Origin of the sequence: Methylobacterium trifolii, from assembly GCF_022179685.1 — a bacterium.
Taxonomy (GTDB): Bacteria; Pseudomonadota; Alphaproteobacteria; order Rhizobiales; family Beijerinckiaceae; genus Methylobacterium; species Methylobacterium trifolii.
Map to the genome: position 1 here is coordinate 1 of NZ_BPRB01000119.1, position 40,438 is coordinate 40,438.

Below are 40,438 nucleotides of genomic sequence, written 5' to 3' on the forward strand. Positions count from 1 at the left end.
CGACCTCGCCCTCCAGCGCCTGGGCGTGGCCGCCTCGGAGGCGATCGCCTTCGAGGATTCGGCCGCCGGCATCCGCTCGGCGCTCGATGCGGGCCTGCCGGTCATCGCCACCCGGAGCCGCTACACCGAGGGCCACCGGCTCGACGGCGCCTTCTCCGCGGTCTCGGACCTCGGCGAGCCGGGCGCACCGCACCGGCACATCGCGGGCGCCACTTGGCCGGGGGGAATCGTGACGCTGGCGGCCCTTGCGGCGTGGCGCGCGGGCTCCACGCCCGAGTGACAGGCCTTACCGCGGTCGGTCGAGCCGCCGGTCGGCCCGCCCCTGCGCCTCGGCCGCGAACAGCGTCGCCCCGGCCACGGTTCCCAACAGGGCGGCGAGGCCGAGCTTGAGCCAGCGCGGGTCGATGGCCGCGACCCGGCCGGCGGCCTGCGCGCCGAAGCGGCCATGGGCGCCGGGATCGGTGTCGACGGGCTCGTAGAGGTTGTCGGGCCGGCTTCTCTCGGCTGCCACGGTCGTCGGCTCCCCCTGGTATCCGGTGCGGGCGAGGTAGCCGTCGATCCAGCCCGGCACCAGCATGTTTCCGAGGATCGCCTTCCAGGTCGGGGCTCCGACCCAGAGTTCGCGGGGCGCGGTGCGCGCCGCCTGGAAGACGTGCCGGGCGATGGCCTCGGGCTGGTAGACCGGGGCCACCGGCTCGGGCCTGCGCGGCAGCACCGAGCGGGCCCAGTCGAATTGCGGGGTGTTGACGGCCGGCAGGTGCACCATGGTCAGGCGGACCCGGCTGCGATCGTGCAGCAACTCGCTGCGCAGGGAATCGGTGAAGCCGCGCGTCGCCGCCTTGGCGGCGCAATAGGCCGCCTGGATGGGGATCGAGCGGTAGGCCAGCGCCGAGCCGATCTGGACGATGGTGCCCCGGTCCCGCGGCACCATGTGCCTGAGGGCCGCCAACGTCCCGTGCACGGAGCCGAGATAGGTCACATCGGTGACGCGGGCGAACTCCGCCGCCGCGGTCTCCTGCACGGGGGCGTAGACCGTGACCATGGCGTTGTTGACCCAGACGTCGATGCCCCCGAACGCCTCGGCGACCGCGTCGGCGGCCTGCGCCATCTGCTCGGCGTCGGCCACGTCCGCAGAGAAGGCCAGCGCCCGTCCGCCCGCCGCCTCGACCGCGGCCGCAACGCCGCGCAGGCCCGCCTCCCCCCGCGCGATCAGGCCGACGTTCCAGCCGTGGCGGGCGAACGCGCAGGCCACCGCCCGGCCGACGCCCGCGCTCGCCCCCGTCACCACGACCGTCTGCCGTCTCGCCTGCTGCGTCGCCATGAAGTCCTCGTCGGCCGCGCGGGGTGTCGGTGCGCCTGCGTGAACGCCCGGCATCCGCGATCTTTCCGTGCGCGTCGCGGCGTCGGCGACGCAGGGCAAGGCCGTCCGTGTATCGAATGCGGAGGGGGCCCGCGTTGCCTCGCCCCAAGGCACGGGCCTATAACCCCGGCACTCCCGCGCAGCGGCGTCGAGGGCCATGGCCCTCCGCCGCGACCGACAAGAAACGCGACAACAATGGCCGGCCATTCCCAGTTCAAGAACATCATGCACCGCAAGGGCCGGGTGGACGCGGTCCGCTCGAAGCTCTTCGGCAAGCTCGCCCGCGAGATCACGGTCGCGGCCCGGCTCGGGGTGCCCGACCCGGCGATGAACGCGCGCCTGCGCGCGGCGATCCTGGCCGCGCGCGCCGAGAACGTGCCCAAGGACAACATCGAGCGCGCCATCAAGAAGGCCTCGGGCGCCGACAGCGAGACCTACGAGGAGATCCGCTACGAGGGCTACGGTCCGGGAGGCGCCGCGCTGATCGTCGAGGCGCAGACCGACAACCGCAACCGCACGGCCTCGGACGTGCGCTCGGCCTTCACCAAGTCCGGCGGGAGCCTGGCCGAGACCGGCGCGGTGGCCTTCCTGTTCGACCGGGTGGGGGTGGTCGCCTTCCCCGCCCCGGTGGCGGATGCCGACACCATGCTGGAGGCGGCCATCGAGGCCGGCGCCGACGACGTGCGCTCGGGCGCGGACGGCCACGAGGTGACGTGTGCCCAGGATTCCTTCAGTGAGGTCGCCAAGGCCCTGGAGACCCGGTTCGGCGAGCCCACCCGCACCGGCCTCGTCTGGAAGGCGCAGGCCACGATCGACGTGGACGACGAGACCGGCGAGAAGCTGCTGCGCCTCGTCGAGGTGATCGAGGACCAGGACGACGTGCAGAACGTCTACGTCAACTTCGCCCTCTCCGAGGCGCTGATGGCCAAGCTGGAAGCGTGAGGTCTTCGCTCCGCGCGCAGTCCGCGCCGGAGGCCTGCCCCGCGGCGTGAATCCGAGGCGGAGGCGCGGGACGCCGCTTCGGAGCGCGGCTTCCCGGCATCCCACGGCGGCGCCCTCGGGAACGTTCGCGGTTCTCCGTCGCCGCCGTCGTCACGGCCCATCGTCCTCCCGCGCTCCCGGCCCTGCGACATCGTGCGCCGGTCCTCGGACCCGGTGCCACGCCAACCGGCGCCGCGAAGGCGTGATTGGCGGGTGCGCCCGGCGTTCGTGCAGGCGGGCGCCTCGCAGGCCTCCCGATCACTGGGAATCTTCCCTTGCCGAGAAAGGACGGCAGGCATTTCCGTACGGACTTCAAGTTTATTGTCGGTACTTGAGAGATGTTTACCTCGACGGGTTGTTCGAACGCGCTGATAAAAAACCCGACTGCCGCCCCAGCACCATTAAATCGAAAATAAATTCCTTGCCGTCCATAAGGGCATAGGCACCGAATCTGGATTTCGTCGGCTCAGCATGTTCACCGTCATAGACTGTCTGACCGAACGACATGACCTCAACCTCGTAGCGCTTTCGGCGGCGATCTGCCTGCTGGGCTGCTTTTCGAGTGTGACCCTGATGGCTCGGGCGTCGCAGGCACGCCATCTCGGCTTCTCCCTCTGGCTCCTCGCCGCCGCTGCGGTCTTCGGCTGCAGTGTCTGGTCCCTGCACTTCGTCGCGATGCTCGCCTTCCTGCCCAGTGCCCAGGCCGCCTACGGACTGTTCGCGACGGCGACGTCGATCGCCGTGGCCGTCCTGGGCACGCTCGGAGCCCTGATGATCTGGCGCCGTTCCGGTTCCAGCCCGGCCGGCCTCACCGCGGCCGGCCTCGCGCTGGGCGCGGCCATCGCCGGCATGCACTACCTGGGGGTGAGCGCCATGCAGGCTTCGAGCCTGCTGTTCTTCGACCCGACCTATATCGTCGGCTCGGTCGCCATGAGCGTCGTGTTCGCCGTGATCGCCCTGGCGAGGACCGCGGACCTCGGGAGCTTCCGACGCTGCGTCGAGGTGACGGCGTGGCTCACCCTGGCGATCTGCGGGCTGCATTTCACCGGCATGGCCGCCTTGACCGTCGCGCCGATCCTGCCGGGCGACCAGGACGGCTACGTCATCGGCTCGGCCTCCCTGGGGCTTGCCGTCGGGCTCGTCAGCCTCGGCGTCCTGATCGCCGGCCTCTTGGCGCTGTTGATGCAGCAGCACCTCACGCGCCGCCGCCTGGACGAACTCAGCCGCATGCGCCTCCTCGGCGACCTGGCCTACGAGGTCCTGTTCATCCACCGCGACGGCAGGGTCCTCGAGATCAACAGCGCCGGCACGCGGCTGTTCGGGGCCGCCGCCGAGACGATCATCGGCATGCCGGTGCTCGACCTGTTCGCGGAAACCGACGCACCCGCCTTGAGCCGGCGCGCACGCGGCCGTGCCGAGGACTTCCACCCGGAAGAGGTCAATGCCCGCACGGCGACCGGGGGCTGCGTACCGGTCGAGCTGTCCTGCCGAACCATCCGGTTCGACGGCAGGCCCGCGACCGCCGTCGCCCTGCGCGACCTCTCGGACCGCAAGCGCGACGAGGCCCGCATCCGCCACCTCGCCCTGCACGACGCCCTGACCGATCTGCCGAACCGCTACCTGCTGGAGAAGCGCCTCGCCCATGCCCTGGACGCCGCCGCGCAGGGAAGCACGAGCGTCGCCGTCGTCTACCTCGATCTCGACCGCTTCAAGACGGTCAACGACCTCTACGGCCACGCCATGGGCGACGCGTTGCTGATCCAGTCCGCCAAGCGGATGCTGGCCGAGATGGCCCCGAGCGACACCCTGGCCCGCGTCGGGGGCGACGAGTTCGTGGCCGTGCTGGCCGACATCCGCTCGCCGGAGCAGGTCTCGGAGATCGCCGCACGGCTCATCGCAAGCCTCGAACGTCCGTTCCGGATCGAGGACAAGCGCCTCGAAGTGAGCGCGTCGGCCGGCATCGCCCTGTTCCCGACCGACGGCAGCACCGCCGAGACCCTGCTGCGTGCCGCCGACATCGCCCTCTATCGGGTGAAGGACGAGGGCCGGGGGGGCCTGCGCTTCTTCGAGGCGCGGATGGATGCCCAGTTGCAGGCGCGCCGCCAACTGGAACAGGAATTGACCCAGGCGATCGACCGTGACGAACTCCGGCTGTTCTACCAGCCGATCGTCAACGCCGGCACCGGCGAGATCGAGACCTTCGAGGCCCTGATACGCTGGCTGCACCCCGAGCGCGGCTTCGTCTCGCCGGCCGAGTTCATCCCCCTGGCCGAGCAGACCGGGCTGATCGCGCGCATCGGTCAATGGGTGATCGAGACGGCCTGCGAGACGGCGGCGGCATGGCCGCAGCCGTGGCGCGTCTCGGTCAACGTCTCGCCCAGCCAGTTCCGCCAGGCCGACACCACGGCGGTCGTGGCCTCCGCACTGGCGAGAAACGGCCTCGCCAGCGACAGGCTGGTGGTCGAGATCACCGAGAGCGTGTTCATCCAGGACGCCGACAGGGCGGTCCAGGTGCTCAACGCCCTTCGCGCCCTCGGCATCCGCCTGGCGCTGGACGATTTCGGCACCGGCTATTCGAGCCTGAGCTACCTGCAACGATTCCGCTTCGACAAGATCAAGATCGACCAGTCCTTCGTGCGCGACCTGGAAAGCCATTCCGACACGCTGACGATCGTGCGCGCGATCGTGAACCTCGGGCACAACCTCGGGCTTCACGTGACCGTGGAAGGCGTCGAGACGGCCGGACAGCTGTCGCGGCTGCGCGACCTCGGCTGCGACCAGATGCAGGGCTACCTGTTCGGACGGCCCGCCCCCGCCGCGAAGACCTCCGAGTTCGATCAGGCTCGGCTGCGGTCGTTGTTCGCGGAGCCGGCCCTGCGGGCGCGGGCGTGACTCCGGTCTGACGATCGCGACGGCACCTGCGCACGTCGCGCCGCGAAAGAACCGTGTCGGGAATACGCGACCGGGGCGAGCCGTGGCGCTTCTCCGAGCGGGCCGCTCCGGATTGCAATGTCCATGGCCTGGGATGTTTCGATGCACTCGGCTTTACTGCAATAATATTGCTTTATATTGGCCGGCCATATTGGATGCGGAACAGACTATTTCGTCGATTAGCCGTTCTAAACTACAGATCTAGCATGGTATTCGATAGAAACTGCAGGTTGTATTTCTTTGAAAAACCCGATCTAGTGGGTCGAAATCTTTTGCGCGCGCAACATGCTTAACGATATTTTAACGTCCGCCGCCTAAGACCTTTTTCCGCACGGAGGACATATTATGTTTGGCTTGGCACGAAAACTCAGCAGCGCGGAACCGAAATCTGCTCAGGACGGCGGGGTCGACTTCCGGCCGGTCCTCGACTCGTTGCCGGTCAACATCCTCGTCCTCGACCCGGTCACGGCCAAGGTGACCTACGCGAACCGCCAGAGCATCGAGACCTTGCGCACGCTGCAGGCCTACCTTCCGCCGAGCGTCCGGCCCGACGCCATGGTCGGCACCTCGATGGACGTGTTCCATAAGAACCCGAGCCATCAGCGGGCCATCGTCTCCGATCCGAACCGCCTGCCGTGGCGGACCAAGATCCGGCTCGGCCCCAAGACCCTCGACCTGCACGTCTCCGCCGTGCGGTCGTCGAGCGGGGACTACCTGGCGGCCGTCCTGTCCTGGGCCGACGTCACGGCGCTCGCCGACGCGATCGCCGGGTTCGACACGACGATGCAGGCCAGCTTCTCCCAGTCGGCGCAGGCCACGGACGAGATGCGGGAGGCCGCACGGAGCGTGCGCGCGGCGACGGAGGAAACCTCGGCTGCTGCGGTCGACGCCTCCTCGGCGGCACGGTCCACCAGCGACAACGTCCAGTCCGTCGCCGCCGCCGTCGAGGAGATGACGGCGGCCAACGACGAGATCTCGCGCCAGATGGACGAGACCAGCCAGGCCACGCAACAGGCCGTGAGCGAGACCGAACGCGCCCGCGCCAGCGTGCAGACCCTGTCCGAGATCTCGCAGAAGATCGGAGAGGTCGTCGGCATGATCTCGGCGATCGCCAACCAGACGAACCTCCTGGCGCTGAACGCCACGATCGAGGCGGCCCGTGCCGGAGCGGCCGGGCGGGGCTTCGCGGTCGTCGCCGCCGAGGTCAAGGAACTCTCCAGCCAGACCAGCCGGGCCACGGCCGAGATCTCGCAGCACATCGCCGGAGTCCAGAGCGCGACCGCCGGCACGGTACAGGCGATCGACCGCATCGCCGGCGTGATCGGCATGGTCAACAAGAGCGCGGTCATGGTCGCCGCCGCCGCCGAGCAGCAGACCTCGACCGTGGCGGAGATCGGGCGCAGCGCCCGCTCCGCGTCCGATCAGACCACGACGGCCGGCAGGAGCATCGAGGCTGTCGCCGGCAGCGCACGCCGCTCCTCCGGCTCCGCCGAGGATGCGCTCGCGGCGACGGTTCGCCTCGAAGAGCAGATGGCGGCGGTCACCTCGGCCGTGAGCGTGTTCATGGTCGAGGTGAAGAAGATCTAGCGGGGTCCCGGATACGGACGCACCCATCAAACGGCGCTCCTTGTCGACGGGCCGGCGCTTCCCGCGCTGGCCCTTCGCCGCGCCGGGTCGTAAACACGGCGCTCGCGACGCAACCCGGTGCCGTCAGAACAACCCGATGCGCTTTTCCAAGAGAGCCGCGCCGCCGCTGGACGACCTCGCGGCGCTGCGCGCCGAGATCGACCGGATCGACGCCGAGATGCATGCCCTGCTGATCCAGCGCGGCGGGATCATCGACCGGCTGATCGCGGTGAAGGGCACCTCGGCCAGCGGCTCCGCCTTCCGCCCCGGCCGCGAGGCCTCGATGATGCGCCGGGTGGCCGAGCGTCACCGGGGGCTCCTGCCCCTCGACACGGTGGAGGGGATCTGGCGCGTCATCATCGCCACCTTCACCTTCGTCCAGGCCCCGTTCTCGGTCCATGCCGACATCTCCGGCGGCGATCCGGCGATGCGCGATTCCGCCCGCTTCCACTTCGGCTTCACGGTGCCCTACCGGCCCCACCCCACCTGCGCCGCCGTGATCGAGGCGGTGGCGGCCTCCCGCGGGGACCTCGGCATCTTCCGCTTCGAACCCCGTAGCCAGAACGGGGACGTGCGGCCGCCCAAGGGCGAGGCGTGGTGGGAGGGGCTGATCGGCGAAGGCCGGCCCAAGGTGATCGCGCGGCTGCCCTTCATCGAGCGCCCGACGCACCCGGCCGGCACGCCGGTCTTCGTCGTGGCCAAGCCCCTGGAGGACCCGGCCGCGGCGCAGCGCGACTGGGTGCTCTACGCCGCCCGCACCACCGCCTGGACCGTGGAGGCCGAGCGCGCCCTGCAGGACCTCTACGGGGAGGTGGTGGCCCGCGCCAAACCGAAGGGCGAGACCGAGCGCCTGCTCATGGCCGTGCCCGGCGGCGCCGGCCCGCGCCAGCTGCGCGAGGCCCTGGACCGGGCCGGCGCCGCGGTGACGAGGCTGGACGAGACCGGGAGCCACGCGGCGCGATTCCGGGTGTGAGTTGCGAGCGTCTCCGACGCAGCCCGTCCCCCCTTTGCGGGAGGGTGGGCCTCGGCTCACGCGAGGATCGGGAGACGGGAGCGACGATGCCGGATACGGCGCTTCGCTCTCCCGACCCGCTTCGCGGGCCACCCTCCCCCGCAAGGGGGGGAGGGCAACGACCGTATGGCGCCCCGCGAAATCCCCCGCCCCGGCTTCATCGCCGGCCGAAATGCTGTAGACGGGCGCCTCACGCCCACCCTCAGGCTGCAGCACCCGATGTCCGCCTCCTCCCTCGCCCGCCCGACGCCGCGCCCCGGCGTGATGGCGATCGACGCCTACGTGCCCGGCAAGAGCGGGGGGCCGAGCGCGCACAAGGTCCACAAGCTCTCCTCGAACGAGACGCCGCTGGGGGCGAGCCCGGCGGCCATCGCCGCCATGCGCGAGGCAGCCGGCCGGCTCGAACTCTACCCGGACGGCACCTCCGCCCTCCTGCGCACGGCGATCGCGAAGCGCTACGGCCTCGATCCGGCCCGGATCGTCTGCGGCGCCGGCTCGGACGAGCTGCTGTCCTTCCTCGCCTACGCCTATGTCGGCCCCGGCGACGAGGGCCTCTACTGCGAGCACGGCTTCCTGGTCTACCGCATCGCCATCCTGGCGGCGGGCGGCACGCCGGTGGTGGCGCCCGAGCGCGACCTGACCGCGGACGTGGACGCGCTGCTCGCAGCCGTGAGCGAGCGGACCAGAATCGTCTACATCGCCAACCCCAACAACCCGACCGGCACCTACCTGCCCTTCGACGAGGTGCGGCGCCTGCATGCGGGCCTGCCGCCCCACGTCCTGCTGGTGCTCGACGGCGCCTATGCCGAGTACGTGCGGGCCAACGACTATTCGGCCGGCCTCGACCTCGTGCTCGATGCAGAGAACGTGGTGATGACCCGCACCTTCTCGAAGATCCACGGGCTCGCCGCCCTGCGGGTCGGCTGGATGGTCGCGCCGGCGCACGTGGCGGATGCCGTCAACCGCATCCGCGGCCCCTTCAACCTGTCGGCGGCGGGGATCGCTGCGGGCGCAGCCGCCATCGCCGACGAGGCGCACGTGGCCGCGGCCGTCGCCCACAACGAGGCCTGGCTGCCGCGGCTCACCGAGGGCGCGCGGGCGCTGGGGCTCACCGTCACGCCGAGCGTGGGCAACTTCGTGCTGATCCACTTCCCCGAGGCGCCCGGCCGCTCGGCCGCCGAGGCCGATTCCTTCCTCACGGTGCGCGGTGTGATCGTGCGGCGGGTCTCCGCCTACGGCCTGCCGAACGCCCTGCGCGTCACGGTCGGCAGCGCGGAGGCGAACGAGGCGTTTCTCTCCGCGCTGTCCGACTTCGTGCGGGGCGCCGATGCCTGAGGCCGGAACCCCGCCCATCGGCCGGCTCGCGATCGTCGGCCTCGGGCTGATCGGCTCCTCGATCGCGCGCGGCGCCCGCCGTTACGGGCTGGCCCGCGAGATCGTCGCGATCGATCGCGACGCGGGCGTGCAGGCGCGGGTGCGCGAGCTGGGGCTGGCCGACCGCGTCACGGGGGACGCCGCCGCGGGCGTGGCGGGCGCCGACTGCGTCGTCCTCTGCGTGCCGGTCGGCGCCATCGGCGCGGTGGCCGCCGAGATCGGAGCCCACCTCAGCCCCGGCGCCGTCGTCTCCGACGTGGGCTCGGTCAAGGCGGCGGTGGTCGCGGCGGTGGCCCCGCACCTGCCCGCGGGCGTCGCCTTCGTGCCGGGCCATCCGGTGGCGGGCACCGAGTATTCCGGGCCGGATGCCGGCTTCTCGACCCTTTTCTCCGGCCGCTGGTGCATCCTGACGCCGCCCGAGGGCACGGACGCGGCCGCAATCGAGCGGGTGCGCGGGCTCTGGCAGGGGCTCGGCGCCATCGTCGAGACCATGACGCCCGAGCACCACGACCTCGTGCTCGCCATCACCAGCCACGTGCCGCACCTGATCGCCTACAACATCGTCGGCACCGCCGCCGACCTGGAGACGGTGACGGAATCCGAGGTGATCAAGTTCTCGGCCGGGGGATTTCGCGATTTCACCCGGATCGCGGCCTCCGACCCGACCATGTGGCGCGACATCTTCCTCGCCAACAAGGAGGCGGTGCTGGAGATGCTCGGCCGCTTCAACGAGGACCTGTCGGTGCTGGCCCGCGCGATCCGCTGGGGCGACGGCGAGGCCCTGCACGACCTGTTCACCCGCACCCGCGCCATCCGCCGCGGTATCGTGGCCATGGGCCAGGAGACTGCGGAGGCCGATTTCGGCCGGGCGCGGCCGGACGGCGAGACGGCCGCGAAGGGCTGAGGCGCCTCAGTAAAGAACCGGCAGGCGGACGTTCGGGATCGGGAAACCGCCGAACAGGAGCTTGCCGTCCGCGAGCCGCAGGGGCGGCAGGGCCTTCAGGGGCGGATCGCCCGGCTTTCCCGGTTCGGCCTGGGCCGGGTCAGCGTCCCGCTGGCGGCGCATGCCGAGGAGGCCGCCGATCAGGTTGCCGACCAGGGCGCCACGATCCGCGCCGAAGCGCTGGCCGACGATGGCGCCCACCAGCGCCTCGACGCCCGAGGCCCGCAGGTCGATCTGTCCCGCCGGGCGGTGCGCGCCGTCGATGTCGAGGATGCCCTTGGCCTGGACCCGGCGGTCGCCCTTGGCCAGCGACAAGGCGCCGATCTCGAGGCTGCCCTCGGCCTGGCGCCAGCGCTCCAGTTCGCGGGCCACCGTGCCGGTGCGCAGGACCGTTGCCCGGTTCACCGTCGCGTCGAGGGCGAGGTCGGCCGGATCGGCATTGCCGACGAAGGCGTCGGCCATCGGCGCCATCGCCTGCATCAGGCGCAGGCTCACGTCCACGGCCCCGTCCGACTCGAAACGTCCGGGCGTCGGTCGGGCGTGGAGTTCCAGGTGCTTGGCCGAGACGGCGACCGGCTCCGGGGCGGCGCCCGCCACGCCGATCCGGGGCGCGTCGACCACGAGGGAGGCGCGGGTGAAGCCGTCGCCGGTGCCGTGGAAGCTGCCCTCCAGGGCGCTCCAGGCCACGTCGCCCGTGAGGTCGCCCTGCTCCACGTGGAAGGGCCCCTTCGTCTCGAACAGGACGTGGCGCGGCTGGTAGACCTGCACCAGGGCCGTCAGGGGCCCGAGGCGGAAGCCGCCATCGGCGCGGGCCAGGGTGAGCGCGCTGCACCGCAGTTCGATCCGGAAGGGATAGCCGGTCAGCGAACGGTCGGCGCAGGTCCAGGTCCGGCCGGCATTGGCCTCGCGGGCGATCCAGGCATCCATCTCGCTTCCGGCGCGGGCGCGGACATAGACCCAGGCCGCCGACCACAGAACGGCGACGGCCAGCAGCAGGACGTAGGGCAGGAACAACCCGATCCGGGACCGGCGCCGCGCCGGCAGCATACCCGCGGCCTCGGTCAAATCCTCCCGCACCGGTTGCTGCGCCATGGGCTTTCGTCCCTCCGAGATCGTCGGGGGCCGTGTCTGACGGCGTTCCGGGGCGGGCGCAAGGCGGGAGACCAACGCGGGTGGCCGGTGCGCAGACCGCACCGGCCGGCCCCGATCAGGCGCGGAGCGGGTCCGCGTGCTCGGTCCGCAGGTCGTCGACGATCGCGCTGCGCTCGGCCTCGCCTTCGGCCAGCCGGTGCACGTGCATCTCGGTGGCGCCCCGGCGGCGGGCGCCGGCGAGCCAGGTGCGGTGCAGGTGCTCGCGCGGGCTCTGCCCGGAGGTGGCGACCGAGACGAGCTCGGCGATGCCGGACGCGTCCCGCCGCACCGCGATCACCACGGCCTCGCCCATCTCGTCGAGGTCGGGCTCGCTCAAGGTGTGGACGCCGACCACGTAGCGCTTGCCGGAGCGGCCACGCCACGCGCTCAGGGCCAGGGCCGGGGCGCCGCGCAGGCCCGCCGTCGTTCTCAGGCGTTCTTCACGCACGTCCTGCCTCCGTGTGCGATCGTCCTTCAGGTCGCGAAGCGCGGCCGACCAGGACAGGGCTCTTGTGTTCGCCATTTGTTCTAATCTAGTCCGAGATATCCACAGGCGTCAAGGGCGTTGCCAGGGCATCGTCCCTTGCGTGAGATGTGGTGTCGGACCGGGTTATCCACAAGCCGGACGCCCTGCCGCACGGGCCGCGCCGGGCGCCTTTCGCGGGCACGGTTCAGGCCGGCCGGGAGCTGCCGGCGCGGCCTTCGTCCGCCTCCGGGGCGGGGTGGCCGCTGGCGGCCAGGTCCGCCCGGCCGGAGGCCAGCAGGGCGTTCGAGGCGGCCTCGATGCGCGCCTCGGCCAGCTCCAGGAATTCGCCGCGGGCCAGCCCCGGCGGGATCGGGGCTAAGAACTCGATCACCGCCGTTCCGGGCCGGCGGACGAAGCGGCGGCGCGGCCAGTACAGGCCGGTGTTCAGGGCCACCGGCAGGCAGGGCACCCGGAGCGCGACGTAGAGGTGCGACAGGCCCTGCTTGTAGCTCGGCTCCGCCCCCGGCGCCCGGCGGGTGCCCTCGGGGAAGATGATGAGCTGGCGGCCCTCCCCGATCGCCGCCGTGGCGGCGGCGTTCATCAGGGGCATGGCCCGGCTGCCCTTGGCCCGGTCGATCGCCACCATGCCGCTGCGCGACAGGAACCAGCCGATCAGCGGTATCCAGAGCAGTTCCCGCTTCAGGATGTAGGCGAATTCCGGAAACACCGTGCACAGGGCCAGGGTCTCCAGGGCCGACTGGTGCTTGGCCCCGACGAGGAGCGGACCCGGCGGGATGTTGTGCAGGCCGCGGAACTCGACCCGCGTGCCGCCGACGACGCGCAGGAGCCACAGGGTCGTCCTGGCCCAGAACCGGGCCAGCGCCATCACCCATCGCTGCGAGGCCAGCGTCGGCAGGCCGCCCACGGCGATGAGCGTGGTGGCCAAGTAGAAGCAGAGGTTGAAGGCGAAGGAGCGGAGGGCGAGCATCGGGACCTGCTGTAGCGGTCCCCTTTAGCGTGGAGGCCCGCCCGCGGCCAAGCGGGGCGCGCTCCGGAGCGCTCGCCGGCCCGCATTCCCGCCCCCCGGGACCGAGGCAGGGTGTCGTGGACTTGTCACGCCGGCCCGGGGCGGCCCGCGCTTCGGCCGGCGATCAGCCAGTAGACCAGCCCCGCGGCGGCACCCGCCACGAACAGGGCAGCCGTGACCCGCGCCTCGGCCGCGACCGCGCCGCCGGGGCGCACGGCCCCGCGGGCGAGCCAGGGCAGCACCGCCGTGACGAGGCCGCAGGCGCCGCCGTACCAGAGGATTCCGCGCAGGCGCAGGGTCTCGCCGACGCCCGCGACGAGGGCGGGCGGGGCGGCGAGCAGCATGAAGGCGGCCTTGGCCAGCCCGGCCACCAGCAGGCCGAAGCCTTCCGGCGGCAGGCCGGCGGCCAGATCCGACAGGGCCATCTCCAGTCCCGCCAGCGCCCCGCGCGTCAGCCACTCGCCCGCGGCCGGATCGGCCAGCAGCGCCAGGAGCAGCACGCCCCCGCCGGCCGGAATCGCGAAGAGCAGGGCGAAGCACCCGAGGAGGAGACGGCCGAGGACGCGCATGGCGGCCCTATACACCGCCCTTGCTCCGAAGAAGCCGCCTCAATCCCCGTCCGGCCGGAAGACGTAGCCGAGGCCCCGCACGGTGCGGATGAAGCGGGGGTTGGCCGGATCCGGCTCGATCTTCTTGCGGATGCGGTTGATCCGCACGTCGATCGCCCGGTCGAAGGCGTCGGGGTCGCGGGCGTCGGCGAGGTCGAGCAGGCGCTCGCGGGTCAGGGCGCGCTTCGGGTGGTCGGCGAAGGCCTTGAGCAGGTCGTATTCCGAGCGGGTCAGAGGCTGCTCCTGGCCCGAATCGTCGCTCAGGCGCAGGGAATCGGGCTCCAGCCACTTCGTCCCGAAGCGGATCTTCTTCGACGGCTCCGGCACCGGGGCCGACGCCTCCGGCCGCGGGACCCCCTGCACCCGGCGCAGCACCGAGCGGACCCGCGCCACGAGTTCGCGCAGCTCGCAGGGCTTGGGCAGGTAGTCGTCGGCCCCGAGTTCGAGGCCCACCACCCGGTCGATCGGGCTCGCCGTCGCCGTCAGCATGATGATCGGGATGGTGCCCCGCGCCTTGAGATCGCGCACGATCGAGAGGCCGTCCTCCTCGGGCATGTTGAGGTCGAGGACGATGAGGTCGGGGGTGCGCGTCTCCAGGTGGGCGCGCAGGCTCCGGCCCCCGTCGCACAGGGCCACGTCGAACCCGTGCAGGCGCAGGTAGTCGCCCGCCATGGCGCGGGCCTCGGCCTCGTCGTCCACCACGACCACGTGCGGCAGCGCGGCGCTCATGGCCGAGCTCCGTCCGAACCGGCGGGAGGCACGCGCATCATCACGAAACTCGAAGGCCCTTCGACGGCGGAGGGACCGGCCGGCGCGCATGCGGCACGGCCGACCGGTGGACTTGTACAATGCACGATCCGTTCTCCCTTGGCGACGCAAGCCTGTCGACTGTCAACGACCAATCACGGCCACTCCCGGAGGTCCGCGACCGGAGGCGGGGCCTGTCTCTGAAATGGACGGTTGCAGTTCCGCTCTGGGGCGGCGAGGTTGCGCCAATATTGCGTCGCCGGGGCGGAGCCCCGATACGACTTCGGCCGCGTGCCGTGGCGCACGGTGTCTCGGAATCGCCCGGTTCAAGCCGGAAAGACCAAGACGCCGCGCCGTATGGCAGGGAACAGGACTGCGATGGACGACGACATCCTCGAACTCATCCCCGACGAGGTGACCGAACCGGCCGAGCGGGCCGGCACCTGGACGGTGGCCGTCATCGACGACGACCCGGCGGTGCACGAGGGCACGCGCTACGCGCTGGCCGGCTACACCCTGGACGGGCGCAGCCTCGACATCCTGTCGGCCTATTCCGCGGCCGAGGCGCGCGCCCTGCTGAGCCAGCGCCGGGACGTGGCGGTGCTGCTCCTCGACGTGGTGATGGAGAGCGACGACGCCGGGCTGCAGCTCATCGACTTCGTCCGCCGCGAGCTTCGGGACGAGACCGTGCGCATCATCCTGCGCACCGGCCAGCCGGGGCAGGCGCCGGAGCGGCGCGTCATCGTCGACTACGACATCAACGACTACAAGGCCAAGACCGAGCTCACCGCCGACAAGCTCTTCACCAGCCTCACCGCGGCCCTGCGCGCCTACCACCAGCTCAAGCGCCTCGACGAGACCCGGCGGGGCCTGGAGATCATCATCGACGCGGCCCCGATGCTCCTCGACCACAAGTCGATGCAGCGCTTGGCCGAGGGGATGCTGACCCAGGTGGCCTCGCTGCTGAACGTGGACTGCGCCGGCATCCTGGTGCTGCGCGAGAACGACGAGACGGACGAGCGCTTCTGCGTGCTGACGGGCTCGGGCGTCTACCACCACTACGTCGCGCGCCACCCCGCCTGGCCGCTCGACCCGGACGTGCACCCGATCGTGGAGCGGACCTTCACGGAGCGCCGCCACAGCTTCGGCGAGCGCGCCTCGACGCTCTACATGCGCACCTCCAGCGGCAGCGAGATCGTGGCGCTGATCGACGCCGACCGCTCGCTCTCCGACACCGACCGGGCGCTCATCGACCTGTTCACCAGCCGGCTCTCGATCGCCTTCGACAACGTCATCCTCTACGAGCAGCTGCAGCGGGCCAATATCGGCCTGGAGCAGCGGGTGGTGGAGCGCACCGCCGAGCTGATCCGGGCCAACCGGCGGCTGGCCATGCAGCGCTCGGACCTGCGCCGCGCCAACGGCCTCAAGACCGAGATCCTGGGCACCGTCGCCCACGACCTCAAGAACCCGCTCTCGGTCATCCTCGGCCGCACCGAGATGCTGGCCGACATGACGGGGATGAGCCCGGTCCCCGTCGAGCAGATGCGGGTGCAGACCGACCACGTCCGCACCTCGGCCAAGCGCCTGACGGCGATGATCGACAGCCTCATGGCGGATGCCATGAACGACGCCCTCGACATCTCCCTGCGCCGCGAGCCCGTGGACCTCGCCGGCCTGGCCCGCGAGGTCTGCGAGGCCAACCGGCCGCTGGCCGACACCAAGGGCCAGAGCCTGTCGGCCGACCTGCCGGAGGAGGTCTGGCTCTGCGGCGACGCCGAGCGCCTGCGCGAGGCGATCGACAACCTGATCTCGAACGCGATCAAGTACAGCTTCACCGGCGGTGCGATCCGCGTCGAGGTCCGGCGCGAGGCGCAGGAGACGCTCTGCGCGGTGAGCGACCAGGGACCGGGCCTGTCGCCCGAGGATGCGGGCCGCGTGTTCGGCCGCTTCCAGCGCCTCTCGGCCAAGCCCACCGGCGGCGAGGGCTCCACCGGGCTCGGGCTCTCCATCGTCAAGCGCATCGCGGAGTTGCACGGCGGCCGCGCCACCGCCGAGAGCGCCGGACCGGGCGAGGGCGCCACCTTCGCGATCCGCTTCCCCAACATCGCGGTGGAGTTGGTGTAGGCTGGCGCGGATGACGCCAAAGACCATCTTCGTGCTGACGGGCGCCGGCATCTCGGCCGAGAGCGGGCTCGGCACGTTCCGCGACCGCGGCGGGCTCTGGGCCCGCTTCGATCCGATGCGGCTCGCCACGCCCGAAGCCTATGCCGCCGACCCGGACACGGTGCTCGACTTCTACAACCACCGCCGCCGCGGGGTGATCGCGGCCGAGCCCAACGCCGCCCACCGCGCCCTGGCACGCGCCGAGGCGCGGCTGTCGGCGCTGGGGGGCCGGCTGTTCCTGTGCACGCAGAACGTCGACGACCTGCACGAGCGGGCGGGCTCCGCGGCCGTGGTCCACATGCACGGCGAACTGCTCAAGGCCCGCTGCACCGCCTGCGCCCGGACCTCCGAGCGGCGGACGGACATCGTGCGCACCGATTCCTGCCCCCGGTGCGAGGCCGTCGGCACCCTGCGGCCCGACGTGGTCTGGTTCGGCGAGATGCCCCTGCACCTGGAGGCGATCGAGGCGGCGCTGGCCGAATCCGACCTGTTCCTCGCGGTCGGCACCTCGGGAGCGGTCTACCCGGCCGCCGGATACGTGCGCCTCGCCCGCGCCCATGCCATCCCGACCTGCGAGATCAACCTCAACCCGTCCGACAACGCCGACGCCTTCGACGACGCCCGCTACGGGCCGGCGAGCGTGACGCTGCCGGCCTATCTGTCAGACCGCGGGCTGCAATAGCACCGACCGGCAGCGGACGGGCGGGAGCGGCAAGAATTAGCTCAGATCAAAAGTAGAGCTTATATCCTTGATCGATGGACAGTATTTCCTGCGCGCACGGGCATCCGTCTTGCGCGCAATTCGATTTGTCGCGCGAATCACTTGCCCATGGGCTGTCAAGACATGGACGCTGCTGCGGGCTGCCGGCTACAACGGTCAAGCTCGGTCGAGTCGCCGCGGCCGCGTCCGAGCGTTCGTTGAAGCAACAAGGGGAGCACAGGCCCATGCAGAACTTCACCGTATCCGCCCGCGAGCGCGACACCGTCCTGGCGGCCCTGCGCTACTACCAGTTCTACCGGATGCAGGGGCACCCCTTCGACCCCCGGCAGGACCACCTGATCGACGCCATCGCCGGCACCACCGGCGAGGCCCTGGACCTCACCGAGATCGACGACCTCTGCGCCGGCCTCAACGGCAACGAGCACGCCCTGGCGGCGTACGCCTGAAGACCTCCGCGCGCCGCCCGCATGACGCCGGCGCTTCACGATCGAGGGACGAGGCCGGCGGGCGAGCCTGCGCATGAACCGAACCGGTTCCGGCACCGTCCTCGGCGGGGCGGACGACGATCCGCCCCTGCCCCTCGGTGTCTCTCACGAAACTCCCGCTGCGCCGTCGCGGCCGGCGGGAGGGAGGGCTCCCGATGAACGGGAGTCTTGTGAGGCGCACGAAATCCAGAGTCTCAAAACGCTTCCGCCACGCGAACCACGTCGCCGGACCGGGCCCAGGCCAGGGCGAGGCGGAGGTCGCCGGCGCCCTGCTCGGACACGCGCGCGTCCATCGGCCGGGCCGGCACGGCGCCGCGGGTCTCGACCAGTGCCGGCGCGAGGAGCGCGTAGGCGGTGAGCAGCGTGCCGGCAGCGAGAATCTTGACCACGTCGCGCATGAGAGCATCCCTTGTCTTCGGAGCCTCGCCTCGGATCGCTCCGGACCGCTCTCGTTGGAGACAGGTTTAAGCGTGGCCGTTTTCGCGAAGATTGCGTCGTCGGCGCGAAACATTGCGTCGTCTGCAAGGAGACGAGTTCGGGCGCCTTGGTGCCGCCCGCGTGCGCACCGTGCCGCGGCAGGCCGGCGACTTCACCTGCCTCGGGCAGATGTTCCGCACCGTGTCCGCGAGCGTCCTGCCGGCGCTGCCCCTGCCGGCCGACCGGGTCGTGATCGAGATCAGCATGTGGGAGGCGGAGCCCGCCCGCCCGCCACGCCGAGCCCAGGGGTGGCGGGCGCTGAAACCACTTCGGCCGCCGGACGGATTGCGGGGGCGAAGCGGTCCGTCTCTCAAACCGTCCCGACGGCTTTTTGCGGGGCGGCCGGGGCGGCATCGCGGGTGGGCCGAACCGGCACGAGGGAGACCTCGATGTCCTGCCCCAGTTCGCGGAAGGCCGCATCGAACTGGGATAGGCGGGTGCTGTGATCGAGCCGGAAGAGCCGGTCGACCGATTCCCTGTTCCAGTCGAGCCGGCGGGCGAGTTCGGCCCGTGTCAGGCCCTCGCTGCGGATGAGCCCGTAAAGCATGACCTTGAGGGTCGTCTGGTGCGGCAGCTTCACCCAGGCGCGCGCGCTGCCGCCGTCTCCGGCGACGAAGCAGGTCTTGATCTCGGACGGGCTCGCCGATTTCGGGATGTCCTCGCCTCGGGCGATCCGGGCCGCGATGGCCTCTTCGATCGCCCCGAGGCCGATCAGGAACAGGTCACCGACATCGTCGACGAACGTGGTGATCTCCGGAAACGCCGGGCAGGTCGCAAGGAACGTCCCGTTGTCGTCCCGCTCCAGGTCGAAGAGATACGTGGCGCTCATGGCTTGACCCCGAGTTGCTTGAGGATGCGGTTGACCAGACCCGTGCCGAGTTCCTTTCGGCTCCCGTGCATCGGAATCTGGGAAACGCGATCGCCGCGGCGCACGGTGAGGTGGCCGGAGCCGCCCTTGTGGTTCTCGAAGGTGCAGCCTTTGGAGGCCAGGAGCTTGCGAAGCTCGTTCGCGTTCATGCCCGCAAATTGTTACACACAAATGTAGAAATCAACAGATATGTGGATAATTCCGTGTCGCAACCGCATGGCCGGCGCCGTCGCGCTGTCCGCCCGAGTGACGGCCGCTCGAGAGCCCCGGCCGCCGCCCATCTCCCGCAGGCAGGAATTTGGGCGGCCCTGAACGCCGCCCGGTTCAGGGCGCGGCCTTGAGCTGCTGCTCGGCCCGCTCCACCGCCGCCGTGCAGGCCGTCGCATCGCCCTTGCCGTCCGCGGTGCGGGCCTCGTCGAGGGCGACCTTGGCCTGCTGGGCGGTGTCGCCGCCCTTGCCGGCCTCGGCCGACTTCTCCGGCGGGGCCTGTGGCGCGCCGGACTGGCCCTGCGTGCCGGTGACGCCCTCCCCGCCGCGGCGGCCCGCGGTCGACTGGCCGCCGGTGGAGGCCGAGATCGCCTCGGTCGATTCGGCCTTCACCCGCTTGGACAAGGCATCGATCCTGTCGGAACAGGGGGAGGCCAGGGCCGGGCCGGAGACCAGGACCAGCGCGAGCCATGCGAGACGCGTCATTGCGGACCTATCCGTGTCGATGCCTGAAAGGGCTGCGGACCGGGGCCCGCGCAGCCGTCCAACGTCCCGCCGTGCCGGATGGCTCCGTGCGGGCGCCGGTCTCGAGGACGCCTCCGCCCACCCACCGGGGGCGGAGGCGCGGCGGCTCAGGCGCTGAGCTGGTCGCGGATCGGCAATTGCCGTACGCGCCGGCCGGTTGCCGAGAAGACCGCGTTGGCGATGGCCGGTGCCACCGGCGGCACGCCGGGTTCGCCGACGCCGCCGAGCGGCCCGTTCCAGTCGCCCGACGGCACCAGATGGACGCGGACCACCTTCGGGGCGGCATCGATCCGCACGACCTCGTAGCCGTCGAAGTTGTTCTGCTGGGCCCGGCCGTCCTTGAAGCTGATCTCGGAGGTGAGCGCGAGGCCCATCCCCATGACCACCGCGCCCTCCATCTGCGAGCGGATGCGCTCCGGGTTCACCTGCGGCCCGCAATCGATGGCGATGTCGACGGCGTGGACCGTCACCTGCCCCTTGGCATCGACCTCCACCTCGGCCGCGACCGCGGTGTGGGTGACGAAGCTGTAGTGGCCGGCGATGCCCAAACCCCGCCCCTTGTCGAGCTTGCGCCCCCAGCCGGCGCCGTTGGCCGCCGCCTCGATCACCCGGCGCAGGCGCCCGGTATCGATGGGATAGAGCTTCGGGTCCTCGCCGTGGTTCCAGACGTCGCCGATCTCGGTCGGGTCGATCTTTCGAGCCGGCCCGATCAGGTCGAGCAGGTAATCCTTCGGGTCGCGGCCCACGGCATGGGCCAGCTCGGCCACGAAGGACTGGATCGCGAAGGCGTGCGGGATGTTCGAGACCGAGCGGAACCAGCCGATCCGCACGTGGGCCGCGGCCTCCGGGTTCTCCAGCCGGACGTTGGGCAGGGCGAAGGGCGTGTTGACCAGACCCATGCCGAGCTCGAACGGCAGTTCGTGCTTCGGGTCGGGGGCGAAGATCGAGCCGATGGTGGGCGCGGCCGAGCGGTGGAGCCAGGCCACCGGCATGCCCTTGTCGTCGAGGCCGGCCTCCAGGCGCTCCACCGAGATGGTGTGGTAGTAGCCGTGGTGGATGTCGTCCTCGCGGGTCCAGACCAGCTTGACCGGCGCGCCGTCCACGGCCTGCGAGCAGAGCGCGGCCTCGACCACGTAGTCGGGCTTCGACTTGCGGCCGAAGCCGCCGCCGAGCAGCGTCACGTTCACCCGCACCTTGTCGGCGGGCAGGTTCAGCCGCTTCATCAGCCGGTCGTGGGCGGCCTGCGGCCCCTGCGTGCAGGCCCAGGCCTCGCAGATCCCGTCCTTGACGCGGGCGACCGCCGCCGGGGGCTCCATCGGCGCCTGGGCGAGGTGGGGCACGAAGTACTCGGCCTCGACCCGCGTCTTGGCCTTGGCCATCGCCGCGTCCACGTCGCCCTGGTTGCGCACGACCTTGCCGGGCTTGCGGGCGGCCGCCTCCAGTTCCTTGCGGAAGGCGGTGGTGTCGTAGCCGGCGTTCGGGCCGTCGTCCCAGGTGATCTTCAGGGCCTCGCGGCCCTTCATCGCCGCCCAGGTGTTCTTCGCGATCACGGCGATGCCGCCGAGCGGCATGAACTCGGAGGGGATCTCGCCGCCCTCGATCTGGATCACCTTGACGACGCCGGGGACCTTCCTGGTCTCGGAATCGTCGAAGCCGACCACCTTGCCGCCGTAGACGGCGGGCCGCGCCACGAGGGCGTAGAGCATCCCGTCGAGCTTGGTGTCGAGGCCGTACACCGCCTTGCCGGTGGTGATGTCGCGGTTGTCGATCAGCCCGATCCGGCCCGTGCCGATGTAGCGGAAGTTTTTCGGATCTTTCAGGGACACCGATTCGCGGGCCGGCACCGGCAGTTCGCCGGCGGCCGAGGCCACGTCGCCGTAGCCCAGCGTGCGCTTGGACTTGGCGTGGGTCAGCACGTGGTTCGCGGCCGTGACCTCGGAGGCCGGCACGCCCCATTGCTTGGCCGCCGCCTGGATCAGCATCAGCTTGGCCGCCGCACCCGCATGGCGGAAGTGCCGGAAGAAGTGGCGCAGCGAGCGCGAGCCGTCCGTGTCCTGGTTGCCGAAGCGCGCCTCCTCGCCCCAGGCCTGGACCACCGTCACCTTCGACCAGTCGGCCTCCAGCTCGTCGGCCACCACGAGGGCGATCGAGGTGCGGACCCCCTGGCCCATCTCGGAGCGGTGGTTGGTCACCGTCACGGTGCCGTCGGCGGCGATGCCGATGAAGACCTTGGGGTCGTCGCGCCAGCCGTTCGGCATCCCGTCGGCGCCGAATTTCGGCGGCTCCTCGGCCTTGGTCTCCGCCCTGGCGGAATCGCGCAGGGACAGGGCCAGCGCGAAGGCCCCGAGGCCGCCGAGGATCGCCCGGCGGCTGACGTTCTCCAGCACGGCCGGGACGGGACCCGGCGCGGACGGGGCGGCCGCGAGTTCGGCCATCAGCTTTGCGTCGTGGATCACAGGCGCTCTCCCGTGTTGGTGGCAGGAGCCTGGCCGGCGGCCTGATGGATCGCTGCGCGGATGCGCGGATAGGTGCCGCAGCGGCAGATGTTGCCGCTCATGCCCTCGTCGATCTGGGCGTCGGTGGGCTTGGGCGTGTCCTTCAGCAGCGAGGCCGCCTGCATGATCTGGCCGCACTGGCAGTAGCCGCACTGGGCCACGTTCAGGTCGCGCCAGGCTGCCTGGACCGGGTGGTTGCCGTCGGGCGAGAGCCCCTCGATCGTGACGATCTCCTGGCCCTCGGCCGCCGAGAGCGGGGTGACGCAGGCCCGCGTCGCGGTGCCGCCGAGGTGGATCGTGCAGGCGCCGCACAGGGCCTGCCCGCAGCCGAACTTGGTGCCGGTGAGCCCGAGCTCGTCCCGCAGATACCATAGCAGCGGCATGTCGGGATCGCCGTCGAAGCTGCGCTTGGCCCCGTTCACGGTGAGTTGGATCATCGCTTCGTCCTGTCTGGCCGGCACCCGCTTCCGGGCTGCATGGACCCGTGCGCGGCAGGCGGCGTTCGATTCGGGCTGGCAGGCCGGTCGCCCGGTCTCCGGGCATGCCCGGACACCGGCCGGCCGCAGCCCGGCTGTCGCCGCGCCACGGCACCGCCCCCGGCCCGCGCTTCGTTCTCAGAATGAATTCATTCTAAGGCAACCTGCTGCCGCTCCGCAACGCAGACGAAGCGTCATGCGCTCGGCAAGCCCGGCGTCCGGGACATGCCGTGTGCCGTTGCGCACCCGGGCCGGGGCACGGCGTCCTCGATCCGCGCGGACGCAACGGCGCCGACACGCGGGACGCAAAAGGATTGCTTCGCGTGCGCGTCGGCACAGCAACCCGGCGTCGAATCAATCCATTAACTCTGTACCGAGACGCTCCGATCGACGGAGACATCAGTCCTCGCAAGCAGAAGGTCTACGGCCATGAAGCAACGCTCCGTCATCGCGATCCTGTCGCTTCTGACCCTCACGGCTCCGGCCTATGCGGAAGCCACGAGCGCGCAGCGCGCCGCCTGCACCCCGGACGTGTGGCGCCTCTGCGCCTCCGAGATCCCCGACGTCGGCGCGATCAAGCTCTGCCTCCGCCGCGAGAAGCCCCGGCTGAGCGCCGGCTGCCGCACGGTGATGGACGCCGCCGAGAAGCCGGTCCAGACGGCCGCGCGCAACTGACCCCCGTCCGCGACGGGGCCTTCTCTCTCGTATGGCGGTGCTCACGCCTGTCTGAGAGACGCTGACCCGACGCAATCAAGTCGGGACCGGCTCCGACGCCAGGACGCGCAACGCCTATCCGGCGATCCGCGCCAGCACCGCCGGGCGGCCCAAAGGCGCCGTGCCCATCCGGTAGGCCGCCCGCAGCGCCGCCTCGGCCCGGTCGGCGGCCGATTCGTCGGCCGCGTGGACCACGCCGAGCAGGCCGTCCGAATTGCCGGGGCGGGCGAGATGCGAAAAACCGACGCGGCCGTCGATGCCGTCCTGGGGGCGGGTCCGGCCGCCGCTGAGGCCGATCACCGCGAGGCCGATGGCGCGGGTGGCGACCGACTCGACCGTACCGGGTTCCCGAACTTCGCGGACGATCGGCGCGGAAACCAGATGTTTTGCCGGCTGATCGATGAGGTCGGAGGGGCCGCCCAGCGCTGAGACCATGCGGGCGAAGGTCTCCGCCCCGTCTCCGTTCGCCAAGGCGGCATCGAGGCGCTGCGACGCCTCGGCACAAGCCTTCTCCAAGCCTTGGCCGGCCGGGACCAGCCCGCCGGCCACCAGCATCTCGGCCCCGAGCGCCAGGGTGACGGCGTGGAAACGCGGCTCCCGGCGGCGTCCGGTAAGGTAGTCGATCGCGTAGGCGACCTCGATCCCGTTGCCGGCAACGGACGCCAGGGGCGCGTCCATGTCGGTGACGAGGGCCACCGTGCGCAGGCCCGCGCCGCCGGCCACCGCCACGATGGATTCGGCGAGCGCCCGCGCCTCCGCCATCCCGGCCATGAAGGCGCCCGAGCCCTGCTTCACGTCCATCACCAGCCCGTCGAGCCCCGCCGCGAGTTTCTTGGCCAGGATCGAGGCGGTGATCAGGTCGAGGGATTCCACCGTGCCGGTCACGTCGCGGATCGCGTAGAGGCGCCTGTCGGCCGGCGCGAGGTCGTCCGTCTGGCCGATGATGGCGCAGCCGACCCGTTGCACCACCTCGCGAAACCGGCCGAGGCCGGGGGTCGCGTCGTAGCCGGGGATGCTGGCGAGCTTGTCGAGCGTGCCCCCGGTATGGCCCAGCCCGCGGCCCGAGATCATCGGCACGTAGCCGCCGCAGGCCGCCACCATCGGCGCGAGGACGAGGCTCACGGCGTCGCCGATCCCGCCGGTGGAGTGCTTGTCGAGGACGGGGCCGGGCAGGTCCCAGTCGAGCACCGTGCCGGAGCCCGTCATCGCCCGCGTCAGGGCCACGCGCTCCGGCACCGAGAGCCCGCGCAGGAACACGGCCATGGCGAAGGCCGCCGCCTGTCCCTCGCCGACGCGGCCGTCCGTAAGCCCTTCCACGAACGCGGCAATCTCGTCCGCGTCGAGCACGCCGCCGTCGCGCTTGCGCCGGATGGTCTCCTGCGGGAGCCTCACGCGCGGGCCGCCATCAGCACCGGGAACAGGCTGCTCGCCCCGAGGCGGAAGGTGGCCGGTCCGACCCAGCCGGGCCCCATGATCCGGTCGGCCAGCGCCAGGTAGGCGGCCGCATCCGCGAGCGTGCGCAGGCCGCCCGAGACCTTGAGGCCCCCGCGCCCGGCCGCCGAGATCGTCTCCAGCATCACCGCTGCGGCCTCCGGCGTGGCCGAGACCGGGCTCTTGCCCGTGGACGTCTTGACGAAGTCGGCCCCCGCCTCCAGCGCCAGCCGGCCGGCCGTGCGGATCGTCTCGGGATCGGCGAGTTCGCCGGTCTCCAGGATCACCTTGAGGCAGGTCTTAGGGCAGAGATCGCGCACGGCTTCGACCATGCCTCTGGCGGTCGCCGCATCGCCCCGCAGGAGGGCGCGGTAGGGCAGGACGAGGTCGATCTCGTGGGCGCCGTCGCGGATCGCCTCGCGGGTGTCGTCCAGCACCCGCTCCACGTCCTCGCCCCCCTGGGGGAAGTTGACCACCGTGGCGATGCGCACGGGCGTGCCCGCGAGCGCCCGCCCGCAATGCCCGACGAACTGGGGCCAGACGCAGACCGCCGCGACTTCGCCCGCGCGGGCGTCCCGGCAGAGGGCATCGATCCGCGAGGCGGTGCAGGCATCGCCCAGTTCCGTCAGGTCGAGGAGGGGCAGCGCTCGGGCCGCGAGGGCGGCAGGGTCGGGGATCGCGTCCGTCACGGGTGTCCTCCTGCGGGCAGGGCGGCGGCGAAGGCGTGGACCAGCCGGGCGAGGTCGCCGGCGGCTTGTCCCGCCACCGCCTTGGTCTCGGCGTGGTGGGGCGCCCCGTCCCCGATCCCGGCGGCGCGGTTCGTCACCACGGAGAGCGCGGCCACGCGCAGGCCGAGGAAGCGGGCGAGGATGACTTCCGGCACCGTCGACATCCCGACGAGGTCGGCCCCGAGGCGGCCGGCCATCCGCACCTCCGCAGGCGTCTCGAAGCTCGGGCCGGAGAACCAGGCGTAGACGCCCTCGTGCAGCGTGATCCCGCAGGTGCCGGCCGCGACCCTGAGCCGGCTTCGCAATTCGGGATCGTAGGCCCCGGTCATCGGCACGAAGCGGGCGTCCGACGCCTCGCCGACCAGCGGGTTCATGCCGGAGAGGTTGATGTGGTCTGACAGCATCACGAGGCCGCCGGGGCCTGCATGCGGCATCAGCGAGCCGGAGGCGTTGGTGAGCAGCAGCGTCTGCGCACCCAGGGCCTGCGCGGTCGCGAGGGGGACGCGCATGGCGCCCGCGTCCCCCCGCTCGTAGGCGTGGGCACGGCCCTCGAAGACCAGCACGGAGCGGCCCGCGATCCACCCGCGATGCAGGCTCCCGCCATGCCCGCTGACGCCGGGCTCGGGGAAGCCGGGGATGTCCGCGTAGGCCAGGGTGACCGGTGCTTCCAGGCCGGCCTTGATGCCGCCGAGGCCGGTTCCCGTGACGATGGCGCAGGCGTGCGGCCCACCGAACCCCGCCTGCCGCAAAGTGGCGGCGGCCCGTTCCGCGGCCGGCTCAGCCACGCAGCGTCTCCGGGCCGAAGGAGGCCGGCAGCAGGTCCTCCAGGGTGAAGCTGCGGCCCACGCCCGCCGGGCCCGCCGCGTGGACCGGCGTGTCGGAGGCGGCGAATTCCCGGATGCGCTGGCGGCAGGCCCCGCAGGGGGTGACGAGGCCCGCGCCGTCGCCGAGCACCAGCATCGCCCGGATGTGCCGGCCGCCGGCCGCGATCATCGCCGCGATCGCCCCGGCCTCGGCGCAGGTGCCCACCGGATAGGCCGCGTTCTCGACGTTGCAGCCGGCGTGGATCGCACCCGTCTCGTCGCGGAGCGCGGCACCGACGGCAAAGCGCGAGTAGGGGGCATAGGCCCGGGCCCGTGCCGTCCGGGCCGCCTCGAACAGGGCCGCGACGTCAGGGTTTTCGGTGTCCGTGTCGCGCGCCTGCATCGCCGATCTTTGGCACCGCCCCCGCCGGCCTGTCGAGGGGTTGGAGTCCGATCAGCGTGTGGCGGTGCTGCCGCCGGCAAGCATCGCGACCGCACGGCGCAGGGTGGCCTCGTCGCCCGAGCCGCTGAGGGCGTAGGACGAGCCGCCGGCCGTCCAGTAGATGGTGGTGTCCTCGCCCGAGCCGGCGATCTCGTTGGGCTGTCCGATCGAACGGCGATGGGTGGCAAAGAGCGAGACCTCGCCGAACGGCCCTGCGGCCACGGCCACCTCGATCCCGGTGCCGTGCCGGGCGGGGAACACCTGTACGTCCCGCACGCTCCAGCCCTCGGGCATGGCCGGCAGGCCGATGCCGGTGGCCGCCTCGATCTCGGCACGGTCGTAGGCGCCGCCCCGCTGCGAGGCGATCCGGGCGCGCAGCCGCACGACCTGGCGGGCCTGCTGGGCATCCTCCACCAGGGTCGGGTCCACGGTGGCGGCGAAGGTGCCGGGCACGCCGAACTGGCCGATCTCGTCGTGCGCTAGCCAGCCGGCGCCGACCAGGACGGCGATCGCCGCCGCCCGCTTCAGGCGCGCGGAGACGCGGCGCCAGCGCAGGGAGCGGTCGAGGCGCCGGGCCGCGTTCAGGTTCCGCTCCGGGCCGGGGGTCGGGGCGCGGGCGAAGGATTCGCGCAGCGCGTCGCGATCGTGCATCTCGGCCATCACCTGGGCCGCCACCGTGGGATGGCGCGCGAGGTGGGCTTCCACGTCGAGGCGCCGCATCACGTCGAGCTGTCCGTCGACGAAGGCGATGAGATCGCTGTCTGTGATCGGGTCGATCATCGCGCCAAATCCTGCCGTCCAAAAAATCCTGTGGTCTCTGCGTCGTCCTCGTGCGGCCGGCCCGACGCCGGGGCCCTATGGATCGTCAGGGGCCGCCGCCGGCCCGCCTGGGAAAGGGTATGGAATCCGGTCCCTCCGCGTGCCCGTCGCGGGACACCAGCCGGAGGTGCCCGCGCTCGGGGGCGCGGGCGGGCGGTTCCGCATCGGACTTGCCGGGGGTGCCGTCCTCGAACGCCCGCAGGGCTGCGCGCCCGCGCCCGAGGCGCGACATCAGCGTGCCGATCGGGATGCCGAGCACTGCCGCCGCATCCGCGTAGGCCATCCCTTCGAGGGTCACGAGATGGAGGGCGGCCCGCTGCTCCTCGGGGAGCCTGAGGAAGGCCTGTCGGATCTGGGCGAGGCGCACCTGTCCTTCCTGCGCCGGCAGGGCCACCTCCTCGTTGAGCTGCACCAGCACGTCGGCGTGGCGCGCCTCCACCTGCTTGCGGCGCTGGTCGTCGATGAAGACGTTGTGCAGGACCGTCATCATCCAGGTCCGCAGGTTCGTGTTCGGCCGCAGGCCGTTCTTGGCCTCCAGGGCGCGCACCAGGGTGTCGTGCACGAGGTCGTCCGCCCGCAGAGCGTCGCGGGTGAGGGAACGGGCGTAGCGCCGCAGCGGCACCAGCAGGTCGACGATGTCGGGGTTCTTCGTCTTGTCGGCGCTCATCTCCTGTCAACGCGTGGACAGCCGGGAATAATCCGCGCGCCGCACACTTAAAGCGTCCGGCCCGCCGGATCGTGGGCCGGGATGCTACCAGCGGTAGGTCAAAGTCCCGAACACGGAGCGCCGGAAGCCCTCGAAGACGTAGCCCGTGTAGAAGCCCGACGTGAAGTAGCGCTGGTCGAACAGGTTGGTGGCGTTCACCGACAGCACGGCGCCCTTCCAGGCCGGGTCGAGCCGGGCGAGGTCGTAGCTCACCGAGGCGTCCACGAGGGCGTAGCCGGGGATGTGGTCGACGTTGGTCGCGTCCGTGCGCGCGCCGACGTAGCGCACGCCCGCCCCCGCGCGCAGGCCGCCTAAAGGCGAGGCGAACGGGAACGCGTAGTCGGCAAACAGGGAGACGGTGTTGGTGGGCGCGTTGGCGAGCCGATTGCCGATGAGGGTCGGGTCGGACTGGTTCTTCGTTACCTTGGTGTCGAGATGCGCGAAACCGAAGACGAGGTTGAAGCCCTCGAACAGGTTGGCCTTGCCCTCGAGTTCGAAGCCCTTGGCCACCGCCTCGCCGGTCTGGATGAAGAAGCCGGGATTGAGCGGGTCGGCCAGCGGGATATTGGTCTGCGTGATCTCGAAATACGAGGCGGTGTAGAGGGCGTTGCTGCCGGGGGGCTGCCACTTCACGCCGCCCTCGACCTGCGACGCCTCGCGGGGGCTGAGCGCCGTGCCGTCGGCCCGCTGTCCGGCGATCTGCGGGTTGAACGAGGTCGAGTACGAGGCGTAGGGCACGATGCCGTAGGCGAACTCGTAGCCCAGCGCCGCGCGGTAGCTGAGCGCCGAGAAGCTCTGCTGGTCCACCGTCGTCCGGTTCAGGGTCGCGACGGGAAGGTTCGGAAAATTGAAGACGCTGGTGATCCGCTGGTCGACCCAGTCGTTGCGCACGCTCCCGGTGAGGATGAAGCCGTTCCACTTCATCTGGTCCTGGAAATAGGCGCCCGTCTGCTGCTGCGTCGCGCGGGCGGAAAAATTCGTCCGCTGCGGGAAGGCGATGGCCAGGTTGTAGGTCGGGTCGTAGAGGTCGATCGACCGGTTGGCGACGGCCAGCGGATAGCCGTTCGGGTAGGTCCGCGCGTCGCGGCGGTAGTAGTTCTGGAAGTCGACGCCGAAGACGACGTTGTGCTGGACGCCCAGGGTGTCGAACTGACCCTCGACATGGTTGTCGGCGAGCAGGCCCTGGCTCGACTGGTCGCGCAGATACGGGGTGACGGAGACCGCGAGGAAGCTCGCGGGCGTCGCGGCAGGCGACGCGCCGACGGCCTGATACTTCGACGTGGTCTCGTAGGCGCGGAAGGCCGAGTGGAACAGCCATCCGGGCGCGAAGGTGTGGTCGAGGATGTAGCCGATCTCCTTGTTCTCCAGGAGACCGGTGTTGAAGTTCGGCTGTCCGACGAAGACGTCGCGCTGGTAGAAGCCCCGGGTGCTCGGGATGATCGAGCCGACGATGGGCAGGCTCTGCTCGGAGCCGCCGCCGCGGTACTCGGCGTATTTCGCGAGCACCGTGAGGGAGGTGTCGGAATCCGGGCGCCAGGTGACTGCCGGGGCGATGAAGGTCCGGTCGTCCGGGGTGTACTTCACCTGGCTGTCGGCGCTGCGCACGAGGCCGGTGATGCGGTAGGCGAACTGGGGCGCTCCCTCGACCGGACCGGACAGGTCGAAGCCGGCCTGGATGCGGTTGCGGTTGCCGCCCTGGAGGAAGACCTCGTTGAACGGCGTGAAGGTCGGGCGCTTGGAGGCGAGGTTGACGATGCCGCCGGGCTGGCCCGCGCCGTAGAGCACCGAGATCGGCCCCTTGATCACGTCGATGCGCTCGTAGCCGTAGGGCTCGACGTTCTGGTCGAACGAGTTGAAGCCGTACCGCAGGCCGTCCTCGTAGACGTTGTCGAAGTTGTTGGCGTTGAAGCCGCGCAGCGTGAAGGTCGGGCCGCCCTGGCCGCCCGGATAATCCACCGCCTGGACGTTGGGGGTGTAGGCCACCGCCGTGTTGAGGTCCTGCACGCCGCGGACGTCGAGTTCCTCGCGGGTGATGACGCTGACGGTCGCCGGGGTCTCCAGGATGGAATCGTTGCCCTTCATGCCCGCGGTCGAGCGGGTCGCGACGAATCCGGTGGTGCCGAAGGTCGGCGCCTGCGCCTCCACCGAGAGTTCGTCGAGGGTGACGGAGCCTGCCGCCGCGGCCCCCACCGGGGTCGGGGTGTTCGAAGCATTCGGCGGCTTGGACGCCTGCGCCCAGGCGGACCCGAGCCCGGCGAGGAGCGCCGCCCCGGCGATCCCGGCCGTCAGGCCGGCACGCAGGCTGCGGGCGCCGTGATGCGCGCTGATCGATCGTGCCATGCCGGATGAGCCCCCCGCGTAAGGTCTGCGCCATCCATCGTCCGGACGGCGTGCCCCTCAGTTCTTCGCAGGTCTAGGCAAGTCGGTTCGCCGTGCAATCGGCATAGTTTGGACCGGTTCCAGACATTATCTAGAGCTGTTCCAAACCGTGCCTCTGGAGTTTTCTCAAGGACTTGAGCGGCAAGCCTTTCTGGTTCGCGGGAGCTTCAGAACCCGGAGAGGCTCCGCGGCGGCAGGCTGGAATCTTGGCTGCGGAAAGTGCTGATTCTGCAACATCTCCGGCCTGCCGCCGCGTCGCCTTCACTGATAGGCTTGCTGAAGGTCGAGGGTGCAGTCCCGCCCGATTTTTTCGTAGTTTTCGGCGAGCCAGGTTTGGGCGGCACTGCGGCCCTTGTCGCGCAGACGCAGGAAGACCTTCCAGCGGGCATCGAGCTTGGAGGCCGCGTTGTATTCCTCCAGGGCGTCCGTACCGTCGATGCGGTGGACCAGTACCCGCTGGTAGGCCCCCTGGCCGAGGACGCCCTCCTCGATCAGCCCGTCCACGTAGTCGATGGCGCGCAGTTCCCGCATCAGGTTGGCGTTGAAGGTGATCTCGTTGAGGCGGTCGCGGATCTCGGCCTCCGTCCGCGGGGTCTCCCGCCGCTCGACCGGGTTGATCTGCACCAGAAGGATGTCGTCGGTCTGTGCGCCCCGGTGCAGGGGGTAGAGGGGCGGGTTGCCGAGGTAGCCGCCGTCCCAATAGGGCACGCCGTCGATCTCCACCGCCTGGAACACGGTGGGCAGGCAGGCCGAGGCCATCAGGTGGTCCACCGTCAGGCGCTCGCGCTCGAACACCGCGAGCTTGCCGGTCCAGACGTTGGTGGCCGAGACGAAGACGCCGGCCGTGTCGGCCTCGCGCAGGCCCTCGAAGTCGATCTGGGCGGCGAGCGCCTTGCGCAGGGGGTTGATGTTGAGGGGATTGGAAACGTAGGGGCTCGGCGTCAGCGCCTTCATCCAGAATTCGGCGACCGGGTTGCCCTTCCAGAACCCGAGCAGGCTGCCGACGAGGCTGCGCTGGGCCGGGCCCATGTCCCCGTCGAGGCTGACCTCGCGCCAGAACCGCTCCAGCCCCTCGCGGGCGCCGTCAGGGCCGCCCTTCAGCCATCCGTCGATCATCACGACGCCGTTCATGGCGCCCGCGCTCGCGCCGGTCACCGCCTCGAAGCCGAGGCGCCCGTCCTCGATCAGGGCGTCGAGGACGCCCCAGGTGAAGGCGCCGTGCGCGCCCCCGCCCTGGAGCGCGAGCGCCACGGTCTTCTCGGCTCCGGGGCCGGCCATGATGTTGAGGGGCGGACGGGCGGAGGGCCGGTCCTCGATGCCGTCGTTGACGGGCACGCCTTCCGGGACGGCGGTCAAGGGGTTCTCGGGTTCGGGACCGTGGCTGGCGTCTGTCATCATGGCTTCCAGATGGGATGGTGCAGTGCAGCAGCAACGCGCGTGCCGCCCTTGCGCCCCATGCCCGGTGCGAAAAAGCACGCCGGCCCTTCGCGCCATCCGGGCGGCCCGCCGCGCGCGGGCGCCGGTCCGGCTGCCTTCCGTGCAGTGCGGGAGAGGGTAAAACTCGACATTGCAGCGCGGATGCGACATGACACGCGCGGCGCCGGCATGCGCCGGAATCGGCTTGACGCTCGCGCGTCTCGTTCGCACCTCATCGCGATCCCGGGTCACGGCAATCGCTGATCAAGGGTTGCGCGCGTATCGTCCACGCGAGCCGAATCATGCGAGTCGGCCGTCGAGGCCGGGCCGTGTAAGGCGCCCGCTCGGCGGCGGGCGACAAGCGGCCGTACGCGAAGGTCTACGATGGAAGCCATGGAAGCCGTCCGTTCCGACAACCCGATCGCCGGCACCGGCCCCGAGATCGCAGGTCCGGCCCCCCGTCACCGCACGGTCGGCGTGCGCGTCGGCGAGGGCGAGGGCGCGGTGATCGTCGGCGGGGGCGCCCCCATCGTCGTCCAGTCGATGACCAACACCGACACGGCCGACATCGACGCCACGGTGGCCCAGGTGGCCCAGCTCGCCCGCGCGGGTTCGGAGCTGGTGCGCATCACCGTCGACCGGGAGGAGGCCGCCGCCGCCGTGCCGAAGGTGCGCGAGCGCCTCGACCGCATCGGCTGCCACGTGCCGCTGGTCGGCGACTTCCACTACATCGGCCACAAGCTCCTGTCCGACCATCCGGCCTGCGCCGAGGCCCTGGCCAAGTACCGGATCAACCCCGGCAACGTCGGCTTCAAGGAGAAGAAGGACGTCCAGTTCTCGACCATCATCGAGCAGGCGATCCGCTACGGGAAGACCGTGCGCATCGGCGCGAACTGGGGTTCGCTGGACGAGGCGCTGCTCACGCACCTGATGGACGAGAACGCCAAGCTCCCCCGGCCGATCGACGCCCGCGCGGTCATGCGCGAGGCGATGGTGCGCTCGGCGCTCAGCTCCGCCGACCGCGCCGTGGAACTCGGACTGCCGAAGGACCGCATCGTCCTGTCGGCCAAGGTCTCGGCGGTGCAGGACCTGATCGCGGTCTTCCGCGAGGTCGCCCGCCGCTCGGATTACGCGATCCACCTCGGGCTGACCGAGGCCGGCATGGGCTCGAAGGGGCTGGTCGCGGCGTCGGCCGCCATCGGCGTGCTGCTGCAGGAGGGGATCGGCGACACGATCCGCTACTCGCTGACGCCCGAGCCCGGCGGCGACCGGACCGTCGAGGTGAAGGCCAGCCAGGAACTGCTCCAGACCATGGGGTTCCGCACCTTCGTGCCGATGGTCGCCGCCTGCCCCGGCTGCGGGCGCACCACCTCGACCACGTTCCAGGAACTCGCCCGCGACATCCAGAACTGGATCGTCACCTCCATGCCGGAGTGGAAGAAGACCTATCCGGGCGTCGAGGGCCTGAACGTCGCGGTGATGGGCTGCATCGTCAACGGCCCCGGCGAGTCGAAGCACGCCGACATCGGCATCTCGCTGCCCGGTACCGGCGAGACCCCGACCGCCCCGGTCTTCATCGACGGCAAGAAGGCGATGACCCTGCGCGGCGCGACGCTGGCCAAGGATTTCGAGACCGTCGTGATCGACTACATCGAGCGCCGCTTCGGCCAGGGCGCGCGGAACGCGGCCGAGTAAGCTCGCGGATCACACCGTCCGCGGCGAAGGCCGGCTCAGGCGTCGCCCTCCCCCCTCTGCGGAGGAAGGGACGCGTGCCGTAGACGTTTCACCGTCCGAGCCCGCTCCCCGACCGCCAGCCACCTCTGAGCCTGCGGCATGGCCGCCGCGCGTCCGGGCAGGGGCACGTCCGCAACGGGCGGCTGTTTCCGCCTGCGCGGCGGCGTGATAGCAGGGCATCGAAACCCGTGAGCGGCCGGCCCTTCCGCCGGGCACGCAGCCCGGCAGACTTTTCGCGTCCCATATCGCGCCTCCGGTGGGGCATCGACGCGCCACACCGCGAACCGCCGGGCAGGCCTGAGCCTCGATCACACCCGATGACCCAACCCGCGACACCGAGCGTCTCCGCCGCTCAGCCCGATCCCACGGGCGGACCCGCCGCGTCGGGGCCCGACGCCTCCGCGCCGCCGGCCGTCGCACCGGCCGGGGCCGTCGATCCCGTGGAGGGGCAGGCGCACGGGCATCCGGGCTTCTGGACGCTGGCGGTGGGCTCGGTCGGCGTGGTCTACGGCGACATCGGCACGAGCCCGCTCTACGCCTTCCGCGAGGCCCTGGTGCCGGCCCGCTACGACAACATCCTGCTGCCGGAGGAGGTGCTGGGCACCGCCTCGCTGATCCTCTGGGCGCTGTTCCTGATCGTCACGGTCAAGTACGTCGTCATCCTGCTGCGCCTGGACAACAACGGCGAGGGCGGCATCCTCTCGCTGATGGCGCTGGCGCGCAAGGCGCTCGGCGGCTCGCGCATCGTCTTCACCCTGGGCCTGCTCGGCGCCGCCCTGTTCTACGGCGACGCGGTGATCACGCCCGCCATCTCCGTGCTCTCGGCGGTGGAGGGCCTGAAACTCGTCACCCCCGCCTTCGAGAACTCGGTGCTGCCGATCACGGTGGCGATCATCGTCGCCCTGTTCCTGGTCCAGAGCCGGGGCACCAGCAAGGTCGCCGCCTTCTTCGGGCCGGTGATGGTGGTGTGGTTCCTGGCGCTGGCCGCCGCGGCCGTGCCCCACATCGTCCGCCGCCCGGAGGTCTTCCTGGCGATCAACCCGTGGTACGCGGTGCATTACCTGCTGGGCCATGGCAGCGGTGCCCTGGTGGCGCTCGGCGCCGTCTTCCTGGCCGTGACCGGGGCGGAGGCGCTGTTTGCCGACCTCGGGCATTTCGGGCGCCGGCCGATCCAGATCGCGTGGCTCGGCCTCGTCTTCCCGGCGCTGGCCATGAACTACCTCGGGCAGACCGCCCTGGTGCTGGAGAAGCCCGACACCAGCGACCCGTTCTTCCAGCTCGTGCCCGAATGGGGCCTGCTGCCGATGGTGGTGCTGGCCACGCTCGCCACCGTCACCGCGAGCCAGGCGGTGATCACCGGCGCCTTCTCCCTGTCGCGGCAGGCGATCCAGCTCGGCCTGCTGCCGCGCCTGGAGATCCGCCACACCTCCGAATCGCATTCGGGCCAGATCTTCCTGCCGCAGATCAACCTGCTGCTGCTGGTCGGCGTGGTGGTGCTGGCGGTGGTGTTCCGCACCTCCTCGTCGCTCGCCTCCGCCTACGGCATCGCCGTGACAGGCACGATGCTGCTCACCGCGAGCATGACCTTCCTGGTGGTCTGGCGTTCATGGAACTGGTCGCCGCTGGCGGCGGCGGCCGTGATCCTGCCCTTCATCGTGATCGAGTTCCTGTTCCTGCTCTCGAACCTGCTCAAGGTCTTCGAGGGCGGCTACGTGCCGCTGCTGCTCGCGGCCGTCCTGATCGTGCTGATGTGGACCTGGGTCCGGGGCGTCACGATCCTGTTCAACAAGACCCGCAAGACCGACGTGCCGATCCTCGAACTCGTCGGCATGCTGGAGAAGAGCCCGCCCCACCACGTGCGCGGCACCGCCGTGTTCCTGACGAGCGATCCCGAGATCGCGCCCGCCGCCCTCCTGCACAACCTCAAGCACAACAAGGTGCTGCACGAGAAGAACGTGATCCTCACTGTCGAGACGGTGGACACGCCCCGCTCCGTTGATGCCGACAAGATCCGCATCGAGCCGATCGGCCCGCACTTCTTCAAGGTGGTGATGAAGTTCGGCTACATGGAGACGCCCAACATCCCCAAGACCCTGACGCTGCTGCGCCGCCAGGGCTTCAAGTTCGACATCATGGCGACCTCGTTCTTCCTGTCGCGCCGCTCTATCCGCCCGGCGGCCCATTCGGGCATGCCGCTGTGGCAGGACCGGATCTTCATCACGCTCGCCAAGAACGCCAACGACGCCACCGACTTCTTCCAGATTCCCACGGGGCGGGTGGTGGAGGTGGGCACCCAGGTCACGGTGTGAGCGTCCGTTCGGCGTCGGAGGGGTCGCCGGCATCCCGAGTAACGGCCCGTTCACCATGAAACCGCCAGGGTGGCGGATCGTCAGCGCGGGCCAAGCGGCATGAACTCCTGTTTCCGGCGGGGCCTCGGCGCGGCCCTCGCCCTGCTCGCCTGCGGTGGGGCGGCCCCGGCGGCCGACCTGCTCCTGCGCGACCGGCCGGCCTTCGGCGATCCGCTGCCCGGCGGGTCCCTGCGCTACTTCCCCCGCAGCGACGGCAGCGAGCGCCTGGTCCGCCGCGGGCCGCCGCCGCCCCTGCCCGTGGGCTGCACCCCGCGGCAGGTGCCTGTGCCCACCGACGCCCCGGACGACCCGAGCTACGTCGGCTCGACCTACGGCCTGTCGAAGCCGAGCTATTACGGCCTGACCCCGCCGCCGGGGGTGGACGACCCCTACGGCCGCTCCCTGCTGCCGTATTGCCGCTGAGGGCGGGCGCGCCTCAGATCTCGTCGGCGGCCGGGCGCCAGAGGGCGGGCTCGGCCTCGCGCAGGGTCGCGCGGACCGGGACCGGGTTGATGCGGCTCTGGGCCAACTCGGCGAGTTCGGGAGCCTGGGCCGTGTCGTCGGCGGTGAGGAACAGGCCGCGGGCGCGGGCCAGGCGCCCGAGGTCGGCCCGACTGGTCCAGACGCTCTGGGCCGGGCTCGTCAGCAGGGCGAGCGCCAGGGGCGCCATCCACAGGGCCAGGACCGGGTCGCCGACATAGGCCAGCGCACCGGCGAGCAGCGCGCCGACCACCACCGCGTCGGCCTGGAGCCGGAACGCCTCCGACCAGGGCACGTGCCGGTCGTCGCGCACCTGGGTATCCCAGCGCACCACCCGGCCGACGAAGGTCGAGGACACGGCGCCCGCGGTGAACAGGGTCATCACCGGCCAGAGGAAGACCCAGACCAGCTGTTCCAGCGCCGCGCTCGCCAGCAGCGAGGCGGTGCCGCCGAAGGCCGCCCGGCGCTCGGCCGAGGCCAGCACGTGCCCGAGGCTGAGGACTTTGGGGAGCGCCAGCACCGTGACGGTGAGGATCGCCAGGGCATGGGCGGCGGGCGTGGTGCCGGTGAGCCCGTAGCCCAGCAGGCCGAGGTCGCCGGTCCGCGCCGCGAGCCAGGTGCCGAGGCCGAGATAGGCGATCCACAGGGGCAGCACGCAGTACGACAGGATGCCGACCAGGAGGTGCCAGCGGCTGGCCGCCCGCAGGCCCGGCCAGGGCAGCACCCGCATGTGCTGGAGGTTGCCCTGGCACCAGCGGCGCTCGCGCCCGAGGAGGTCGACGAGGTTCGTCGGCATCTCCTCCCAGGTGCCGCCCATCTCCGGCAGCAGGCGCACTTCCCAGCCGGCCCGGCGCAGCAGCCCGCCCTCGACGATGTCGTGGCAGAGGATCTCGCCGCCCAGCGGCGCCTTGCCGGTGAGCACGGGAAGCTGGGCGTAGTTCGCGAAGGCGGCGATGCGCAGGATCGCGTTGTGGCCCCAGTAGCTGCCGTCCGGCCCCTGCCAGGTCTCCAGGCAGCGCAGCGCCAGGGGCGCGTAGAGGCGCACGGCGAATTGCTGGATGCGGGCGAACAGGGTGTCGCGCCCGGCGGCGTACGAGACGGTCTGGATCAGGCCGACGCGGGGGCTCTCCTCCATCAGCCGGACGAGGCGGCGCATGGCGGCCCCGGTCATCAGGCTGTCGGCGTCGAGCACGATCATGAAGTCGTACTCGGACCCGTGGCTGCGGCAGAACTCGGCGATGTTGCCGGCCTTGCGCCCGGTATTCTCGGTGCGGCGGCGGTAGCGGATGCGCGGCGCCCCCGGCAGGGTGGCCCGCCACGCCTGGGCGCGCGCGAATTCGTGTTCCTCGACGGCCGCGATGGCGCCGTCGCGGGTATCCGACAGGACGAAGAGGTCGAGGTCCTCGCTGCCCTCGCGCGCCAGCGAGCGGGCCATGACGCGCAAGGCCGCAAACACCGCCACCGCGTCCTCGGCGTGGATCGCCACCACCGCGGCGGTGCGGCTGTGGCCGGTGGGGGCCGCGGGCACCGTCTCCGAGCGCCGCTCCAGGGCGGATTTCGCCCGCGCGCCGAGGCCTTCCGCGATCAGGCCGTAGAGGTACTGCCAGGCCACGAAGGACTGCCAGGCCATGACCAGGCAGAACAGGGCGAGCACCGTGCCGCCGAGCCAGCTTCCCGCCGCCGGATAGGCGAGGTTCGCCAGCCATGCGATCGCGGCGCCGGTGGCCAGCGACGGCACGGCCAGCGCCAGGCGGCGCCCGAACAGCGAGGCGCCCTTGCCCTCGGGCGCCCAAGCCTCGACATAGCGAGGCTCGATATGGTGGGCCCCGGCATCGACCGTCCGGGTGTCGTGCGACAGCGGTGTGAGGGACATGGGGCGCGTGAGACTCGATCGTGAAGGGGCACCGCCCCGCCGTCACGGGCGGATCGGTCGCCGATGAGCGGGGACACCGATGAGCGGGGCGACAGGCAGGGGCCGGCCCGGCAGGATGACCTGCCCGAGCCCGGCGGTGACGCGTCCCCCTCCCGTCGCCGCGTCCTTCGGACGGCCTTGACCGCGGCTGCCGGCACTGTCCTGTCTAATGCGATCGACCTGAATACCGCCAGAACGAAGGCGCAGGAGGGGAACAGCCCCTCTGCTGGCCCCGCGATGACCTTCGAGGGCGTCGTGGCGCAGGCCGAGCGCCTCGCCGCCGCCCCCTATGCCGGGCCGCCCGAGGACCTGCCGGCTCCGCTGGCCGCCCTGACCTACGACGGCTACCGCAGCATCGTGTTCAAGCCGGCCGAGAGCCTGCATCTCGGCCCCCGTTTCAGCGCGCAGCTCTTCCACCGGGGCTTCCTGCAGCGCAAGCGCGTGGCCCTGTTCGTCCAGCCGCGCTCCGGCCCGCCGCGGCCGGTGGCCTACGAGACCCGGCTGTTCGACCTCGGCCGCAAGCTGGAGGGCCAGAGCTTCCCGCCCGAGCTGGGCTTTGCCGGGTTTCGCCTGCACTACGCTTTCGAGGACACGCCGAAATGGCGCCCGCCGGGCTTCCAGGAGGAGTTCCTGGTGTTCCTCGGCGCCTCCTATTTCCGCCTGCGCGCGGCCGGCCAGGAATACGGCCTCTCGGCCCGCGGCCTCGCAATCGGCACCGGCCTGCCCTCGGGGGAGGAATTCCCGGACTTCACCGCCCACTGGCTCTGCGAGCCGCAGGAGCAGGCCCGCAGCCTCACCGTGCTCTCGCTGCTGGACAGCCCGAGCGTGGCCGGGGCCTACCGCTTCGAGATCGCGCCCGGCGAGCCCGCGCGGATCACCGTCACGGCCTCGCTGCATCCGCGGAAGGCGATCGAACGCCTGGGGCTCGCACCGCTGACCAGCATGTTCCTGATCGGCCAGAACGGGCCGGGCGCGCGCAACGCCCAACCCTTCGACGACTTCCGGCCCCAGGTGCACGATTCGGACGGGCTGGTGGTGCGCACCCCGGAGGACCGGCTCTGGCGGCCCCTGGTCAACGGGCGCCCGGCGCCGCAGGTCTCGGCCTTCGCGGCACACCCGCTCACCGGCTTCGGGCTGATGCAGCGGGAGCGGACGTTTGCCGCCTACCTCGACGTAGAGGCCCGGCACGAGGCCCGGCCGGGCCTGTGGGTCGAGCCGGTCCAGCCTGCGCGGCCCGAGATGGTGGCAGCGGGCGCCTCACCGCAAGCGGACGGCCCGTTCGGGGCGGGCGCGGTGCAGCTCTTCGAGATCCCCTCGCGCGAGGAGTACATGGACAACGTCGTGGCGGCCTTCGTACCCGCCGCCCCGGTGGAGGCCGGCCGGCCCCTCAGGCTCGCCTACCGCCTGACCACGGTGGGGGCCGAGCCCGTGCCCGTGCTGCCCGGCGACCTCGCCCGCGTGGTCTCCACCCGCGTCGGCTCGGCCGAGCGCCTGCGCCCCACCGAGCCGCCGAGCCCGCAGCGGCGCCTCTACGCCATCGACTTCGAGGGTCCGGGCCTGCCCAAGGACCACGACGCGTCGATCACGGCCGTGGTCTCGGCCAGCGCCGGCACCCTGATCGAGCCCGTGGCCGCCCCGGTGCCGCAGACCGGGGGCTGGCGCATCTACGTGGAGTGGCGCCCGCCCGCGCCGATGCCGCCGGGCGACGTGGTCCTGCGCGCCCACCTCGCAAAGGGTGACGAGCGGATCAGCGAGACCTGGGACGCGGTGGCCTGACCGGGCCGTCGTCCAGCAGGGACGCGGCCGGGTGGAGGAACACCCGGCCGAGGGTTTTGGCGAGAACCGTGTGGTCGGGATGAGCCACCCGTCCCCCTCCCCCCTCTGCGGGAGAGGGTGGCCCTCG

The 40,438-nt window shown here is 71.3% G+C and carries 35 protein-coding genes and 1 pseudogene; 15 read left to right on the top strand and 21 right to left on the bottom strand.

The window, feature by feature from the left end:
* Positions 1–280 (top strand): annotated as a pseudogene (locus COGEMETH_RS11375) (HAD family hydrolase); the annotation flags it as partial.
* 6 nt (positions 281–286) lie between these two features.
* On the opposite strand, the gene COGEMETH_RS11380 reads toward COGEMETH_RS11375, so the two are convergent.
* Complete coding sequence (locus tag COGEMETH_RS11380) at positions 287–1,321, bottom strand: SDR family oxidoreductase (RefSeq protein WP_238182711.1); 1,035 nt, start codon at positions 1,319–1,321, stop codon at positions 287–289.
* Between the two features lie 234 nt (positions 1,322–1,555).
* Between COGEMETH_RS11380 and COGEMETH_RS11385 the strand changes: the two genes are divergently transcribed.
* The 6 genes from COGEMETH_RS11385 to COGEMETH_RS11410 all read left to right on the top strand — a co-directional run bounded on the left by COGEMETH_RS11385 (position 1,556) and on the right by COGEMETH_RS11410 (position 10,188).
* A complete protein-coding gene (locus COGEMETH_RS11385; protein WP_238182677.1) occupies positions 1,556–2,302 on the top strand; it encodes a YebC/PmpR family DNA-binding transcriptional regulator in 747 nt (248 codons plus the stop codon).
* A 612-nt stretch (positions 2,303–2,914) separates the two neighbouring features.
* On the top strand, positions 2,915–5,233 hold the full coding sequence (locus COGEMETH_RS11390) for a bifunctional diguanylate cyclase/phosphodiesterase (RefSeq protein WP_238182678.1): 2,319 nt from the start codon (positions 2,915–2,917) through the stop codon (positions 5,231–5,233).
* Between the two features lie 384 nt (positions 5,234–5,617).
* The gene (locus tag COGEMETH_RS11395; protein ID WP_373875349.1) at positions 5,618–6,859 is read left to right on the top strand and encodes a methyl-accepting chemotaxis protein; all 1,242 of its coding nucleotides are present in this window, start codon (positions 5,618–5,620) and stop codon (positions 6,857–6,859) included.
* A 136-nt stretch (positions 6,860–6,995) separates the two neighbouring features.
* Positions 6,996–7,871 carry a chorismate mutase gene (locus tag COGEMETH_RS11400; protein WP_238182680.1) on the top strand — a complete coding sequence of 292 codons (876 nt, stop codon included), beginning with the start codon at positions 6,996–6,998 and terminating at the stop codon, positions 7,869–7,871.
* Between the two features lie 258 nt (positions 7,872–8,129).
* Positions 8,130–9,245, top strand: coding sequence for a pyridoxal phosphate-dependent aminotransferase (locus COGEMETH_RS11405; RefSeq protein WP_238182681.1), 1,116 nt, complete (start codon positions 8,130–8,132; stop codon positions 9,243–9,245).
* Complete coding sequence (locus COGEMETH_RS11410; protein WP_238182682.1) at positions 9,238–10,188, top strand: prephenate/arogenate dehydrogenase family protein; 951 nt, start codon at positions 9,238–9,240, stop codon at positions 10,186–10,188. The genes COGEMETH_RS11405 and COGEMETH_RS11410 overlap by 8 nt, the downstream gene beginning before the upstream one ends.
* 6 nt (positions 10,189–10,194) lie before the next feature.
* Here COGEMETH_RS11410 and COGEMETH_RS11415 read toward each other — a convergent pair whose 3' ends face one another.
* From COGEMETH_RS11415 to COGEMETH_RS11435, 5 genes are all read right to left on the bottom strand, one after another.
* A complete protein-coding gene (locus COGEMETH_RS11415; RefSeq protein ID WP_238182683.1) occupies positions 10,195–11,319 on the bottom strand; it encodes a DUF2125 domain-containing protein in 1,125 nt (374 codons plus the stop codon).
* Between the two features lie 115 nt (positions 11,320–11,434).
* Positions 11,435–11,881, bottom strand: coding sequence for a hypothetical protein (locus COGEMETH_RS11420; RefSeq protein WP_238182684.1), 447 nt, complete (start codon positions 11,879–11,881; stop codon positions 11,435–11,437).
* 148 nt (positions 11,882–12,029) lie between these two features.
* Positions 12,030–12,812, bottom strand: coding sequence for a lysophospholipid acyltransferase family protein (locus tag COGEMETH_RS11425; protein ID WP_238182685.1), 783 nt, complete (start codon positions 12,810–12,812; stop codon positions 12,030–12,032).
* A 125-nt stretch (positions 12,813–12,937) separates the two neighbouring features.
* Positions 12,938–13,420, bottom strand: a complete 483-nt coding sequence (locus COGEMETH_RS11430; protein WP_238182686.1) for a hypothetical protein — start codon at positions 13,418–13,420, stop codon at positions 12,938–12,940.
* 39 nt (positions 13,421–13,459) lie between these two features.
* On the bottom strand, positions 13,460–14,188 hold the full coding sequence (locus tag COGEMETH_RS11435) for a response regulator (RefSeq protein ID WP_238182687.1): 729 nt from the start codon (positions 14,186–14,188) through the stop codon (positions 13,460–13,462).
* Between the two features lie 396 nt (positions 14,189–14,584).
* On the opposite strand from COGEMETH_RS11435, the gene COGEMETH_RS11440 reads away from it, so the two are divergent.
* The 3 genes from COGEMETH_RS11440 to COGEMETH_RS11450 all read left to right on the top strand — a co-directional run bounded on the left by COGEMETH_RS11440 (position 14,585) and on the right by COGEMETH_RS11450 (position 17,536).
* A complete protein-coding gene (locus COGEMETH_RS11440; protein ID WP_238182688.1) occupies positions 14,585–16,330 on the top strand; it encodes an ATP-binding response regulator in 1,746 nt (581 codons plus the stop codon).
* 10 nt (positions 16,331–16,340) lie between these two features.
* The gene (locus COGEMETH_RS11445) at positions 16,341–17,051 is read left to right on the top strand and encodes an SIR2 family NAD-dependent protein deacylase (RefSeq protein WP_238182689.1); all 711 of its coding nucleotides are present in this window, start codon (positions 16,341–16,343) and stop codon (positions 17,049–17,051) included.
* Positions 17,052–17,314: 263 nt separating this feature from the next.
* Positions 17,315–17,536, top strand: coding sequence for a hypothetical protein (locus COGEMETH_RS11450; RefSeq protein ID WP_238182690.1), 222 nt, complete (start codon positions 17,315–17,317; stop codon positions 17,534–17,536).
* 233 nt (positions 17,537–17,769) lie between these two features.
* Here the strand turns inward: COGEMETH_RS11450 and COGEMETH_RS11455 are convergent, their stop codons facing one another.
* The 6 genes from COGEMETH_RS11455 to COGEMETH_RS11485 all read right to left on the bottom strand — a co-directional run bounded on the left by COGEMETH_RS11455 (position 17,770) and on the right by COGEMETH_RS11485 (position 22,584).
* Positions 17,770–17,973: a hypothetical protein gene (locus tag COGEMETH_RS11455; protein ID WP_238182691.1), complete on the bottom strand. Its 204-nt coding sequence runs from the start codon at positions 17,971–17,973 to the stop codon at positions 17,770–17,772.
* A 389-nt stretch (positions 17,974–18,362) separates the two neighbouring features.
* Positions 18,363–18,881, bottom strand: coding sequence for a type II toxin-antitoxin system HicB family antitoxin (locus COGEMETH_RS11465; RefSeq protein WP_238182692.1), 519 nt, complete (start codon positions 18,879–18,881; stop codon positions 18,363–18,365).
* A complete protein-coding gene (locus COGEMETH_RS11470) occupies positions 18,878–19,069 on the bottom strand; it encodes a type II toxin-antitoxin system HicA family toxin (RefSeq protein ID WP_238182693.1) in 192 nt (63 codons plus the stop codon). The genes COGEMETH_RS11465 and COGEMETH_RS11470 overlap by 4 nt, the downstream gene beginning before the upstream one ends.
* A gap of 175 nt (positions 19,070–19,244) precedes the next feature.
* Positions 19,245–19,613, bottom strand: coding sequence for a hypothetical protein (locus COGEMETH_RS11475; protein WP_238182694.1), 369 nt, complete (start codon positions 19,611–19,613; stop codon positions 19,245–19,247).
* 146 nt (positions 19,614–19,759) lie between these two features.
* Positions 19,760–22,108, bottom strand: coding sequence for a xanthine dehydrogenase family protein molybdopterin-binding subunit (locus tag COGEMETH_RS11480; protein WP_238182695.1), 2,349 nt, complete (start codon positions 22,106–22,108; stop codon positions 19,760–19,762).
* A complete protein-coding gene (locus COGEMETH_RS11485; RefSeq protein ID WP_238182696.1) occupies positions 22,105–22,584 on the bottom strand; it encodes a (2Fe-2S)-binding protein in 480 nt (159 codons plus the stop codon). The genes COGEMETH_RS11480 and COGEMETH_RS11485 overlap by 4 nt, the downstream gene beginning before the upstream one ends.
* Positions 22,585–23,052: 468 nt before the next feature.
* Between COGEMETH_RS11485 and COGEMETH_RS11490 the strand changes: the two genes are divergently transcribed.
* Positions 23,053–23,298: a hypothetical protein gene (locus tag COGEMETH_RS11490; protein ID WP_238182697.1), complete on the top strand. Its 246-nt coding sequence runs from the start codon at positions 23,053–23,055 to the stop codon at positions 23,296–23,298.
* 114 nt (positions 23,299–23,412) lie between these two features.
* On the opposite strand, the gene deoA is transcribed toward COGEMETH_RS11490, so the two are convergent.
* The 8 genes from deoA to COGEMETH_RS11530 all read right to left on the bottom strand — a co-directional run bounded on the left by deoA (position 23,413) and on the right by COGEMETH_RS11530 (position 32,040).
* The gene (gene deoA, locus COGEMETH_RS11495) at positions 23,413–24,729 is read right to left on the bottom strand and encodes a thymidine phosphorylase (protein WP_238182698.1); all 1,317 of its coding nucleotides are present in this window, start codon (positions 24,727–24,729) and stop codon (positions 23,413–23,415) included.
* Positions 24,726–25,457, bottom strand: a complete 732-nt coding sequence (deoC, locus tag COGEMETH_RS11500; RefSeq protein WP_238182699.1) for a deoxyribose-phosphate aldolase — start codon at positions 25,455–25,457, stop codon at positions 24,726–24,728. Before deoC ends, deoA begins: the two co-directional genes overlap by 4 nt.
* On the bottom strand, positions 25,454–26,281 hold the full coding sequence (locus COGEMETH_RS11505) for a purine-nucleoside phosphorylase (RefSeq protein WP_238182700.1): 828 nt from the start codon (positions 26,279–26,281) through the stop codon (positions 25,454–25,456). Before COGEMETH_RS11505 ends, deoC begins: the two co-directional genes overlap by 4 nt.
* Positions 26,274–26,702 carry a cytidine deaminase gene (gene cdd, locus COGEMETH_RS11510; protein WP_238182701.1) on the bottom strand — a complete coding sequence of 143 codons (429 nt, stop codon included), beginning with the start codon at positions 26,700–26,702 and terminating at the stop codon, positions 26,274–26,276. Before cdd ends, COGEMETH_RS11505 begins: the two co-directional genes overlap by 8 nt.
* Before the next feature lie 51 nt (positions 26,703–26,753).
* Positions 26,754–27,521 (bottom strand): anti-sigma factor, encoded by a 768-nt coding sequence (locus tag COGEMETH_RS11515; RefSeq protein ID WP_238182702.1) that lies wholly within the window; start codon positions 27,519–27,521, stop codon positions 26,754–26,756.
* A gap of 85 nt (positions 27,522–27,606) precedes the next feature.
* Complete coding sequence (locus tag COGEMETH_RS11520) at positions 27,607–28,227, bottom strand: sigma-70 family RNA polymerase sigma factor (RefSeq protein ID WP_238182703.1); 621 nt, start codon at positions 28,225–28,227, stop codon at positions 27,607–27,609.
* Between the two features lie 84 nt (positions 28,228–28,311).
* Positions 28,312–30,606, bottom strand: a complete 2,295-nt coding sequence (locus COGEMETH_RS11525) for a TonB-dependent siderophore receptor (RefSeq protein ID WP_238182704.1) — start codon at positions 30,604–30,606, stop codon at positions 28,312–28,314.
* 300 nt (positions 30,607–30,906) lie between these two features.
* Complete coding sequence (locus COGEMETH_RS11530; RefSeq protein ID WP_238182705.1) at positions 30,907–32,040, bottom strand: patatin-like phospholipase family protein; 1,134 nt, start codon at positions 32,038–32,040, stop codon at positions 30,907–30,909.
* A gap of 405 nt (positions 32,041–32,445) precedes the next feature.
* Between COGEMETH_RS11530 and ispG the strand changes: the two genes are divergently transcribed.
* The 3 genes from ispG to COGEMETH_RS11545 all read left to right on the top strand — a co-directional run bounded on the left by ispG (position 32,446) and on the right by COGEMETH_RS11545 (position 36,566).
* Positions 32,446–33,756 carry a flavodoxin-dependent (E)-4-hydroxy-3-methylbut-2-enyl-diphosphate synthase gene (ispG, locus tag COGEMETH_RS11535; RefSeq protein WP_238182706.1) on the top strand — a complete coding sequence of 437 codons (1,311 nt, stop codon included), beginning with the start codon at positions 32,446–32,448 and terminating at the stop codon, positions 33,754–33,756.
* 356 nt (positions 33,757–34,112) lie between these two features.
* Positions 34,113–36,104 carry a potassium transporter Kup gene (locus tag COGEMETH_RS11540; RefSeq protein WP_238182707.1) on the top strand — a complete coding sequence of 664 codons (1,992 nt, stop codon included), beginning with the start codon at positions 34,113–34,115 and terminating at the stop codon, positions 36,102–36,104.
* Between the two features lie 99 nt (positions 36,105–36,203).
* Positions 36,204–36,566 (top strand): hypothetical protein, encoded by a 363-nt coding sequence (locus COGEMETH_RS11545; protein ID WP_238182708.1) that lies wholly within the window; start codon positions 36,204–36,206, stop codon positions 36,564–36,566.
* A 13-nt stretch (positions 36,567–36,579) separates the two neighbouring features.
* Here the strand turns inward: COGEMETH_RS11545 and mdoH are convergent, their stop codons facing one another.
* Positions 36,580–38,496 carry a glucans biosynthesis glucosyltransferase MdoH gene (gene mdoH / locus COGEMETH_RS11550; protein ID WP_238182709.1) on the bottom strand — a complete coding sequence of 639 codons (1,917 nt, stop codon included), beginning with the start codon at positions 38,494–38,496 and terminating at the stop codon, positions 36,580–36,582.
* 276 nt (positions 38,497–38,772) lie between these two features.
* Here mdoH and COGEMETH_RS11555 point away from each other — a divergent pair, with 276 nt between their 5' ends.
* The gene (locus COGEMETH_RS11555; protein WP_238182710.1) at positions 38,773–40,311 is read left to right on the top strand and encodes an OpgD/OpgG family glucan biosynthesis protein; all 1,539 of its coding nucleotides are present in this window, start codon (positions 38,773–38,775) and stop codon (positions 40,309–40,311) included.
* The last annotated feature ends 127 nt before the right edge of the window (positions 40,312–40,438 follow it).

Coding starts and splice junctions, on each gene's coding strand:
- COGEMETH_RS11380 (WP_238182711.1), bottom strand. CDS start 1,321: ATGGCGACGCAGCAGGCGAGACGGCAGACGGTCGTGGTGACGGGGGCG.
- COGEMETH_RS11385 (WP_238182677.1), top strand. CDS start 1,556: ATGGCCGGCCATTCCCAGTTCAAGAACATCATGCACCGCAAGGGCCGG.
- COGEMETH_RS11390 (WP_238182678.1), top strand. CDS start 2,915: ATGGCTCGGGCGTCGCAGGCACGCCATCTCGGCTTCTCCCTCTGGCTC.
- COGEMETH_RS11395 (WP_373875349.1), top strand. CDS start 5,618: ATGTTTGGCTTGGCACGAAAACTCAGCAGCGCGGAACCGAAATCTGCT.
- COGEMETH_RS11400 (WP_238182680.1), top strand. CDS start 6,996: ATGCGCTTTTCCAAGAGAGCCGCGCCGCCGCTGGACGACCTCGCGGCG.
- COGEMETH_RS11405 (WP_238182681.1), top strand. CDS start 8,130: ATGTCCGCCTCCTCCCTCGCCCGCCCGACGCCGCGCCCCGGCGTGATG.
- COGEMETH_RS11410 (WP_238182682.1), top strand. CDS start 9,238: ATGCCTGAGGCCGGAACCCCGCCCATCGGCCGGCTCGCGATCGTCGGC.
- COGEMETH_RS11415 (WP_238182683.1), bottom strand. CDS start 11,319: ATGGCGCAGCAACCGGTGCGGGAGGATTTGACCGAGGCCGCGGGTATG.
- COGEMETH_RS11420 (WP_238182684.1), bottom strand. CDS start 11,881: ATGGCGAACACAAGAGCCCTGTCCTGGTCGGCCGCGCTTCGCGACCTG.
- COGEMETH_RS11425 (WP_238182685.1), bottom strand. CDS start 12,812: ATGCTCGCCCTCCGCTCCTTCGCCTTCAACCTCTGCTTCTACTTGGCC.
- COGEMETH_RS11430 (WP_238182686.1), bottom strand. CDS start 13,420: ATGCGCGTCCTCGGCCGTCTCCTCCTCGGGTGCTTCGCCCTGCTCTTC.
- COGEMETH_RS11435 (WP_238182687.1), bottom strand. CDS start 14,188: ATGAGCGCCGCGCTGCCGCACGTGGTCGTGGTGGACGACGAGGCCGAG.
- COGEMETH_RS11440 (WP_238182688.1), top strand. CDS start 14,585: ATGGACGACGACATCCTCGAACTCATCCCCGACGAGGTGACCGAACCG.
- COGEMETH_RS11445 (WP_238182689.1), top strand. CDS start 16,341: ATGACGCCAAAGACCATCTTCGTGCTGACGGGCGCCGGCATCTCGGCC.
- COGEMETH_RS11450 (WP_238182690.1), top strand. CDS start 17,315: ATGCAGAACTTCACCGTATCCGCCCGCGAGCGCGACACCGTCCTGGCG.
- COGEMETH_RS11455 (WP_238182691.1), bottom strand. CDS start 17,973: ATGCGCGACGTGGTCAAGATTCTCGCTGCCGGCACGCTGCTCACCGCC.
- COGEMETH_RS11465 (WP_238182692.1), bottom strand. CDS start 18,881: ATGAGCGCCACGTATCTCTTCGACCTGGAGCGGGACGACAACGGGACG.
- COGEMETH_RS11470 (WP_238182693.1), bottom strand. CDS start 19,069: ATGAACGCGAACGAGCTTCGCAAGCTCCTGGCCTCCAAAGGCTGCACC.
- COGEMETH_RS11475 (WP_238182694.1), bottom strand. CDS start 19,613: ATGACGCGTCTCGCATGGCTCGCGCTGGTCCTGGTCTCCGGCCCGGCC.
- COGEMETH_RS11485 (WP_238182696.1), bottom strand. CDS start 22,584: ATGATCCAACTCACCGTGAACGGGGCCAAGCGCAGCTTCGACGGCGAT.
- COGEMETH_RS11490 (WP_238182697.1), top strand. CDS start 23,053: ATGAAGCAACGCTCCGTCATCGCGATCCTGTCGCTTCTGACCCTCACG.
- cdd (WP_238182701.1), bottom strand. CDS start 26,702: ATGCAGGCGCGCGACACGGACACCGAAAACCCTGACGTCGCGGCCCTG.
- COGEMETH_RS11515 (WP_238182702.1), bottom strand. CDS start 27,521: ATGATCGACCCGATCACAGACAGCGATCTCATCGCCTTCGTCGACGGA.
- COGEMETH_RS11520 (WP_238182703.1), bottom strand. CDS start 28,227: ATGAGCGCCGACAAGACGAAGAACCCCGACATCGTCGACCTGCTGGTG.
- COGEMETH_RS11525 (WP_238182704.1), bottom strand. CDS start 30,606: ATGGCACGATCGATCAGCGCGCATCACGGCGCCCGCAGCCTGCGTGCC.
- COGEMETH_RS11530 (WP_238182705.1), bottom strand. CDS start 32,040: ATGACAGACGCCAGCCACGGTCCCGAACCCGAGAACCCCTTGACCGCC.
- ispG (WP_238182706.1), top strand. CDS start 32,446: ATGGAAGCCATGGAAGCCGTCCGTTCCGACAACCCGATCGCCGGCACC.
- COGEMETH_RS11540 (WP_238182707.1), top strand. CDS start 34,113: ATGACCCAACCCGCGACACCGAGCGTCTCCGCCGCTCAGCCCGATCCC.
- COGEMETH_RS11545 (WP_238182708.1), top strand. CDS start 36,204: ATGAACTCCTGTTTCCGGCGGGGCCTCGGCGCGGCCCTCGCCCTGCTC.
- mdoH (WP_238182709.1), bottom strand. CDS start 38,496: ATGTCCCTCACACCGCTGTCGCACGACACCCGGACGGTCGATGCCGGG.
- COGEMETH_RS11555 (WP_238182710.1), top strand. CDS start 38,773: ATGACCTTCGAGGGCGTCGTGGCGCAGGCCGAGCGCCTCGCCGCCGCC.